The organism is Streptomyces ureilyticus, assembly GCF_011045025.1.
In the GTDB taxonomy this organism is placed as follows: domain Bacteria; phylum Actinomycetota; class Actinomycetes; order Streptomycetales; family Streptomycetaceae; genus Streptomyces; species Streptomyces ureilyticus.
Map to the genome: position 1 here is coordinate 1 of NZ_JAAKZX010000052.1, position 50,072 is coordinate 50,072.

A 50,072-nucleotide genomic window follows, 5' to 3' on the forward strand; every position below is an offset into this window, starting at 1 on the left:
TACCCGTCCCATACCAAGGGGCTCCGCCCCTGGACCCCGCTGGGGCTGCGCCCCAGACCCCATCGGCCTGAACGGCCTCGTCCTCAAACGCCGGACGGGCTGAAAATCAGCCCGTCCGGCGTTTGAGGACCGGGGCCCCAGGGATGGGACGGGTAGGGGCGGCGGGGGCGAATCCCCTCAGCCGGCCGAGCCGTCTTCCTCAGCGTCGTTCGCGTCGTCGTCGGCCGAGTCCTGGTCCGCGGACTTGTCCGCCGTCACCTGGGCCGTCTTCAGGTCGACGTTCCACTCGCGCTCCGCGCCGCCCGAGGCGCGCGTCTCGGCGTCCCAGGCCTTGGACTTGCCGTCCTCGTCCAGGTCGACCGACGTGACCGTGCCCTTCGCGGCAGCGGCCTTCGCGGCCTCCTCGGCGGAGACGGACGAGCCCTTCAGGGCGGCGCGGACCTGCGCGGTGTCGTTGCCGTCCTCGTGCTCGACGTGCGAGCCGAGGACCTTGCCGGTCGCCGGGTCGATCTGGACGCTGTGCCAGGTGCTGCCCTTGGCGAGGATGTCGACGTCCCAGACCGCCGGGCCGCCGTCGTCCTCGGCGTCCAGGTCGGCCGAGACCGCGGTGCCGGGCGTGTGGCGGAGGGCGGAGCTGATGGCCTCGACCGCCGTGACCTTGCCGGACGTGCCCTGGACCGCGTCGTCGTCGGTCCGGCCGTCATCGGCCTGGCCGTCGTCGGCGTCACGGGCGTCGGCGTCACCGTCACGGTCGTCGGTGTCGCCGACGCCATCGTCACGGGCATCGGTCTCGCCGGCGTCATCGTCGCGGCCGTCGTCGTCGCGGCCGTCATCGTCGCGGCCGTCATCGGCCGGCCGCACGCTCGACGGCTTCGTCGTCGCCGCCCCGCCGTGGCTCGTGACCGCGAGTGCCGTCGCCGTGCCGCCTCCCACGAGGGCCGCGGCGGCGATGGTAGCGATGACGATGTTGCGCTTCATGGGGGTTCCTCCCGAGTTGGTCTGCTGCGCCGTGTTTCGACGTGAACCAATCTGCTGGAGGCACGCTGAAGCGAAGCTGAAGCATCCTGAAGACCACTTCAGGTTCGCCCTGCGAAGCTGAACCCCATGCGCCTGTTGATCGTGGAAGACGAAAAGCGGCTCGCCCTGTCCCTCGCCAAGGGCCTGACAGCCGAGGGCTTCGCCGTGGACGTCGTCCATGACGGCCGGGAGGGGCTGCACCAGGCCGGCGAGGGCTCGTACGACCTCGTCATCCTCGACATCATGCTGCCCGGCATGAACGGGTACCGGGTGTGTGCCGCCCTGCGCGCCGCCGGTCACGACGTGCCCATCCTCATGCTCACCGCCAAGGACGGGGAGTACGACGAGGCGGAGGGCCTCGACACGGGCGCCGACGACTACCTCACCAAGCCGTTCTCGTACGTCGTCCTGGTGGCCCGCGTGAAGGCGCTGCTCCGGCGGCGCGGATCCGCGGGCGCGTCCCCCGTGCATGTGATCGGTGAGTTCAGGGTCGACACCGCCGCTCGGCGCGTCCTCCGGGGCGAGGAGGAAGAAATCGCCCTCACCGCAAAGGAGTTCTCGGTCCTCGAGCAACTCGTCGTGCGGGCCGGCGAAGTCGTCTCCAAGTCCGAGATCCTGGAGCACGTCTGGGACTTCGCCTACGAGGGCGACCCCAACATCGTCGAGGTGTACATCAGCACCCTGCGCCGCAAACTCGGCGCCTCGCTGATCCGGACCGTACGGGGGGCCGGTTACCGCCTGGAGGCGAGATGAGGCGCGTCGTGGGATCCGTACGTCCGCCGTACGGCACGGCGGACACTCACGGTTCACGGACACTCACGGTCCCCGAGGAACCGACAGGCGGAGTTCGTTTCGAACTCCGCCTGCCCCTGTGCTAGTTCCTCGCTGTCACGGACGGCCCCGCTGCCCCCGCAGATGCCCCGCGACCGGCATCAGGGACTTGTGGAGCGCTTCCAGTTCCTCCGGCGGGATGAGGTCGATGAAGTGCCGCCGCACAGACGCCACATGGTGTGGCGCGACCTTCTTCATCGTCTCCATGCCGTGCTCCGTGAGCACGGCATACAGCCCACGGCGGTCGGACTCGCAGTTCTCCCGCCGGACCAGGTCCGCGTTCTCCATGCGCGTGATCTGGTGCGAGAGGCGGCTCTTGGACTGGAGGGTGGCGGACGCGAGATCGCTCATCCGCATCCGGTGGCCCTCCGATTCCGAGAGGTTCACCAGGATCTCGTAGTCGTTCATTGTCAGGCCGAACGGCTGGAGGTCCCTTTCGAGCTGGTACGTCAACAACCTGTTGACCTCCAGGTGGGTGCGCCAGGCGCACTGCTCCGCATCGGTCAGCCAGGGCGTGGCCGTCTCGGTCTCCATAAATGGATTCTACCTAAGATGTTGAAAGGTGAACTGATGAGGGTTTTATTTATGTGCCGGTGCGCACGCGTTCGATGTCACACTCCGCAGACTACCGCTCACAGCCCGAAGCGACGCTGGAGATCTCCCAGCTGTCCGGGAAGGCGCGGTGATCCGGACGGCTGCCCACCTGACGCCCCGCCCCCACCGGGTACCCCCGGCTCGTTCGGAGTGAGCCCCGTGGCCTGCTCGGCCATCAGCGTCTCGCTGGACTGCAGCAACACCGTGCCGGCGCCCACGAACTCGAACTGATGCTCCTCTCCGGAGGCCCCGCCCATGCCCGTAAGCGCACGTAGACCGCCCATCAGGCCCGTCATGTAGCCGTGGTCGTAGTGGTGGCACGGCGAGGGGCAGTCCGCCCAGCCGACCAGGGCCTGCGGATCGACCCGGATCGGCGGCTCCATGAACACCACCGGACCGTTCGAGGCGGCCACGAACTTCCCCGTCCCGATGAGCGTCAGAAAGCCCGGCACGATCGACTGCTTGAGCGCGAGACTTGGCTGAAAAGCTAGGAGGTTGCCTGAGCGAATGGTCAGGTTGCCCTCCTCCAGATCGTACGAATTCACGTCGAAGGCCCGGTCAGCGAGCAGCATCTTGCCCGAGCCGGAAGCCACCACCCAGTCGGTGGCGTGCAATGGCGAATGGAACGACGTACGTACGAGACGGTCGAGGCGGCCGTGCCCGATGCCGTTGAACTCCATCGAGCCGTAGTAGGCGATCATCTTGCCCTTCTGCAGGAACCACTCGCTTCCCTTGAGTTCCACGCAGAAGGTGTAGTTGTTGACGTTGTCGTCCGAGGGCAGCGTCATCGGGTCGTGGATCACGGGGCCCGTCCCCGGGTAGGCGGTCACAGCTTCTCCTCCGAGGCCTGGACGAACACCGCGCCGTTGCCGCTCAGCTCGAGTTGGAAGGCCTCGCCCGAGCCGCGGCCCACCATGTCGCGCCAGCCGAGCGCGGTGGACAGCTTGTTGCGTACGTCGCCGTGATGCGCCACGTACGCCTGCGGGTCGACGTGGACGGCGCGCTGGGGAGTGATCGGCACCTCGATGATCCCGCCGTGCGCCATGACGGCCACCGCGCCGTGACCCTTGAGGGTGGTCGTGAACAGCCCCTGGCCGGTGACCTGTCCGCGCACCATGCCCATGACCCCGCCCTGCGAGCCCATGAACATCGTCCCCTGCTCCAGCGTCCCGTCGAAGGCGAGCAGCCGGTCCGCCTCCACGTACAAGGTGTCGCCTGTGAGGTTGATCACTTCGATGTGGTGGCCGCCGTGCCCGAACAGGACTGTGCCCGAGCCCTCCACCGTCATCAGCGGCGCCGCCTCGCCCGCGGCACGGCGGCCGATCATCGACATGACCCCGCCCTGGCCGCCCTGCATGTTCGGGGTGAAGGAGACCTCGCCCTTGTACGCGAGCATCGCGCCGCGCTGGCTGAACAGCCGCTGCCCCGGCGCGACCGTGGCCTCGATCACCTTCGAGTTGACCTCGCGGAACGGCATCAGACCTCCCCTGCGATCGTGTTGCGCTCGCTGGGCTGTACGTACACGAGCCCGTCGCCCTCGAAGCGGATCTGGAAGGCCTCGCCGCCGCCCTCACCCATGAACGTGCGGAACGTCACACCCGACTGGAACGACTGCCGCAGATTGCCCTGGTGCGCGATGTACGCCCCGGGATCGACCGTCAGCGGGTACTGCGAGCTGACCCGCAGCACCACCGCGGGACCGTCGGACATGATCGCCGCCTGGCCGTGGCCCTCGATGGTCGTCGTGAACAGCCCGTTGCCCTGCGAGGCGCCGCGCATGCCCGTGAAGGACGTGCCCGTGCGCAGCCCCGAGTCCGTCGCGAGCAGATTGCTCGACTCGACGAAGAGCTTGTCGCCCTGGAGGGTCACGAGGTTGATCTCGCTGGCCCGGTCCGCGAACCAGCAGGTCCCGTGCCCCTTCACCTCCATCAGCGTCATCTGCTCGCCGGTGAGGCGCCGGGTCACCATCCCCCGTATCCCCTCCCCGCCGCCGCTCATCTTCTTGAAGTCCATCTGCCCGTCGTACGCGACCATCGAGCCGTTCTTCGCCTTCACGGCGTCGCCGGTCATGTCGACGGCCAGCACCTTGCTGCCCTGGAGTCGGAACATCGCCACGGTGTGAAGGTAGCCGTCGGACGCGGCCGGTGACAGATCCTCCGGGATGATCCCGACCCTGAACACACCCTGATCGCACCGCCGGGGGATCCGTGCGCGACTCCCGGTCGAACCCCTGAACGCGGTTCGGCCCCCCGCGCCGGTCCGTGCCGGCCGGATGCCACAATGAGAGCCGCTTGTGCGTACGTTCACAAACCGCCACAAAGCGTGACCCTCTACCGCCACTGCCATCGAAGGTGACTCGTGGACATCAAGACCGCCTCCGCCCTCCGCCGCCTCCGTCTGGTCTCCGCCCCCGAGGCGATCTCGTTCCTGCTGCTGCTCGTCTGCTCGGTGCTGAAGCGGACCACGGACTTCAACGCGGTGCCCGTGATGGGCATGATCCACGGCGTCCTGTTCATCCTGTACGTGCTCTTCTGGGCCGACGCGTGGAACCGTACGAAGTGGTCCCTGAAGACGGCGGCCCTGTACTTCATCCTCTCCGTCCTCCCGGCCGGCGGCTTCGTCGCCGAGCGCAAGCTGAAGCGCGAGGCCGAGAACGCGGTCATCGCGTCGCGCGCCCGCCAGGAAGGGATCGTCAACGCATGATCGTCGCCTTCTCCGTGACGCCGCTGGGCGTCGGCGACGACGTGGGCGAGTACGTGGCCGACGCGGTGCGCGTCGTACGCGAGTCGGGGCTGCCGAACCGTACCGACGCGATGTTCACCTCCGTGGAAGGCGAGTGGGACGAGGTCATGGACGTCGTCAAGCGCGCCGTCGCGGTGGTCGAGGAACGCGCGCCGCGTGTCTCGCTCGTCCTCAAGGCGGACATCCGGCCCGGCGTGACCGACGGCCTCACATCCAAGGTGGAGACGGTCGAACGGCATCTGTCCGCCTGAGGCGTCCCGTCACTTGCTCAAGTCGGGCGCCGGGATCTTCGCCGACGGCGGGTGCTGCCCGCCCATGTCGAGCCGGAACGGCGGGTACTGGTCGGTCATCAGCGCGGCGTAGGCCATCACGCGGGCAACCCAGCGGGCCAGGCCGAGCAGGAAGTCGTAGAGGTGCCCCGGGTAGCGGGCGGTGAACGCGAGGATGACCACCGCGACCAGGGACAGGAACGGCATCAGGCCACCGCCCCGCCAGCCGTGCTCCCCCGAGCCCCAGCCGCCGGCGAAGAACCCGACGACGATGTACTGCGGGATCGCCAGCAGCCACCACTTCACCAGGACCAGCCCGCGGGAGAGTCGCTCGGGGTAGGCGACGTCGAAATGCGCCGGATAGTCGGGTACATCCGCGAGGGTGAACGGCGGGTACCGGTCCGTGCCGAGTGCTGTGTGGGCGTAGTAGGTCACGCGCCAGTTCCAGCGCATCACGCCGACGTTGAAGTCGAAGAGGGACCGCGGGTACCGGGCGGTGAACAGGATGGCGAAGAACGCGACGATCGTCACCAGCACGAACGCGATCCCCAGGAAGAACAGCACGATGTAGTGCGGGATGGCGAGCAGCCACTTCACCAGCCACAGCCATCGGGACAGCCGGGGATCGAGCGACGCTTCGAGACGGACAGGCGACACGGGGGCGGGGGGCACGGTCACGTGGCGGGCTCCTTCCGGTCCCCCCTGCCGAGATGACCACCATCAGGAACTCAGGCTCGCACGCGGCGCGGAAGGCCGCGACTTGTGCACGCCGCCCCTGAGGATGCCCCTCAGCCCTCCGTAATCCCCGCCACCAGCTCGTCCGCCGCCCGGTACGGGTCGAGCTCCCCCGCCACGATCCTCTCAGCGAGAGCGCCGAGGCGGCGGTCGCCGTGCAGGTCCCCGATGCGCTCGCGGAGGGCCGTGACCGCGATCGTCTCGACCTCGTGTGCGGCGCGGGCGAGGCGGCGTTCGGCAAGGACGCCTCGCTCTTCCATCCAGGCGCGGTGCTTCTCCAGGGCCTCGACGACCTCGTCGATGCCCTCGCCACGCGCGGCGACCGTCTTGACGATCGGAGGGCGCCAGTCGCCGGGAGCGCGGGACTCGCCCAGGCCGAGCATGTGGTTCAGTTCGCGGGCCGTGGCGTCGGCGCCGTCGCGGTCGGCCTTGTTGACGACGTATACGTCGCCGATCTCCAGGATTCCGGCCTTCGCCGCCTGGATTCCGTCGCCCATCCCGGGGGCCAGGAGCACGACCGACGTATCGGCCTCGGAGGCTATCTCGACCTCGGACTGGCCCACGCCCACCGTCTCGACCAGGACCACGTCGCAGCCCGCCGCGTCCAGTACGCGGATGGCCTGGGGCGCCGCCCAGGCGAGTCCGCCGAGGTGGCCGCGGGTGGCCATGGAGCGGATGTAGACGCCGGAGTCGGAGGCGTGCTCGGACATCCGTACGCGGTCGCCGAGCAGCGCGCCGCCGGAGAACGGTGAGGACGGGTCGACGGCGAGGACGCCGACCCGCTTGCCCTGCCGCCGGTACGCGGTCACGAGCGCGGACGTGGACGTGGACTTGCCCACGCCCGGCGAACCCGTGAGCCCGACGACGTACGCGTTCCCGGCGAGCGGGGCCAGCGCCGCCATGACCTCGCGGAGCTGTTCGGACGCCCCCTCCACCAGGGAGATCAGCCGGGCCACGGCCCGCGGCCGGCCTTCCCTGGCCTGGGCCACCAGTGTGGGGACGTCCTGCATCAACAGCTCCAATCCGAGTAGCGAGTAGAGGCGTAAAGACTGCTCAGCCCTTGGGTACCCGCACGATCAGCGCGTCACCCTGGCCGCCGCCGCCGCACAGGGCCGCCGCACCCACGCCGCCGCCGCGCCGCTTCAGCTCCAGGGCGAGGTGGAGTACGAGACGGGCGCCGGACATGCCGATCGGGTGGCCCAGGGCGATCGCGCCGCCGTTGACATTCACCTTTTCCGTGGACACCCCGAGGTCCTTCATTGACTGGACCGCGACGGCCGCGAAGGCCTCGTTGATCTCGATGAGGTCGAGAGCCGAGACATCCATGCCCTCCTTCTTCAGGGCGTGCTGGATGGCGTTCGAGGGCTGGGACTGGAGGGAGTTGTCGGGGCCGGCCACGTTCCCGTGGGCGCCGATCTCCGCGATCCACTCGAGGCCCAGCTCCTGCGCCTTGGCCTTGCTCATGACGACGACGGCCGCCGCGCCGTCGGAGATCTGCGAGGCCGAACCGGCCGTGATCGTCCCGTCCTTGGTGAACGCGGGCCGCAGCTTGCCCAGCGACTCGGCGGTCGTCTCGCCGCGGATGCCCTCGTCCTTGCTGAAGACGACGGGGTCGCCCTTGCGCTGCGGAATCTCGACGGGGGTGATCTCGGCGTCGTAAACGCCGTTCTTCTGGGCGGCGGCAGCCCGCTGATGCGAGAGGGCGGCGATCTCGTCCTGTTCCGGACGGGCGATGCCGAGGCGGGTGTTGTGCTTTTCGGTCGACTCGCCCATGGCGATGTTCTCGAAGGCGTCGGTCAGGCCGTCGTGCGCCATCGCGTCGAGCATCTCGATCGCGCCGTACTTGAAGCCCTCGCGGGACTTCGGCAGCAGATGGGGCGCGTTCGTCATGGACTCCTGGCCGCCGGCCACGATGACGTCGAACTCGCCGGCCCGGATCAGCTGGTCCGCGAGCGCGATCGCGTCCAGGCCCGAGAGGCAGACCTTGTTGACGGTGAGCGCCGGGACGTTCATCGGGATGCCGGCCTTGACCGCGGCCTGCCGCGCCGGGATCTGCCCCGCCCCGGCCTGTAGAACCTGGCCCATGATCACGTACTGCACCTGATCGCCACTGATCCCCGCACGGTCCAGGGCGGCCTTGATCGCGAATCCACCGAGGTCGGCTCCCGAGAAGGACTTCAGGGAGCCGAGCAGCCGTCCCATCGGGGTGCGGGCACCCGCGACGATCACGGAGGTGGTGCTGTTCGTTCCAGTCATGAGGAGCGATCCCCTTCCAGCTTGCACAGCTGAGGAGTGAACGAGGGTTTACTAAAATGTACTGAGCGGTAGGCCACCCGTCATCCGGCGGGGCGTGTGATCGCGCGCACGTTGCGTAACCGCGTGGGGCGCGCTGCACTAACACCATGCTGACGCGAATCGACCACATCGGGATCGCCTGTTTCGACCTGGACAAGACCGTCGAGTTCTACCGTGCCACGTACGGCTTCGAGGTCTTCCACTCCGAGATCAACGAAGAGCAGGGCGTACGCGAGGCCATGCTCAAGATCAACGAGACCTCCGACGGCGGCGCCACCTACCTCCAGCTCCTCGAGCCGACCCGCGAGGACTCCACCGTCGCGAAATGGCTGGCCAAGAACGGTGAGGGCGTGCATCACATCGCCTTCGGCACACCGGACGTCGACGCGGACGCGGCCGGCATCGGGGACAAGGGCGTACGCGTGCTCTATGACGAGCCTCGCAGGGGCACGATGGGGTCCCGCATCACCTTCCTGCACCCCAAGGACTGCCACGGCGTACTGACCGAACTGGTGACGTCCGCGCCCAAGGAGTCCACTGGTGAGGCGGCCGTTGAGTCGTCCGGGCACTGATGTCCGTACTGCATGGTCTGGGGACTTTCCGTCGGCCACTGTGCCTCGGACCCCGGATCCCCCGGCCGGAAAAGCCGGTTGGCCAGGCACCCGGGTCGATCGGGCCCGGTAGGGTTGGTCGCGGTCGTCGCTCCGGGAGGGCGGCCGCGGGCCGGGGTCCGGGTTTCGGGGGACGAGCGTCGGGGCAGCAGCCCATGCTCCGCCGTTGATCTGACACCATTCCCCGGGGGCCCCGTTCGGCGGATGGACGGAGCTCGTTTGGAGAGACTTGCGACCAGGGGACGGATGGGACCGCGCAGTGCGGGGCTACGAACGCCAGGAGCGAGAGCCGGCGGCTGACGTCGACCACCTCTCTCGGTTCGAGGCCGAGATGGAACGGCTGAAGACCGAGCGGGAGAAGGCCGTCCAGCATGCCGAGGACCTCGGCTATCAGGTCGAGGTGCTGCGCGCCAAGCTGCACGAGGCGCGCCGCAATCTGGCGTCCCGTCCTGCCTTCGACAGCGCCGACATCGGCTACCAGGCCGAGCAGATGCTGCGTAACGCGCAGATCCAGGCCGACCAGCTGCGGGTGGACGCGGAGCGGGAGCTGAGCCAGGCCCGCGCGCAAACTCAGCGGATCCTCCAGGAGCACGCCGAGCAGGCCGCCCGCCTCCAGTCCGAGCTGCACTCCGAGGCGGTGGCCCGGCGCCAGAAGCTCGACCAGGAGCTGGCCGAGCGCCGGCAGACCGTCGAGTCGCACGTCAACGACAACGTCGCCTGGGCCGAGCAGCTGCGCGCCCGCAGTGAGCAGCAGGCCCGCCGGCTCCTGGACGAGTCCCGTGCCGAGGCCGAGCAGGCCCTGGCCGCGGCTCGCACCGAGGCCGAACGTATCTCCACGGAGGCCCGGCAGCGTCTGGAGGCCGATGCCGAGGCCGCCCGCGCGGAGGCCGAGGCGCTGCTGCGCCGGGCCCGCACGGACGCCGAGCGGCTGCTGAACGCCGCGTCCACGCAGGCGCAGGAGGCCACCGACCACGCCGAGCAGCTGCGCAGCTCCACGACGAACGAGTCGGAGTCGGCCCGCCGCCAGGCCACCGAGCTGAGCCGGGCCGCCGAGCAGCGCATGACGGAGGCCGAGGGGAAGCTGCGCGAGGCGCAGGCAGAGGCCGACAAGGTCCTCGCGGAGGCGAAGGAGGCCGCGGCCAAGGCCCTGGCCAGCGCCGAGTCCACCAACGAGCAGCGCACGCGTACGGCGAAGGAGCAGGTCGCCCGGCTGGTCAGCGAGGCCACCAAGGAGGCGGAGACCACCAAGGCGGACGCCGAGCAGGTCGTCGCCGACGCCCGCGCGGAGGCGGAGAAGATCCTCGCGGAGGCCGCCGAGACGGCTCGTAGCGCCACCGCGGAGGAGACCGCCTCGCAGCTGTCGTCGGCCGCCCGTACGGCTGAGGACGTCCTGAACAAGGCGTCGGAGGAAGCCAAGCAGACGACCAAAGCGGCCACCGAGGAGGCCGAGCGGATCCGCCGCGAGGCCGAGGCCGAGGCGGACCGGCTGCGGGCCGAGGCACACGACATCGCCGAGGGGCTCAAGGGCGCGGCGAAGGACGACACCAAGGAGTACCGCGCCAAGACGGTCGAGCTGCAGGAGGAAGCGCGCCGGCTGCGCGGCGAGGCCGAGAGCCTGCGGGCCGACGCGGTCGGCGAGGGCGAGCGGATCCGCGCCGAGGCCCGCCGTGAGGCCGTCCAGCAGATCGAGGAGGCGGCCAAGACCGCCGAGGAGCTGCTCGCCAAGGCGAAGGCCGACGCCGACGAGCTGCGCTCGAACGCGACGACGGAGAGCCAGAAGGTCCGCACCGAGGCCATCGAGCGCGCCACGACGCTGCGCCGCCAGGCCGAGGAGACCCTGCAGCGCACCCGCGACGAGGCCGAGCGCAATCGCGCGGAGGCCGTCGAGCTGTCCGAGACCATCAAGGAAGAGGCCGAGCGGGCCGCGCTGGAGCTGCGCGAGGAGGCCGAGCGCGCCGTCGCCGCCCGGCAGGCCGAGGCCTCCGAAGAGCTGACCCGGCTGCGCACGGAGGCCGAGGCGCGTCTGGCCGCCGCCGAGGAGGCCCTGACCGACGCCCGCGCGGAGGCGGAGCGGATCCGCCGCGAGGCCGTCGAGGAGGCGGACCGGCTGCGCCACGAGGCCGCCGAGCGGCTCCGTACGCTCCAGGCACAGGCCGAGGCGGAGGCCGAGCGGCTGCGCCACGAGGCCGCCTCCGATGCCTCCGCCTCGCGGGCCGAGGGCGAGGCCATCGCCGTACGACTGCGTTCGGAGGCCTCCGCCGAGTCCGAGCGGCTGAAGTCGGAGGCCCAGGACTCGGCCAACCGGGTCCGGGCGGAGGCGCAGGCCGCCGCCGAGCGGCTGGCGGCCGAGGGTGCCGAGACGCTGGCCGTCGCCCAGGAGGAGGCCACCCGGCGCCGCCGCGAGGCCGAGCAGATCCTCGGGACCGCGCGCGAGGAGGCCGACCAGGAGCGGGAGCGGGCCCGCGAGCAGAGCGAGGAGCTGCTGGCCTCGGCGCGCAACCGCGTGGAGGAGGCCCAGGCCGAGGCCCTGCGGCTGGTCGAGGAGGCCGACCGGCGCGCCACCGAGATGGTGTCCGCCGCCGAGCAGACCGCGCAGCAGGTACGGGACTCCGTGGCCGGGATGCACGAGCAGGCGCAGGACGAGATCGCGGGCCTGCGCAGCGCCGCCGAGCACGTGGCGGAGCGTACGCGCACGGAGGCGCAGGAGGAGGCGGACCGGGTCCGCGCCGACGCCTACGCGGAGCGGGAGCGGGCCGCCGAGGACGGCAACCGTCTCAAGCGGGAGGCGCGGGAGGAGGCGGAGGCCGCCAAGTCCCTTGCGGAGCGCACGGTTTCGGAGGCGATCGCCGAGTCCGACCGGCTCCGCTCGGAGGCCAGGGAGGACGCGAACCGGCTCCGCTCCGACGCCGCGACACAGGCCGACAACCTCATCGGCGAGGCACGCAACGAGGCGGAGCGGCTCCATTCGGAGACGAACACGGAGGCCGAGCGGGTTCGCGCCGAGTCCGTGGCGAAGGCCGAGAAGCTGATCTCGGACGCGACGGGCGACGCCGAGCGGCTGCGCGCCGAGGCCGCCGAGACGGTCGGTTCCGCGCGGCAGCACGCCGAGCGGGTGCGCGGCGAGGCGCAGCGGCTCAAGGCCGAGACGGAGGCGGAGGCGGAGCGGGTCAGGGCGGAGGCGCGCGAGGAGGCCGACCGCCTGATGGACGAGGCCCGCAAGGACGCCAACAAGCGGCGTTCCGAGGCGGCCGAGCAGGCCGACAAGCTCATCCGGGAGTCGACGGCCGAGGCGGAGAAGCTGACCTCCGAGGCCCGGCGGTCCGCGCAGAAGACGACGGCGGACGCCGAGACGCAGGCCGACACGATGGTCGGCGCGGCCCGCAACGAAGCGGAGCGGCTGGTCTCCGAGGCGACCGTCGAGGGCAACTCGTATGTGGAGCGGGCCCGTACGGACGCGGACGAGCTGCTGGTCGGCGCGCGCCGGGACGCCACGGCCATCCGGGAGCGGGCGGAGGAGCTGCGCGACCGGATCACCGGCGAGATCGAGGAGCTGCACGAGCGGGCCCGCCGTGAGTCCGCCGAGGCGATGCGGTCGGCGGGTGAGCGGTGCGACGCGCTCGTGAAGGCCGCGGAGGACCAGCTGAAGGAAGCGGAGGCGGAGGCCAAGGACACGCTCTCGGAGGCCAACTCCGAGGCGGGCAAGGTCCGTATCGCCGCCGTGCGCAAGGCCGAGGGGCTCCTGAAAGAGGCCGAGCAGAAGAAGTCCGCGCTCATCGCCGAGGCCGAGCAGATCCGCTCCGACGCCGAGCGCGATGCGAAGCGGATGGTCGAGGAGGGCAAGCGCGAGCTGGAGGTGCTGGTCCGCCGCCGCGAGGACATCAACGCGGAGATCTCCCGTGTCCAGGACGTCCTCGAGGCGTTGGAGTCTTTCGAGGCCCCCGCGAGCGGCAAGGACTCGGGCGTCAAGGCGGGCGCGGCGGCCGGTGCGACCCGTTCGGGTGGCAAGTCCTCGGAAAGCTAGCCAAAACGGCTGGTTTCGTACTCGCTCGAGGCCTGTGACACCGTGTCCTGGGCGCGCTGCGGACCGTTAGCCATCAAAAAGGGCGTCATTCTCCATACCAAGTCTGTCTTCTGCTCGATGACGCGCCGCCTTGACCCCTAGGATTCCACCTATCACCTCACCGGTCTCATTCGACAGGAACCCCATGAGCGACACTTCCCCCTACGGCTTCGAGCTTGTGCGGCGTGGGTACGACCGCGCTCAGGTGGACGAACGCATCTCGAAGCTCGTCTCCGACCGTGACAGCGCTCTGGCCCGTATCACCGCCCTGGAAAAGCGCATCGAGGAACTCCACCTCGAGACGCAGAACGCCCAGGCTCAGGTGAACGACGCCGAGCCGTCGTACGCGGGTCTCGGCGCGCGCGTCGAGAAGATCCTCCGCCTCGCCGAGGAGGAGGCGAAGGATCTGCGCGAGGAGGCCCGTCGCGCGGCCGAGCAGCACCGCGAGCTCGCCGAGTCCGCCGCCCAGCAGGTGCGTAACGACGCCGAGGCGTTCTCCGCCGACCGCAAGGCCAAGGCGGAGGACGAGGGCGTCCGGATCGTCGAGAAGGCCAAGAGCGACGCCTCTCAGCTGCGCGCCGAGGCGCAGAAGGACGCGGCGTCCAAGCGCGAGGAGGCCGACGCCCTCTTCGAGGAGACCCGCGCCAAGGCCGCGCAGGCCGCCGCCGACTTCGAGACGAACCTCGCCAAGCGCCGCGAGCAGTCCGAGCGCGACCTGGCCTCGCGTCAGGCCAAGGCCGAGAAGCGCCTCGCGGAGATCGAGCACCGCGCGGAGCAGCTGCGCCTGGAGGCGGAGAAGCTGCGTACGGACGCGGAGCGCCGGGCCCGGCAGACCGTCGAGACGGCTCAGCGGCAGGCCGAGGACATCGTGGCCGACGCGAACGCCAAGGCGGACCGGATCCGGTCGGAATCCGAGCGCGAGCTTGCGGCGCTCACGAACCGCCGCGACTCGATCAACGCTCAGCTGACGAACGTGCGCGAGATGCTCGCGACGCTCACCGGGGCGGCTGTCGCTGCCGCGGGCACGCCGGAGCAGGACGAGCCGATCTCTCGTGGGGTTCCGGCTCAGCAGTCTCGGTAAGTTCGGTTTGTGGGGACACTGCGGGTCCGATTTGGCTGGTCGCGCAGTGCCCCGCACCCCTGAAAAGGCCTGAAAAGGGCGCTCACTGGCCCCCTGCTTTCCAGCGCAGGGGGCCTTGTGTTTTACCCGGACTTGGTGGGAACCGTCAGCCGCCCGTTATCCTCCTAAGCCTTACGGGGGCATGCGTCCCGACACACTGACCTGTCGATGGGTGCGGAGAATGATCGAGGCAGTCGGCCTGACTAAGCGCTATGGCGCGAAGACGGCCGTGTACAACCTTTCCTTCCAGGTGAGGCCAGGTGCCGTCACCGGCTTTCTCGGGCCCAACGGCTCGGGCAAGTCGACCACGATGCGGATGATCCTCGGCCTGGACAACCCCACCGCGGGGCAGGTGACGATCGGCGGCTATCCCTACCGGAGGCTGCCCAACGCCCCCCGCCAGGTCGGCGCGCTGCTCGACGCCAAGGCCGTGCACGGCGGCCGGCACGCGCGTAACCACCTGCTGTGCCTGGCGCAGCTGTCCGGCATCCCGGCCCGCCGCGTGGACGAGGTCCTCGGGGTCGTGGGCCTTCAGGACGTGGCGAAGAAGCGCTCCAAGGGCTTCTCGCTCGGCATGGGCCAGCGCCTCGGCATCGCCGCCGCGCTGCTCGGCGACCCTCAGGTGCTGCTCTTCGACGAGCCGGTCAACGGACTCGACCCCGAGGGCATCCTGTGGGTGCGCAACCTCATGAAGTCCCTTGCGGCGGAAGGCCGTACGGTCTTCGTGTCCTCGCACCTGATGAGCGAGATGGCGGTGACCGCCGACCACCTCATCGTGATCGGCCGCGGCCAGTTGCTCGCCGACATGAACATCAAGGAGTTCATCTCGGCCAACTCCGCGGACTTCGCGCGCGTACGGACTCCCGATGCCGAGCCGCAGCAGCGCGAGAAGCTGACGGCGGCGCTGACCGAGGCGGGCGGCCAGGTGCTGCCAGAGCAGGACGGTGCGCTGCGGGTGATGGGCCTGCCGCTGCCCCGCATCAGCGACCTCGCGCACGGCCATGACGTACGCCTGTGGGAGCTGTCCCCGCACCAGGCTTCGCTGGAGGAGGCGTACATGCGGATGACGCAGGGCGCCGTCGACTACCGCTCGACCGACGACCAGCGTGCGGGCCTCCAGCAGCAGATGCCGCCGGGTGCCATGCCGCCGCCGCAGATGCCGGTGCCCGGGCAGGGCCAGCCGGGCTGGTACGCCCCGCCGCCGCCCCAGCAGGGCGGCCAGCCGTTCGCGATGCCGCAGGGGCAGCCCGCGGGCCCGTACGGGGCGCCGGCCGCGCCCGGCGGCCCCGGCGAGCCCAACCCGTACGCCCAGGCCGCTCCCGCGCAGCCCGCCGCTCCTGACATGACCAAGCCCGAGGACGCCCGATGAGTACGCCCCAGCCACAGACGCAGCAGCAGATGCAGCAGCAGGCCGCGCCCAACTGGCAGGCGGCGCCCGGCCCTTCGTACACCTCGCCGATTCCCATCACGCGTACGCACCTGGGGCATGCCATCGCCTCGGAGTGGACGAAGATCAAGTCTGTCCGCTCGACGATCTGGACCCTGGGTGCCTTCGTCCTTCTCGTGATCGGTCTGGGCCTGCTCTTCGCCATCATCGCCGCCTCCGCGGACATGAACCTGGAGGGTGAGTCCCCGCTGGGCCTCGGCCTGTTCGGGGTGATGCTCGGCAGTGTCTGCATCATCACGCTCGGCGTGCTGACCACCGCCTCCGAGTACGGCACGGGAATGATCCGGACCACGATGACCGCGTGCCCGAGCCGCGGCCGGGTGCTGGCCGCGAAGGCCATCGTGTTCTTCGTGCTCGCCTTCACGGTCACGCTCGTGGCGACCGCGCTCGTCGCCTTCCTTCAGGTGGCGATCCTCGGCGACAGCAACGCCGCGGACCCGACCAGCGAGGAGTGGATCAAAGCGACGGTCGGCGTCAGCCTCTTCCTCGCGCTGTTCGGACTGCTGGCGCTGCTGATGGGCTCGCTGATCCGGCACTCGGCGGGCGGCATCACCATCATGCTCGGCTTGTTCCTCGCACCGCTGGTCATCGCGATCTTCATGTTCGCGCAGGCGCTGAAGGACGTGCAGGAGTTCCTGCTCAACTACTCGATCCCGAGCCAGCTCGGTGTCTTCTACAGTGCGGAACTCGGCTCCTCCGGCCCGTCCGGCTGGGACCCGCTGTGGATCATGCTGGGCCTGACGGCCGCCGCGTTCGCCGGCGCCTTCCTCCTCCTGGAGAAGCGCGACGTCTGAGCCGTATGAGCAGGCCCAAGAGGCCTTAGAAACGTGGCGCGTTGCGGGACCGCTGCACCCGAGTGGTGCGGCGGTCCTTCGCGTTCCAGCAGGCCTTGTGCCAGTGGCGGCGGTCGTCCACGCCCGCGTGCTCCGGCCAGGCAACCACGTGCGGGACCGCCGAGGGGATCAACTGCGCGCAGCCCGGGCACCGGTAGGTCTTGCCCTCGGCACTCGCGCCCGCCACGTGGCGTACGCTCCATGCCTCGCCCTGCCAGCTCTCCGAGGTCTGCCAGCCGCCGTAGCGGTCGGACCGGTCGCTCTGGTCCGCGGACGCGCTGGGGGCGCCCTTGGGACGATTGCGGCGCGGGGACACAGGACACCTCACGGGCTATGCAGGGAGCATGGGTCGCATCCAGCCTACGCGGCCCAGCCATGGGTACACGTACCACAAAGCCCCCACAGACTCCGGCGTGACCGGCTCAACCTCCCGGCGTGACCGGCCCATTCTGCAGACAATCCGCCAATCTCCCCGCCAAGCCGTTTCTTTGGCACGTGTCAGACGGTTATGCGGTTGAGGAGCCGCCTCGGCGCCAAGGAGGACAGGAGTGCGATGCGCGTAGGAAGTTTTGTACTGGCAGCCCAGTTCCCGGGACAGGGCCACGGAGAGGCACTGCATCGCGCGGTGCGGTCGGCGGAGGTCGCCGAGGAGGCCGGGCTCGACGCGGTCTGGCTGGCCGAGCACCACTTCGTGCCGTACGGGACGTGCCCGTCGGCCGTCACGCTCGCCGCGCTGCTGCTCGGCCGCACCCGCCGTATCCGCGTCGGCACGGCGGTCAGCGTACTCCCCAACACGCACCCCGTGACGCTCGGCGAGCAGGCCGCGCTGCTGCATGTGACGTCCGGCGGACGCTTCATGCTGGGCGTGGGGCGCGGTGGCCCCTGGGTCGACCTGGAGGTCTTCGGATCGGGTCTCGAGGCGTACGAGAAGGGGTTCCCGGAATCACTCGATCTGCTGGTGCGCTGGCTGCGTGAACCCTCCGTCTCCAGCGCGAGCGAGCGCTTCAGCTTCCGTGAAGTCCCGGTCGTACCAAGGCCGTCGGAGGATCTGACGGGCGCCGAGGGTCCGGAGGTCGTCGTCGCCTGCACCTCGCCGGCGAGTGTCCGGCTGGCCGCCGAGCGCGGTCTGTCGATGCTGCTCGGGATGCATGTCGGCGACGAGGAGAAGGCGGAGATGGTCGCACTGTGGCGTTCGCACGCCAGGGCCGCGGGCCGCTCCCCCGAGGAGATCGCGGGCGCGGCGCATGTCTCGGCCGGCATCGCGCAGATAGCGGACCGCCGTGCCGACGCGGTCGAGACGCTCGTCAAGGCGATGCCGGGCTGGCTGAAGCAGGGTCTTGAGGCCCATGTGACGGTGGACGGCCGCGCCCGGTCGATGCGGGACCCGCTGGCGTACACCGAACTGCTCTGCGGTCTGCACCCGGTGGGCACGCCCCGGCTGTGCGCCGACCGGCTGGCGGCGACCTCGGAGCGTACGGGCATCACCCGCTTCGCACTCCTGGTGGAGGGCTCGGGCGATCTGGCGGCGACGGAGGAGAACGTACGGCGGCTGGGGGCGGAGGTGCTGCCACGACTGCGGTGAAGGGCTGGCGCCGGGAAGGGTACGGCTGCTCGTGTGCCCGGGCCGGTCGGCGGCGGACGGGGCTCAACGCGCCCGCCTCGCGGGGAGCTTGCCGCCCCGTGCAAAAAATGCACCTCCCGCGTACGGGGCGGCAAGCCTGCGGCGTCGCTGCCTCAGCAGTCCCGGAACTCCGGGGACTGGTTCAGCAGTTGGCTGCGCACCGAGGTGAAGCGGGCCAGCGTGTCGTCAACCGACGCGTCCAGCGGGAACACCGCCACCCGATGGCAGTTCTGGAAGGCCAGCCGTACTCCGAAGTGCCGCTGCAGAGCGCCGCGTATCGCGTCACTCGCGAGCGCTCGCAGCAACTGGCCCCGTGCCTGCTCGTCCGGCGGCGGCGTCTGGTTGTCGGCGAAGTTTCCGCCGTCGACCTTCAGTTGGGCCACCAGGGAGCTGATCATCTCCCATGCGTAAGGCAGGGAAGTCCGGACGCAGTCGACGAATTCCGCTTCGTCGACCTCGCCTCGCTCGGCCTGTTCGAGTAGGGCCGGTGAGACGTCCAGCGACATGGGTTCTCCTCTCGCACCCCCTCCCGACAGAGGGGGTTGACGGACAGGGCGGGAGACCGCGACAACGGACAACCTGACAACGGACACGCTGCGTACGCGCACCACGACCTCCCGTTCATACGGTAGGCAACTGTTCTTGATCGCACCAGGACATCTGGAACACAGCAGGGCACCAATGCGCACACAACCGGCCACTTCCAAACAGCATGTGCCATTGGCAAGAGGCGTTGACGATGGGCGAATCGCGTTCACCAGCGCCCGTCGAGTAGCGTTGCCGACCATGCGTCTCGTCATTGCCCGCTGCTCCGTCGACTACGCCGGCCGGCTCACCGCCCATCTCCCGTCGGCACCCCGCCTGATCCTGGTGAAGGCGGACGGAAGCGTCTCGATCCATGCGGACGACCGGGCCTACAAGCCCCTCAACTGGATGTCTCCGCCCTGCACGTTGAAAGAGGGGGACGGAGACGAGAAGGGCGTCTGGACCGTCACGAACAAGGCGGGCGAGAAGCTCATCATCACGATGGAGGAGGTCCTCCACGACTCCTCGCATGAACTGGGCGTGGACCCCGGCCTGATCAAGGATGGCGTGGAAGCACACCTCCAGGAACTGCTCGCCGACCGCATCGAGACCCTCGGCGAGGGCTATTCGCTGATCCGCCGCGAGTACATGACGGCCATCGGCCCGGTCGACATCCTCTGCCGGGACGCCGAGGGCCAGACCGTCGCCGTGGAGATCAAGCGACGCGGCGAGATCGACGGCGTGGAGCAACTCACGCGCTATCTGGAGCTGTTGAACCGCGACCCGCATCTCGCGCCGGTACGCGGCATCTTCGCGGCCCAGGAGATCAAGCCGCAGGCCCGCGTCCTCGCGACCGACCGCGGCATCGGCTGCACGGTCCTCGACTACGACGCGCTGCGGGGCATCGAGGACGACAAGCTTCGGTTGTTCTGACAGCCGGGACGTTCTGAGGGTTACGACGGCAGAGGGCCGGGTCCGTATCGAGCGGACCCGGCCCTCTGCCGTGACGTACAACTACCGTTCGTACAACTGCCGTGTCGTACGCGGCTTTTGTCAGATCCCCGGCGTCAGATCACCGTCGTCAGATCGCCGCCCGGCGGCTCGTCGCTCTCCGCCGGAGCGCTCGCGGTGGTCTCGGGCGGGCTGGACACCGGTGTGCTGGGCGCCGGGCCGCTGGCCGAGTTGTCCGGCGGCGTGGGGTCGTCCGGTGGATCGACGGTCGGCGGAGTCGTCGGGTCGTCCGGCGGCGTCGGCGTCGGGTCGTCCGGCGGCGTGGGTGTGGGATCGTCCGGCGGCGTCGGCGTTGGATCGTCCGGCGGCTTCGGCGTCGGGTCGTCCGCCGGCGGCTTGCTCGTGGGCGGCTTCGACGGCGACTTGGTCGGATCGTCCGGGTCCTTCGTCCCGGTCGGATCGTCTTCCGACGGCTTCTTGCTCGGCGTCGGCGTCGGATCGTCCGCGGTCCCCACGATGCCGTCCTCGCCCGGGTCCGGTGCCGTCGGACGGCTCGTGGAGTCGGAGTCGTCGTCCTTCACCGGCTGCTCCGCGCCGAGCCCGCCGCCGTTGTCACCCGGACTGGCCGAGGGGTTGACGCCGACCCTCTCCGACGGGGGAGGGTTCTCGCCGTCCGAGGTGGCGCCGAGCGTCACCACCGTGCCGAGCACGGCGACGAGCATCGCGCCCGCGCCCGCGGCCACCAGATTGCGCTTGGTGCCGTTCACCAGCCGCTTGACGCCGCTGGGCCGGTGCGAAGCCGGAGGTCCGGTCCGACGCGTGATCACCGTCGCAAGCTGAGGCGGAGTGGGCGGCGAGACCGACGCAAACGTAGCCGGTACGCCACCAGGGGGCGACGCCGACTCCTCGTACCGGGCGTCGGACACTTCTTCGCCCGTCGTCGCCCCGAACCCGGCCGCCGGAGTGACACCCGTACGGTCGTCGACCAGCGCGAGGGCGCGGCGGCCGGCGGTGCTACCGCGCTTGTCCGCGACGGCGCCGCGCAGCCCGACGGAGGCCTCCAGCTCGGCGCGGGACCGGTCGTACTGTCCGCCGCAGAGCGCCAGTATCCCCAACTCATGGTGGAAGTAGGCCTGTTCGGAGACCTCACCGGCGACCCTGGCCACCTCGGCGCCCGCCCGCAGCGTGCGCTCCCAGGAACCCCAGTCGAGGCTCGCGGCGAACGCGGGCGCGACCGCACGGGCCAGCGCTACGGCGGCGCTCTCCTCCTCGCCCTCCAGCGGCGGCTCGGCCACCGACACGAGCCCGGTGAGCGCCGCGAGCACGGCGTCCGCCTCGGCGGCGACCCTCTCCGGGGTGACCGAAGGATGCCCGGCCCACCAGGCGTAGTGCCGGGCGGCGGTCTGCGCCCGCTCATGCGCGTCGGAGACGTACCCGTCGCCCGCCAGTTGGGTGTGCACGCCCGCCGCGAGCCGGTAGTGCGAGCCGACCGGCGTGACGAGCGCGCAGCCGACCAGCTCCGCGAGCGCGGCGTCCGCGTGCGTGTCCCCGACAAGGGCGGGCAGATGCGCCTGGTGCGGCACCTCGCCGCCCAGCGCGACGGCGAACCGCAGCGTGGCGCGCGCCGATTCGCTGAGCCGGGAGGCGAGCAGCGCGGCGGGCGCGGCGCCGTCGGCGAGCGAGGGCAGCGGTACGTCCTGGAGGTCCTCGGCGTCGAAGGGCGCGTCCACGGGCGCGTCCTCGTAGTAGCCGTACTCGTCGAAGGCGTTCGGGTCGGCGCGCAGCTGGTCGCGCTGCCGCAGCAGCGCACCGGCCTGCACGAAGCGCAGCGGCCGTCCCTCGGACTCGAACCAGAGGTCGCCCGCCCAGTTCGCCTCGTCCTCGGTCAGTACGCGGCCCACGGCACGCTCGAGCAGTTCGAGCCCGCCGGCCCGGCCGAGCCCGCCGAGGAACACCTCTTCGAGGAGTGAGTCGGTGGACGGCGCGGCGACTTCGGGCGTCGCGGAGATCAGGAAGGCGCACTCAGGCGTCGCGTCGAGCAACTCGTCGAGCGCGCCGCCGCCGAACTCGATGTCGTCGAGGACGACGACCGCGCCGATCTCCCGGACGAGCGCGAGCAGTTCGTCCGGCTCCGGCCGGTACAACGGCGCGCTGTAGACGGCCGCGAAGAGATGGTGCAGCAGATCGCCGACCGTGCGGCGGTAGCCGCTGAGGCGTACGACGCCGTCGGGGGCGAGATCCGCACAGTCGTCGGCGACAGCCTCCAGAAGCGCCGTACGGCCCGATCCCGACGGCCCGGTGAGCCGTACGGAGCGCCCGCGCGCAAGCAGGCGCACAAGCCGCTCACGCTCCTCCTCACGCTCCAGGAGCGGCATCCTGGGCAGCGAGGGCCCCGGTGGTACGGGCGGCCGCGAGGCGCGCGCCAGCTCGGCGCGCTCGGCGGGTGTGAACTTCACCGGTCTGCCCGGCCGCTCGCCCGGCGGGCAGAGCTCTATCTCGCTGCCGTCGACGGGATTGACGGTGAGCAGGTAGTCGCCGGACACCAGCTGGACGGTGCGCGCCAGTGCCGGCGTGTTCTGGCCGTTTCCCGGTGCGAGCGCCTGCGTGAGCGGATCACGCGGCGGGCGCTGTCGAGGCGTCCGGACGTCGTCGTCACGGCCGTGCTCTTCGGGTCCTCGGTTGTTCGTCGGGTCCATAGGTCCAAGCCCCCCAAAAGCGTTGTGTGCCGAGCCCCCCGGCCTGCTGCACACTGCGCTGTCGCTTCTGGTCCGGTGCCCGCTTACGGGTTGGTGAGGGTATAGCGGGCAGCCGAACCCTAAACCTTCGCACAGTATCTACGAACAGACGGGGTACGGCGCCGTCCGAGACGTCACAGCTTCATGAGGATTGTGTTCGCTGTGCTTTTCATGCAGGAGACGGCGGTCCGGTTTCTTGCGAAAGCCGGTTCTCGAGTGAGCGGCGGTACGTTCCTTCTGACGGCGGCGGTCCGGCTCACACCCGGGGCAGCGACTCGACTCCGATGCCGCCCTCGATCGCCAGGATCCGGTGCAGCCGGGTCGCCACCAACAGGCGTTGCATCTGCGGCGGAACGCCGCGCAGCACAAGCCTCCGGCCACACCTCCCCGCCCGCCGGTGGGCCCCCATGATGACACCGAGTCCGGTGGCGTCCCAGGAGTCCAGCTCTGACAGGTCGAGCACCAGGTCGCCGGCTCCGTCGTCGACGGCCGAGTGCAGGACCGTACGGGCGTCCGCCGCGCTGACGACGTCGAGGCGGCCCCCGACGGCCAGCTCGGCGTGGTCGCCCCTGATGTGCATATGCGCTCCCCGAGAGTGCGTTTCGTGTTCAGCGTCTTTCGTGCTCTTCCGTGTCCTGTGTTTGTGCCAGGACTGACTGCCGTAGCGGGGCAGAAGTTGCCGTCTGTAAGCGAACCGATACCGAAACCACCCCTAAGGGTGATCACTGCAGGGACGACAGAAGGTCAGTACGTGTAAAAGCCCTGCCCGCTCTTGCGCCCGATATCACCGGCGTCGACCATCCGGCGCATCAGTTCCGGAGGCGCGAACTTCTCGTCCTGCGTCTCCGTGTATATGTTGCTCGTCGCGTGCATCAGGATGTCCACGCCCGTCAGGTCGGCGGTGGCCAGCGGCCCCATCGCATGACCGAAGCCCAGCTTGCAGGCGACATCGATGTCCTCGGCACTGGCCACGCCCGACTCGTACAGCTTCGCCGCCTCGACGACGAGCGCCGAGATGAGACGGGTGGTCACGAAACCGGCGACATCGCGGTTGACGACGATGCAGGTCTTGCCGACGGACTCGGCGAACTCCCGTGCGGCGGCGAGCGTTTCGTCGCTCGTCTTGTAGCCGCGGACCAGCTCGCACAGCTGCATCATCGGGACCGGTGAGAAGAAGTGGACGCCGACGACCCGCTCCGGGCGCTCGGTGGCCGCCGCGATCTTGGTGATCGGGATGGCGGAGGTGTTGGACGCGAGTACGGCCTCGTCCCTCACCAGCTTGTCGAGCGCACGGAAGATCTCGTGCTTGACGTCCAGCTTCTCGAAGACGGCCTCGACGACGATGTCGGCGTCGGCGACCGCGTCGAGATCGGTGGTCGCGGTGATACGCCCCAAGGCCTCCTCGGCCGCACCGGTGTCCAGCTTCCCCTTGCTCACGAACTTCTCGTACGACGCCTTGATGCCGTCCGTACCACGCGTCAGCGCCTCATCGGTGACATCCCGTAGGACGACGTCCCAGCCGGCCTGTGCGGATACCTGGGCAATACCGGAACCCATCAGTCCGGCTCCGATGACGGCAAGCTTCCGCGCCACAGTCCGACTCCCCTAACCCACTTAACACGCTGCTTATATCTGCCTCTCCGGCGGACCTTAGCGCTCGTGAGCGGCTGTGTGACTAGTTAGTAATGCGAGTCACGTCTCGATGGACGGACATCACACCGGCAGGGGTCATTCCGGCGCTCGTACGGCGTAGTTGAGGACCTTCTCGCTCAACAGGTCCTCCATGTCGTCCAGGAGCAGGAGCACCTCTCGGGACACTTCGCCCGGTTTGCGCCCGGCGACCATTTCGCTGCCGATGACGCCCATCACCGTCTGGTGCAGCCAGTTGATCTGACCGGCGATCAGCGTGGGCATGGGGTCGTCGACAGAGGCGCCGGTTTCCTCGCGCAGGGTCGCCTCCAAGTTCTCCTGGACCTCCTGCTGGACGCTCCACAGCCTGGAGCGCAGGGTGGGCGCCTCATGGATGACCCTCATGAACTGTTCGTAGCCCTCCATGAGACCGACGCGCGGCGAGACCGTCTCGACCTCCTCCCGCAGCTCGCGCAGTACGGCCGCAGCGGCCGACTCCCCCACGTCACGGCCGCGCACCCAACGCGAGAGTCGGTGGACCACGTCCTTGCTGCGGTCGAGGAAGAGGTCCTCCTTGGCGGGGAAGTAGTTGTAGACGGTGTTCACGGAGACGTCGGCCTTGTCGGCGATGTCCGCGATCGTCACGGTCACGAAGCCGTGCTCCACGAACAGCGACGTGGCGATGTCCGAGATCCGCTGCCTCGTCTCGCGCTTCTTCCGCTCCCTGAGCCCCTCTGCCATGCCTCCATCGTAGCTTCGCTGCGGTTGGCCCAATCTTGGGTCCAGCCAATTTTTGGTGTTGTTGCAAAATTTCAGGGACTCTGTTTTTCTTGGCGCATGGCAATCATCAGTACGGCCGGGCTGGCCCGGACCTTCCAGACGAAACAAGGCCCGGTGGAGGCGGTGCGAGGCGTGGACCTCACCGTCCAGCCGGGCGAGATCGTCGGCTTCCTCGGGCCCAACGGCGCCGGCAAGACGACCACGCTCCGGATGCTCACCACGCTGCTCGCGCCCACCGGGGGCGCGGCCACGGTCGCCGGCTGCGACCTGGTCCGCGAACCCGGCCGGGTGCGCGAGAAGACCGGCTATGTCGCCCAGTCCGGAGGCGTCGACCCGACCATCTCCGTACGCGAGGAACTGGTCACCCAAGGGCGCCTGTATCGCCTGACGAAACCTCAGGCGATCGCTCGCGCCGAGGAGTTGGCTGAGGACCTGGACCTGACCGAGTTGCTGGACCGCAAGTGCGCGGCGCTCTCCGGCGGCCAGCGGCGTCGGCTGGACATCGCGATGGGCCTGATGCACCGGCCCGAGGTGATCTTCCTCGACGAGCCGACGACCGGGCTCGACCCCGGCAGCCGCGCCGATCTGTGGGACCTGGTGCGGCGGCTGCGCGACGAGTACGGCACGACGGTCTTCCTGACCACGCACTACCTCGACGAGGCTGACGCGCTCGCGGACCGGCTGGTGATCGTCGACAAGGGAACGGTGGTGGCCGAGGGCACGCCGGGCGCACTCAAGCTCAAGTACGCCGGATCGATCGACGCCACGCTTCAGGACGCCTTCCTCGCCATCACCGGCCGCGGACCCGCCCCGGCCGACTCCACCCCCGTAGCCGTATAGGACCCCCATGCTTCTGCACGACACCGCGCTGGTCTTCGGCCGCTACGCCCGCCAGACGCTGCGCTCCAAGTTCCAGATGCTTTTCGGCATCCTCATGCCGTTGCTCTACCTGCTCTTCTTCGGACCGCTGCTCACCGACCTGCCCCTGGGCTCGCAAGGCTCGTCATGGCAGGTGCTGGTCCCCGGGCTGTTACTGCAACTCGGCCTGTTCGGCGCCTCCTTCAGCGGATTCTCGGTCATCATCGAGAAGCAGACCGGAGTGATCGAGCGGATGCGGGTGACACCGGTCAGCCGACTGGCCCTGCTGCTCGGACGCGTACTGCGCGACGCCCTGCTCTTCGTCTTCCAGTCCGTGCTGCTGGTGCTCACGGCGCTGGTGATGGGCCTGCGCGCACCGCTCGTCGGCGTCCTCATCGGCTTCGCCTTCGTGGCGCTGCTCTCCGTGTCGCTCGCCGCACTCTCATGCGCGTTCGCGATGACGGTGCAGACTCCGATGGAGTTCGGTCCGGTCATCAACGCGATCACCATGCCGTCGATGCTGCTGTCCGGACTGATGCTGCCGATGGCTCTAGCGCCCGGCTGGTTGGACGTGCTCTCGCGGTTCATGCCGGTGCGCTATCTGGTCGACGCGGTGCGGGATGCGTACCTCGGCTCGTACGCGACGTCGAACATGCTGCACGGCGTGCTCGTGGCCCTCTGCTTCGCGGCGCTCGCCGTGACAGTGGGCACACGAGTGTTCCGGAAGGCCGGAGCGTAACTAGGCTGGTCACATGGTCAATCTGACGCGCATCTACACCAGGACCGGCGACCAGGGCACCACCGCCCTCGGCGACATGAGCCGGGTCGCCAAGACCGATCTGCGGATCGCGGCGTACGCCGACGCCAATGAGGCGAACGCGGTGATCGGTACGGCGATCGCTCTCGGCGGGCTGGACGAGGAACTCGTCAAGGTCCTCACCCGCGTGGAGAACGATCTCTTCGACGTCGGGGCCGATCTGTCCACGCCCGTCGTCGAGAACCCGGAGTTCCCACCGCTGCGCGTCGAGCAGTTCTACATCGACAAGCTGGAGGCGGACTGCGACCGCTTCCTCGCCGAGCTGGAGAAGCTCCGCTCCTTCATCCTCCCCGGCGGCACGCCCGGCGCGGCCCTGCTGCACCAGGCGTGCACGGTCGTACGACGAGCGGAGCGGTCGACGTGGGCGGCCCTGGAGGTCCACGCTGACACCATGAACCCCCTCACCGCCACCTACCTCAACCGGCTGTCTGACCTGCTGTTCATCCTCGCGCGTTCCGCCAACAAGGAGGTCGGGGACGTGCTGTGGGTGCCGGGCGGGGAGCGTTGAGGCGCCCCTACCGGTTCCCTGCCGACGTGCGCGCCGTCTGGTAGAGGCCCGTCAGGACGAGCGCGCCCCCGACGCACATCATGACCACGCCGACCTTCGTCAGGGTGACGACCGGGGTCTCCACATCCCCGGTGAACAGCCACAGAGGCAGGCCGATCGCAAAGGTGAGGATCCCCTCCAGCAGGTTCTTCGACGCCTGGCTCATGACCGGGCACTCTCCTTCCTTGTCGTGAGCGGGTGCTCCTCCTCGGTCCCGGCGGGCGCCTTCCTCTGCCAGATCGTGTAGGACAGGGCGATCAGGCCGTAGATGCCGATCGTGCGCACCGCCACCCACTGGAAGGCCCGCAGGGAGCTGACGTCGCCGGAGTCGCCGACGTACCAGACGGCGAGCTGAAGGAGCGCCAGAGCCACGGCGCCCCCGAACACCGCCCGCAGCCACAGCTTCGCCTCGTGGCGAGCGCGGGCACGGCCGTAGCGCGGCGGCTTCGTCGGGGGCGGGCCGCCGCCCAGGCGATGGGCCGCGTGGCCGTCGAGCCAGCGGATCGTGTAGTGGCCGAACGCCACCGTGTAGCCGATGTAGAGCGCCGCCAGGCCGTGCTCCCAGCTCGGCTCGGCGCCGTTCTTCAGGTCGATCGCCGTCGCGGCGAACAGGACCAGCTCCAGCACGGGCTCGCACAACAGCAGCACCACACTCGTACGGCGCCACTTCAGCAGGTAGCGGACGGACAGGCCCAGCGCCAGCAGCACCCAGAACCCGACCTCGCAGGCGATGATCAAGCCGACGACCACGGCTCACTCCTTTCGGTCACCCCTCAAGGCTCCTGCCGGGACGGGCGGCTTTCGTCGTCGGCGGTGACGAACTGGCGGTACATCGAAGGATGCAGTCCGGGACCCTCCGCGGGCATCACGCGGAGAGCGCCCGGCCCGTGTTGGATGGGGCCATGGCCGTACGACTCCCCCGCCCGCACCGCTTCGACGTGTACGTCGCGTTGGCGGGCCTGCTCGGCGGGCTCGCAGTATGGGGCATCGGCGCGGCCACGCGGCCGCACGACGAACCGATCGTGCTCTGGCCGGGGCGCTGGGCACTCCTGCTGCCGCTCGTCGTGATGGCCGGCTGCGAGCTGCTGCGGCGGATCGCCCCGCTCACGGCGCTGCTGATCGGCACAGCTGCTCTGACCATCGACACGATGACTCAGGGCAACCTGATCACACTGCTGATGTTCACCGACCTCATGTACGCGGCCGTCCTGTACGGCCCGCCCGTGTGGGCCCGCCGCCTCCCGCGGATCACTGGCCTGCTCGCCGCGGCCTCGTCGGTGGTGCCGTTCGCGGTGTGGCGCGTGCCTCTGGCGCTCCTGATCGGGCTGGCAGTCGGCATCTTTGCGTTCAGCCCCGCTGCCACAGGCCTGATCGTCCGCAACCACCGCGACGCCGCCGAAGCCGCCCGCCTGCGCGCCGAACAGACCGCCCTGCTCGCCGAGATCGACCGCACCCAGGCCGTCACCGCCGAACGCGCCCGGATGGCAAGGGAGTTGCACGACATGGTGGCCAACCACCTGTCCGCGATCGCCATCCACTCCACGGCCGCGCTCTCGCTCGACGACGCGGACACGACGAAGCAGGCCCTCGGCATCATCCGGGTGAACAGCGTCGAGGGCCTGGCGGAGATGCGGCGGCTCATCGGGATCCTGCGGGACTCCAGCGGCGACACCGAGCCCTCGGCCGCCCCCACCCTCGACGGACTCGGCGCACTCGTCGACACCGCCCGCGCCAACGGCCTCGACGTCACGCTCGACACCACGCACGCAAAACTCCCCGCACCGGTCGAGCTCGCCGCGTACCGGATCGTCCAGGAGTCCCTGACCAACGCCCTCAAGCACGCCTCCCCCGGCCGGGTCACCGTGGCGCTCGCCCAGCAGGACGGCACCCTGAGCCTGCGGGTGACCAGCCCGTACGGGGACCGCGACGGCCCGAGCGCCCCCGGCTCGGGCGCCGGCCTGGTCGGCATGCGGGAGCGGGTCGCTCTGCTGGGCGGCACCTTCGAGGCCGGGCCCGAAAGCGCACCCGACGCGGACGGCTCGGGCGACTCACACGACTCGCACGACTCGCACGGCTTTCGCGACGGCAAGATCTGGACCGTACACGCCACCCTGCCGACCACCCTGGGAGGAACCGAATGATCCGCGTGCTCGTCGCCGAGGACCAGTCCGCCGTACGCGCCGGGCTCGTCCTCATTCTGCGCAGCGCGCCCGACATCGAGGTGGCCGGCGAGGCCGCGGACGGCGAGGAAGCGGTCGCCCTGGCGCGGGAGTTGAGGCCGGACCTCGTCCTGATGGACGTCCAGATGCCCCGCCTCGACGGCGTCTCGGCCACCCGCCAGGTGGTCGACGAGGGCCTCGCCGACGTGCTCGTGCTGACCACCTTCGACCTCGACGAGTACGTCTTCGGAGCCCTGCGGGCCGGTGCCTCCGGCTTTCTGCTGAAGAACACCGAGGCGCAGGCTCTCATCGAAGCAGTCCGCACGGTCGCGCGCGGCGAGGGCCTGATCGCGCCCGCGGTCACGCGACGCCTGATCGCCGAGTTCGCCGCGAAGCCCGTACGGGGTCCAGGGCCCGACCCGGCGGTCCTGGAATCCCTCACCCGCCGTGAACGCGAGGTGCTGTCCTGCCTCGGCGACGGACTGTCCAACGCGGAGATCGCCGGCCGCCTGGACATGGCCGAGGCCACGGTGAAGACCCACGTCAGCCGTCTGCTGGGGAAGTTGGAGCTGCGCAGCCGGGTGCAAGCGGCGGTGCTGGCGCAGGAGTTGGGGGTGTAGCAAGTACGCCGCCGAGCACAGTCAGTGGTCTGGACCTATTGACCTATGGTCCAGACCTTTCTATTGTCCAGCGCACCCCCCTCACACCGCTCTCAGCTCCCTCACCTCTCCGAGGAGTCCCCGCATGCGCTTCGGCCTCAGAGTCAGACGCAGAGCCGTGGCAGGGTTCGCCACCCTGCTGCTCCCGCTCGCCGCCCTGGTCGGCCTCGCCGGACCTGCCCAGCCCGCCACTCCCAACTCCGCCCCGGATACCGTGGACGCCGTGGATGCCGCGCCCGCTCCGCCCCCGGACAAGACCGTCAAGCTCGGTTACTTCATCCAGTGGGGCGTCTACGGCCGCAACTACCACGTCAAGAACCTGGTGACCTCCGGCTCCGCCGCGAAGGTCACACACATCAACTACGCCTTCGGAAACGTCGTCGACGGCAAGTGCGCGATCGGCGACTCATGGGCCGACTACGAGATGCCGGTCTCCGCCGACAATTCGGTGAGCGGCACGGCCGACGCCGCGGATCAGCCGCTCAAAGGCAACTTCAACCAGCTGCGCCAGCTGAAGGCCAAGTACCCGCACATCAAGATCCTCTTCTCCTTCGGCGGCTGGAGCTGGTCCGGCGGCTTCACCGAGGCGGCCAAGGACCCGGCGGCCTTCGCCAAGTCCTGCCACGACCTGGTCGAGGACCCGCGCTGGGCCGATGTCTTCGACGGCATCGACATCGACTGGGAGTACCCGAACGCCTGCGGTCTGACCTGCGACACCAGCGACGCCACGGCCTACCGGGACATGATGCGGGCGCTGCGCACCGAGTTCGGCCCGAAGTACCTGGTCACCGCCGCCGTCACCGCCGACGCCTCCTCCGGCGGCAAGATCGAGGCCGCCGACTACGCGGGCGCCGCGCGGTACCTCAACTGGTACAACGTGATGACGTACGACTTCTTCGGCGCCTGGGCCACGGACGGCCCCACCGCCCCGCACTCCGCGCTCACCCCCTACCGCGGTATTCCGCAGAAGGGCTTCACCAGCGCCGAGGCCATCGCCAAGTACAAGGCGATCGGTGTGCCCGCGAAGAAGCTGCTGCTCGGCATCGGCTTCTACGGCCGCGGCTGGACCGGCGTCACACAGTCCGCGCCCGGTGGTACGGCGACGGGGGCGGCCCCGGGCACGTACGAGGCGGGCTTCGAGGACTACAAGGTCCTCAAGAAGTCCTGCCCGGCCACCGGAACCGTCGGCGGCACGGCATACGCGCACTGCGGCAGCGACTGGTGGTCCTACGACACCCCGGCGACGATCCTCGGGAAGATGGCCTGGGCCAAGAAGCAGGGCCTGGGCGGGGCGTTCTTCTGGGAGTTCAGCGGTGACACCGGCAACGGCGAACTGGTGAAGGCCATCGACAGCGGCCTCAAGTAATTTCTGGGCCGAGTTGACGCTCCCCCAGACTCGTCCGGGAGCGTCACCCAACGAGTAAATGTGGCCTTTCAGGCCACATTTACTCGTCCCGGGGACCTCACGCGCGGTTCGCGAACTCGCGGCGCATCAGACAGCGGGCGCGGCGACTCGCGTGTACGTCAAGCCGTTACTGGTGCCGGCGGGTGTGGTCACCGTGACGAAGACCGACCCGGCGGTGTCTGTCGGCACGACGGTGGTGATCTGCGTCGGGGAGACCACGGTGAACGACGCGGGGACGGCATCGAACTGGACGCTGGTGGTGGTCGCGAGATTGTCGCCGGTCAGCGTGACCACCGTAGCGGTGTGCGCCGGTCCCCGGTCAGGCGCGAGGGAGACCAGCGCGGGGGCGTCCAGGAAGACGTAGTCGACGGGGTTGCTGGTGCCTCCGGGAGTGGTCACCGTGACCTGCGTGACGCCGGGAGCATGGCTCGGGGTCACCGCGGTGAGCTGCGTGGCCGAGTCGACCGTGAACGAGGCCGCCTCCGCCCCGTCGAACAGCACCGCCGTCGCACCGAGAAGGCTGCTTCCGCTGAGCGTGACGGTGGTGCCGCCCGCGGTGGGTCCGGAGGGAGGGGCCAGCGCGGCCAGCGAGGGCGACTCGGCGTAGAAGAAGAACGCGTTGGGGTCGTCCGGGTTGCTGACGCCGCTGGGGCTGGTCACCGTGACCGCCGCGGGGCCGGCCACGTGGGCGGGGGTCACCGCGGTGATCTGGGTGCTGCTGTCGACGGTGAACGAGGCCGCCGCCACCCCGCCGAACAACACCCCCGTCGCACCGGAGAAGTCCGTGCCCGTCAGCGTCACCGACGTCCCCCCGGAGGACGAGCCCTGATTCGGCGACAGGCCGGTGATGGAAGGTGCCGCGACGTAGGTGAAGGCAAGGGCGTTGCTGGTGCCGCCCGGAGTGGTCACGGTGACGTTGACCGGGCCGGCGGCGTGGGCCGGACTGACCGCGGTGATCTGGGTGCTGCTGTCGACGGTGAACGAGGCCGCCGCCACCCCGCCGAACAACACCCCCGTCGCACCGGAGAGCTTCGAGCCCGTCAGCGTCACCGACGTCCCCCCGGAGGACGAGCCCTGATTCGGCGACAGGTTCGAGAGGGTGGGCACCGGGCTGACATAGGTGAAGGGCACGAACTGGTTGCTGGTGCCCTGGGTCGTGGTGACGGTGACGTTCACGGTGCCGGTGCCCGAGGGAGTCACCGCCGTGAGCTTGGTGACGCCGTTGACGGTGGTCACGGTGAACGACGGGGCGGGCTTGGTTCCGAACCGGACGCTTGTCACGTTGGTGAAGCCGGTTCCGTTCACGGTGACGGTGGTACCACCCGCGGCCGGCCCCTCGTTGGGACTGACCGAAGTGACGACAGGGGCAGCCATGGCTGTACTCCTTCACGCGGGGGTGGGGAATCGAAGACGCGTGCAGCCACGTCATGGCGTGACTGCGAGGTCGAGCCCGTCCGGGCGGAGGGGGGACTGCCGCCCGGACGGGGGTTCATTACCTCCCTGTTGCGGAGGCGGTCAGACCGGTCAGATACCGGGGCCCGCGACGTAGGTGAAGCCGCCGACCGCGGTGTCCGACCCCGCGGGGTTGGTCACGACCACGTCGGCCGCTCCCGCGACACCGGGCGGAGTGACCGCGGACAGCGTGGTCGCGTTGATCACCGAGAACGGCGCCGCAGCGCCGCCGAAGGTGACCGAGTCCGTGCTGTCCAGGTTGGTTCCGGTGATGGTCACGGCCGTCCCGCCCTCGGTCGAACCCGAGGTCGGGCTGATGGTCCCGATCCCGGGGACGTCGACGTAGGTGTAGCTGAGGCCGTTGTTCGTGCCGCCCGCGGTGGTGACGCTCACCGACACCGGCCCGGCCGCCGCGCCCGCGGGCACCACGACGCTGAGCGAGCTGTCGGTGTTCACGGTCGGGGTGGCGGTGACCCCGCCGAATGAGACGCTGGTGGCCGTCGACAGGCCGGTGCCGTTGATGGTGATGGTGTTGCCGCCGGCCAGCGGCCCGGAGGTGGAGCCCAGGGACGACTTGAACGGGGCGCCGACGTAGAAGTACGACACCGGGTTGCTGGTTCCGCCCGGGGTGGTCACCGTGACGCCGACCGTGCCGGTTCCCGAGGGAGAGACGGCGGTGACCTGGGTCGGAGAGACGTTGGTGACGCTCGTGGCAGGTTTGCTGCCAAACGTCACCGCGCTGGTGCTGGACAGGTTCGTACCCGTGATGGTCACCAGGGTCCCGCCCCCGGTGGAACCCTGATTCGGAGAGATAGGCATGAGGACACTCCTCGCTCGTTGATGGGGACATGCGAGGAACCGGCCGGAATGACGAGCCATCGACTGCCACGTCGTAGGAGTGGGACCGCCGCCAACAGGCACGCACGTCGGCCCTGCTCAACTCCTTCCGATGCGGCGAGCACCGATCAGCAGTGCAGCCACGCCCGGGTGAACGAACCGACGCAGGCGCCCCCGCACACCCAACCGGGTGTGCGGCAGCCTTCACCATCTCCCCTGGGCAAGGAAAAACCGGCGAGCGCTGCCTGTCCGAACGTTCCCCCGGCTCGGGGATGGGCAGCCCGCCGGTTCACACTCTTAGTGACCCATACATCCAATCGAGTGACAAGAGGCTACCCACCCAGTCACCCGAAAGGAGTAGTACGGCGATGCGGGCCGACGTTGCGACGAGCATGTGGCCCGTCGGCGGCTGCGTCGCCGAAGCACACCCCGACGAATGCCAACTCGCCTGCCGCGGCGATTACCCTCCCCTGCTTTCCCCTTCGCACCGGCACACAGCCGGACGGTTCATACCGGGGGGCCGGTCCGCCTCAGTGGCGGGAATCCGTGAGAGCACTGGACCATTCGAGTGACATATACCAAAAGCACTACGGCTGCCGGGGCGAGCGTGGCCTACTGGAATGGATCTGGCCGGTGGGCCGCCCATTCTCACCGGGGGATGCGGCAGTCGGCTACCTGCGGCTTTTCTGCAGAAGCACGGGTTACTGCGCCGACATACCGCGATGGGCACCCCCGGTCGAGAAATTGGATCCCGATCAGCCGGCGCCGTGCGCGGCGCCGGCTGATTCGGCGGCCGGGTCACACCAGCGCGCCGCTCGCCTCCCAACCCGACATGTCAAGCAACTCTCACAGACGCAAAACTGCAATCCCGGCGAGGTTCTCACCCACGGGTGTGCTGCCGTTTTTCTAAGCCACATTGACTCGTTGCCCCGGCGGAGCCGCCTCCAGCCACGCGAGGAACCCGGTCAGCGCGTCCTCGCTCATCGCCAGCTCGAGGCGCGTACCCCGGTGGAGACAGGCGAGCACGATCGCGTCGGAGAGCAGCGCCAGCTCCTCCTCGCCTTCGGGGGCGCGGCGGCCGGCCACCTCGATGGCCGAGCGTTCCAGGATGCGGCGCGGGCGAGGAGCGTATGAGAAGACGCGGAACCATTCGATGCGGTCGCCGTTGTAGCGGGCGATTCCGTAGCCCCAGCCTTTGCCGCTGGTGTCGCTCTTCTCGGGGGTGTTCCAGCGGAGGCTGCAGTCGAAGGTGCCGCCGGAGCGCTGGATCAGTCTGCGGCGCACGCCGAAGACGAAGAGTCCGGCAGCCGCCAGCAGGATCACCAAGCCGCACACAGTCAGAGCGAGGGCCATCGACACCGACCTCCTCGTCTCCTAGGTAACGGAAAGGGAAAAAGCACCCGCATTGCCGCAGCCGCGGCCCGGTCCGGAGAAGGCTCCGGTCCTGGCCGCGGCTGAGTCAAGTCCTGTGGCGCGCTGGTTTCAGCGTGCCGCCACCGCTCGCAGTCGGACGTCCGCACGACGCTCGGCGAACGCGTCCGCGTCCGACTTCGCGCGCTCGAGCGCCCGCTCCGCACGCTGGACATCGATCTCGTCCGACAGCTCGGCGATCTCGGCCAGCAGCGACAGCTTGTTGTCCGCGTATGAGATGAAACCGCCGTGCACCGCCGCGACGACCGTTGCACCATCACTCGTACGGATGGTCACCGGGCCCGACTCCAGCACACCGAGCAGCGGCTGGTGACCGGGCATGACGCCGATGTCGCCGGACGTGGTGCGCGCGACGACCAGGGTGGCCTCGCCGGACCAGACACTACGGTCCGCGGCGACGAGCTCGACATGCAGCTCAGCAGCCAAGGTGGGCTCCTCGGGTCACCACCCGGCGGTTGCTGCCGGGTGTTGGAAGTAAGTCTAGTAGGGCTCCGAGCGCCGAAGTGCTCGGGCCCACCCCGCCTCTCGGCTGGGGGTGCGGGGGTCGCCCCCCGCAATGACGCAGTGACGTACGAAGGGGGACGGGACGCACCCCGCAAGGGCGGCCCCGCCCCCCCTTCATGAACACGAGGTTCAGGAGACGCCGAGCTCCTTGGCCTTGGCCTTGAGGTCCTCCAGGCCACCGCACATGAAGAACGCCTGCTCCGGGAAGTGGTCGTACTCACCGTCGCAGATCGAGTTGAACGCGGAGATCGACTCGTCGAGCGGCACGTCCGAACCGTCCAGGCCGGTGAACTGCTTGGCGGCATGGGTGTTCTGCGACAGGAAGCGCTCCACGCGACGGGCACGGTGGACGACGAGCTTGTCCTCCTCGCCGAGCTCGTCGATACCGAGGATCGCGATGATGTCCTGGAGGTCCTTGTTCTTCTGCAGGATCGTCTTGACGCGCATGGCGCAGTCGTAGTGCTCCTGCGAGATGTAACGCGGGTCCAGGATGCGGGACGTGGAGTCCAGCGGGTCCACGGCCGGGTAGATGCCCTTCTCCGAGATCGGACGGGAGAGCACCGTCGTCGCGTCGAGGTGGGCGAAGGTGGTGGCCGGGGCCGGGTCGGTCAGGTCGTCCGCGGGGACGTAGATCGCCTGCATCGAGGTGATCGAGTGACCACGGGTCGAGGTGATGCGCTCCTGGAGCTGGCCCATCTCGTCCGCGAGGTTGGGCTGGTAGCCCACCGCGGACGGCATGCGGCCGAGCAGGGTCGACACCTCGGAACCGGCCTGGGTGAAGCGGAAGATGTTGTCGATGAAGAACAGCACGTCCTGCTTCTGCACATCGCGGAAGTACTCCGCCATGGTCAGACCGGCCAGGGCCACGCGCAGACGGGTGCCCGGGGGCTCGTCCATCTGGCCGAAGACCAGCGCGGTCTTGTCCAGCACGCCGGACTCGGTCATCTCGTCGATGAGGTCGTTGCCCTCACGGGTGCGCTCACCGACGCCGGCGAAGACGGAAACGCCCTCGTGCAGCTTGGCCACACGCATGATCATTTCCTGGATCAGCACGGTCTTGCCGACACCGGCGCCACCGAACAGACCGATCTTGCCGCCTCGTACGTACGGGGTGAGAAGGTCGACGACCTTCAGGCCCGTCTCGAACATCTCGGTCTTCGACTCGAGCTGGTCGAAGGCCGGGGCCTTGCGGTGGATCGGCCAGCGCTCGCCCTCGAACTGCTCGTCGGAGTTCAGCACCTCGCCGAGGGTGTTGAACACCTTGCCCTTGGTGAAGTCGCCGACCGGGACGGTGATGCCCGTGCCGGTGTCGGTCACCGGGGCCTGGCGGACCAGACCGTCGGTGGGCTGCATCGAGATCGTACGGACCAGTCCGTCACCCAGGTGCTGGGCGACCTCCAGCGTCAGGATCTTCTTCTTGCCGGCCTCGGCCGGGTCGGCCACCTCGACGTGGAGGGCGTTGTAGATCTCCGGCATGGCGTCGACGGGGAACTCCACGTCGACGACCGGGCCGATCACCCGGGCGACGCGGCCCGTGGCAACGGCCGTCTCAACTGTCGTCGTCATTACTTGTCACTCCCCGCGGTCGCGTCGGCCAGGGCGCTCGCGCCACCGACGATCTCGCTGATTTCCTGGGTGATGTCGGCCTGGCGGGCCGCGTTGGCAAGCCGGGTGAGGTTCTCGATGAGATCCCCGGCGTTGTCGGTCGCCGACTTCATCGCGCGGCGCGTGGCGGCGTGCTTGGAGGCAGCCGACTGGAGCAGCGCGTTGTAGATACGGCTCTCGACGTAGCGCGGCAGCAGGGCGTCGAGGACGTCCTCCGCCGACGGCTCGAAGTCGTACAGCGGAAGGATCTCGCCCTTGGTGGGCGACTCCTCCGCCACTTCCTTCAGGCTGAGCGGCAGCAGGCGGCTGTCGACCGCCGTCTGCGTCATCATCGAGACGAACTCGGTGTAGACGATGTGGAGTTCGTCCACGCCGCCGTCCGCCGTCTCCTTCTCGATGGCCTCGATCAACGGGGCCGCGACCTTCTTCGCGTCCCCGTACGAGGGCGCGTCGGTGAAGCCGGTCCACTGCTCCGAGATCTTGCGCTCACGGAAGTTGTAGTGGGCGACACCGCGGCGGCCGACGATGTATACGTCGACCTCCTTGCCCTCGCGCTCGAGACGGGCGGTCAGCTGCTCCGCCGCCTTGATGGCATTGGAGTTGAAGGCGCCGGCCAGGCCGCGGTCGCTCGTGAGGAGCAGTACCGCGGCGCGGGTCGGGTTCTCCGCCTCCGTGGTCAGCGGGTGCTTGGTGTTCGAGCCGGTGCCGACCGCCGTGACCGCGCGCGTGAGCTCGGTCGCGTACGGCGTGGAGGCCGCCACCTTGCGCTGCGCCTTGACGACGCGCGAGGCGGCGATCATCTCCATCGCCTTGGTGATCTTCTTGGTCGCGGTGACGGATTTGATGCGACGCTTGTAGACCCGGAGCTGGGCTCCCATGAGTCAGGTCCCTTCCGTCGTCACTTGCCCGCAGCGGCAGGGGTGTCCTCGCCGAGCAGCTTGCCGTCCGAGGTCTCGAACTGCTTCTTGAACTCCGCGACGGCGTCACTCATGGCCGTGATCGTGTCGTCCGACATCTTGCCGCCCTCCTTGATGGAGGTGAGCAGGCCCTGCTCCTTGCGGTGCAGGTACTCCAGCAGCTCCTTCTCGAAGCGGCGGATGTCGGCGACCGGCACCTCGTCCATCCTGCCGGTGGTGCCGGCCCAGATGGAGACGACCTGGTCCTCGGTGGCCATCGGCTGGTACTGCGGCTGCTTGAGCAGCTCGACCATGCGCTGACCGCGCTCCAGCTGTGCCTTCGACGCGGCGTCCAGGTCGGAACCGAAGGCGGCGAAGGCCTCCAGCTCACGGAACTGGGCAAGGTCGACGCGGAGCCGGCCGGAGACCTGGCGGATCGCCCTGTGCTGGGCGGAGCCACCGACTCGGGAGACGGAGATACCGACGTTCAGCGCGGGACGCTGACCGGCGTTGAACAGGTCCGACTCCAGGAAGCACTGGCCGTCGGTGATGGAGATGACGTTGGTCGGGATGAACGCCGAGACGTCGTTGGCCTTCGTCTCGACGATCGGCAGACCGGTCATCGAGCCCGCGCCCATGTCGTCGGACAGCTTCGCGCAGCGCTCCAGCAGACGGGAGTGCAGGTAGAAGACGTCACCGGGGTAGGCCTCACGCCCCGGCGGACGGCGCAGCAGCAGGGACACGGCGCGGTAGGCGTCGGCCTGCTTCGAGAGGTCGTCGAAGACGATGAGGACGTGCTTGCCCTCGTACATCCACTGCTGGCCGATGGCCGAACCGGTGTACGGCGCAAGGTACTTGAAGCCGGCCGGGTCGGACGCCGGGGCGGCGACGATGGTCGTGTACTCCAGGGCGCCGGCCTCTTCGAGGGCACCACGCACGGAGGCGATGGTCGAGCCCTTCTGACCGATGGCGACGTAGATGCAGCGGACCTGCTTCTTCGGGTCGCCCGTGCGCCAGTTGTCGCGCTGGTTGATGATCGTGTCGACGGCCAGCGCGGTCTTGCCGGTCTGCCGGTCACCGATGATCAGCTGACGCTGGCCACGGCCGATCGGGGTCATCGTGTCGACGGCCTTGTAGCCGGTCTCCATCGGCTCGTGCACCGACTTACGGACCATGACGCCCGGAGCCTGCAGCTCCAGAGCGCGGCGCCCTGACGTCTCGATCTCGCCGAGGCCGTCGATCGGGGCACCGAGCGGGTCGACGACGCGGCCGAGGTAGCCCTCGCCCACGGCGACCGACAGGACCTCGCCGGTACGGCTGACCGGCTGGCCCTCCTCGATGCCGTTGAACTCACCGAGGACAACGCAGCCGATCTCGCGCTCTTCGAGGTTGAGCGCGAGGCCGAGGGTGCCGTCCTCGAACTTCAGCAGTTCGTTGGCCATGGCCGAGGGCAGGCCCTCGACCTTCGCGATGCCGTCGCCGGCAAGGGTGACCGTACCGACCTCCTCGCGCGAGGCCGCGTCCGGCTTGTACGCCTGGACAAAGTTCTCCAGCGCGTCCCGGATCTCCTCCGGCCGGATCGTGAGCTCCGCCATCTGGGTTCCCTGCTCTCCTTGTTGGGCCCGAAGTTTCAACTTGGGGGTCTGGGGGCGACCCCCAGGAATCCTCTGCACGGCCCAACCAGGGCCGTAGTACTGCCTGTCTTCGTACGTGCGTGTATTGGTACGTGTATTGAGTTGCTGTCAGCCCGCCATGCGGCGAGTGGCGTCCTCGAGCCGGTCCGCGATGGAGCCGTTGATGACCTCGTCGCCCACCTGCACCCGGATCCCTCCGACGACCTCGGGGTCGACGTCGAGATTGAGGTGCATCGGACGCCCGTAGAGCTTCGCGAGGGCGGCACCCAGGCGCTGCTTCTGCGGGTCGCTCAGCGGGACCGCCGAGGTGACGACGGCGACCATGCGGTCTCGGCGCTCGGCAGCGAGCTTGGACAGGGACTCGAGTCCCGCCTCCAGGCTACGTCCACGCGGCGCGGTCACAAGGCGCGTGACCAACCGCTCGGTTCCGGTCTTGGCCCGGCCGCCGAGGAGGCTGCGCAGCAGCTCGGTCTTGGCGGCGGTGCCGGCGGCGCGGTTCGTCAGCGCGGCACGCAGCTCGGTGCTGGAGGAGACGATCCGGCCGAACCGGAACAACTCGTCCTCCACCTCGTCGAGCGTGCCCGCCTGCTGGGCCGCGGTGAGGTCGGCCGTGTTGGCCAGCTCCTCGATCGCGTCCACCAGGTTGCGCGGCTGCGACCAGCGGGAACGCACCATGCCGGACACCAGGTCGACGGTGGTCCCGCCGACCTGGCCGCCGAACAGCCGGCCGGCCAGCTCGGCCTTCGCCTCGCCGGGCTGCGCCGGGTCGGTGAGGACCCGACGCAGGCTGATCTCGCGGTCGAGCAGCGCGGTGACGGCGGCCAGCTCGTCGGCGAGCGCGAGCGCGTCCACGGACGTGTTGTCCGTCAGCGCGTCGAGACGCTCACGTGCGGCAGCGGTTGCCTCGCGGCTCGCTCCGTGCGCTGTCATCGAGCCGCCTCGGCCTTCTCCTCGAGCTCGTCGAGGAAGCGGTCGATGGTGCGGCTCTGCCGGGCGTGGTCCTCGAGGGACTCGCCTACGAGCTTGCCGGCCAGGTCGGTGGCGAGCTTGCCCACGTCCTGGCGCAGCGCGGACGAGGCGGCCTTGCGGTCGGCCTCGATCTGCGTGTGACCGGCGGCGATGATCTCCTCACGCTGCCGCTGGCCTTCCGCGCGCATCTCGGCGATGAGCGTGGCGCCCTGCTCCTGCGCCTCCTGGCGCAGCCGCGCGGCCTCGTGCCGGGCCTCGGCGAGCTGAGCCTTGTACTGCTCCAGCACGCTCTGGGCCTCGGTCTTCATGGCGTCGGCCTCTTCGATGCCGCCTTCGATCGCCGCGCGGCGCTCTTCCAGAACCTTGTTGATGTTCGGGAGGAGCTTCTTCCAGAAGAAGAAGAACACGATGGCGAAGGCGATGGTGCCGACGAGCAGCTCGGGACCGGGAGGCATGAGCGGGTTCTGCTCACTCTCGGTCGCCAGCTGTACGAGATTGGCGATCACATCAGTGCCTTTCGTCGAAACGTGTCGGTGAGCAAAAAATTACTGACCGAACACGAACGGCATGACGATGCCGATGAGGGCGAGCGCCTCGCAGAAGGCGAAGCCGAGGATCTGGTTGGCACGGATCAGGCCGGCCGCCTCGGGCTGGCGGGCGAGGGCCTGGGTGCCGTTACCGAAGATGATGCCGACGCCGATGCCGGGGCCGATGGCGGAGAGGCCGTAGCCGATGGAGCCGAGCGAACCGGAGACAGCGGCGAGGGTCTCAGTGGCAGCCATGCTGATTCTTCCTTCTCTTTCATGGACCGGCGGGGGTTGGCCACCGGACGTTCTATGGGACTTGCGGGGGCGGGACAGGCTCAGTGGTGCTCGGCCAGAGCGCCCTGGATGTACGTGCAGGCGAGGAGTACGAAGACGTATGCCTGGACGGCCTGCACGAAAAGCTCGAAACCGATCATGGCGATGGTCATCACGAAGGAGACACCGGCCGCAGGGATCATCCAGCTGTTCAGCAGGTACCAGGAAGCGACCGTGAACATGACCAGCATCAGGTGCCCGGCGAACATGTTGGCGAACAGTCGCACCGCGTGCGTGAACGGCCGGACGAGCAGGTTCGAGAAGAACTCGATGACCATCACGAGCGGCAGCACCGGGCCGAGTGACTTGTCGTAGCCGGTGATGTTCTTGAAGAACCCGACGAAGCCGTGCCGCTTGAAGGTCAGCGAAACCCAGGTGACGTACACGATCGCGGCGAGGACCGCCGGGAACGCGATGATCGACGACACCGGGAACTGCGCGAGCGGGATCACGGACCAGATGTTCATGATCCAGATGAAGAAGAACAACGAGACCATCAGGGGGACGTACTTCTCGCCCTCCTTCTTGCCGAGGGTCTCGTACACGATGCCGCGGCGGACGAAGTCGTACCCGGCCTCGCCGATCATCTGCAGCTTGCCCGGAACCACCTTGGCCTTGCCGAAGGCCGCGTAGAAGAAACTGATGACAAGCCCCGTGGTGATGAGGGCGAGCAGCATCACCTTGTTGAACTCGAACCCGCCGACCTCGGCGATCGGCTTGAAGAGGAACGAGTGCAGGCCCGGAGCCGGGAAGCCGCAGCCGTTGTCGGACATGATCCGACAGCTCCAGTCAAAGGCGAGCTGGGTCTGGTCAGCACTCACCACGGGCTCCTTCGGCGTGACGCATAGGTACGGCAACCTCGTTGTGTCGGCGCGGCGCGCAGCCGCGGTTCGGCACTGGACTGGTGTTACGAATGTGGGGGCGGCTGTGGGGCATTGAGCCTCGCGCTAGAGCAGGCGTCAGCTCAGATGCCCGCGCCCGCGATGCCGCAGTTGGCACCGGACGATAGCAGGGTCTCGCTTGAGGCTTTATACCGGCCCTACCTCTCACGACGACGACCCGGACTTCTCGTTCTTCTCGTCCTTTGCGGCTTCCGGATCGACGTAGAAAATCTTGGCTTTCATGTGTGCACGCGCCTGCGCCGCCATCCATACAACGGTGGCCACGACGAGGCCGATCGCGAAGGTCTGCGGATCGAAGGCAGTGGTGTCCTTGAACAGGCCCACGAAGATCAGGAGCAACAGAAGCTGAGCCACGTACAGCATCAGGCCCATGGCTTGGAAGAGGTGCGGAAGCGATTTGGCAGTGCGCTGCAGAACGTACAGACCGATTCCCATGAAGAGGATCGCCAGCAGTGTGCCGACAACGGCACCCAACGCCCCCTTGCCCCCCGCAACCACCCCACTGACGACGGCGGCAATAGCACCGACGCCAGCCGTGGGTACGGCGGCCTGAAGGAGAATCCGGGCGTCATTGGACGGCATGGCGGCAGCTCCGCTTACTAAAGGGGGCAGGGTGTCGTCATGGACGAGCGTAGTCCCGGGTGGGGAGGGAACCTCACGCCAATGGGCCGTCGCACTGCGGCCCTTCGGCTCATCCCCGAGCTTCGTGAACCGTATCACAAACTATTTGATGAGGTCTTTACCTGGTTGGTGTGCTCGGCGTCACACATGAGAGTGAACCCGCCCGTCTGTGCACGCACGCCGCCGAGTTTGTCTGGTATAGGGGCAGTTTGCGAAATCGTCAGCGAGACGATCCGGCCTTACGCCCGTCAAGGGCGTGCGGACGATGGCCGACAGCCGTCGCTCCGTTGACCCCCGAGACGCCCGCGGTGACCGGTGTGCGACGTTCCTCGCCAGTCCCACCGGCCTCCCCGGCCTCACCGAGCGCGCTGCCGGTCGAGGCGCCGGCGGCACCCGCGTACGCGACCGCAGGCGCCCCCTGCACGGCCTCCACCGTCTCCCCCTCGGCCATCGGCCCGCGGCGGCGGTAGCGCGGCGGTACGAAGCGCTCGGCCCAGGCCGGTGTACGCGGCGTGAAGCGCGGCAGCAGAAGCAGCAGCAGGCCGATCGCGCTGAGGAACACGATGCCGAGCACGATCCACATGGACGCCGAGTTCACCGAGTACGCGAGGGCGCCAAAGGCGATCAGGGCCGACCAGAAGTACATGATGAGCACGGCCCTGCTGTGCGAGTGCCCGATCTCCAGCAGGCGGTGGTGCAGATGCCCGCGGTCGGCGGCGAACGGGGACTGGCCGCGCCAGGTGCGCCGCACGATGGCGAGCACCAGGTCGGCGGCCGGTACGGCGATGATCGTCAGCGGCAGCAGCAGCGGGATGTAGACCGGCACCGTCTGGTGCACGGCCTCCTTCTCCGACCCGGCGAACAGGTTCATCGCGTCGGGGTCGACCTGCCCGGTGATGGAGATGGCACCGGCCGCGAGCACCAGGCCGATGAGCATCGAGCCCGAGTCGCCCATGAAGATGCGCGCCGGGTGCATGTTGTGCGGCAGGAAGCCGATGCACATGCCCATGAGGATCGCGGAGAACAGGGTCGCGGGGGCCGCGGACTCGAGCCCGTACCCGTACCAGATGCGGTACGCGTACATGAAGAACGCCGCGGAGGCGATGCACACCATGCCTGCCGCGAGGCCGTCCAAACCATCGACGAAGTTCACGGCGTTGATGGTGACGACGACGAGCGCGACGGTCAGCAGCGTGCCCTGCCACTGGGTCAGCGAGACCGAGCCGACGCCCGGCACCGGCAGCCACAGGATCGTCAGACCCTGCATCACCATGACGCCGGCGGCGATCATCTGGCCGCCGAGCTTGATCAGGGCGTCGATCTCGAACTTGTCGTCCAGGACGCCGATCAGCCAGATCAGCGCGGCCCCGGAGAGCAGGGCGCGCGGCTCGTTCGAGTTCTCGAAGACCTCGCTGAGGTTGGTCAGATGGTCGGCGACCAGCAGGCCCGCGCACAGCCCGAAGAACATCGCGATGCCGCCGAGCCGGGGCGTGGGTTCCCGGTGCACGTCACGTGCCCGGATCTCCGGCATGGCTCCTGCCACGATCGCGAACTTCCGCACCGGCCCGGTCAGCAGGTACGTCACCGCGGCCGTGACGAGGAGCGTCAGGAGGTATTCACGCACAGGCATTCCCCACAGGTCTCGCTGGCCATCTCAGCCCCACACCCTAGCTTTCGGCGCATACGGTTGGGAGCTTCCGGGTAGAGCAGATGGTTGCACGCGATGCTGTGTACGGGTTCGCGCCTACCCACCTCTAGTCCGGATACGGCGGAAATCTTCCGGTCAGATCCCGCACTTCTTCACGCACCAGGCGCCCGGCCGGTTCCTCACGCAGCGCCCGGCCGAGCAGTACGGCGATCCTGGCCATCTCGGCCTCACCCATGCCCTGCGTAGTCACGGCGGCCGTACCCAGACGCAGTCCGCGCACGTCAGGGTGGGGCAGCGCACAGGTGTCGAGGACCAGGCCGGCGGCGGCAAGCCGACCGCGGGCGGTGCGGCCGTCCACGCCGAGCGGGGCGGGGTCGAGGGTCAGCAGGTGGGTGTCGGTGCCGCCCGTGGTGACGGCGAGGCCCTCGGCGGTCAGTCCCGCCGCGAGTGCCCGGGCGTTGGCGACCACCTGATGGGCGTACGCCGTGAAGGCCGGCGTCGCCGCCTCGCCGAACGCGACGGCCTTGGCGGCGATGGTGTGCATCTGGGCGCCGCCCTGGGTGAACGGGAACACCGCCCGGTCCACCCGCTCGGCCAACTCCGCGCCGCACAGCAGCATTCCGCCGCGCGGGCCGCGCAGCACCTTGTGCGTGGTGGCGCAGACGACGTCGGCGTACGGCAGGGGGCTGGGCGCCGCTCCCCCGGCGACGAGGCCGATGGGGTGGGCGGCGTCGGCGATGAGATAGGCGCCCACCTCGTCCGCCACGGCCCTGAAGGCGGCGTAGTCGATGTGCCGCGGGTAGGAGATGGAGCCGCACACGATGGCTTTCGGGCGGTGGGTACGGGCGAGCGCGTGCACCTGCTCGTAGTCGATGAGCCCGCTCTCCGGGTCGACTCCGTAGCCGACGAAGTCGAACCAGCGGCCGGAGAAGTTGGCGGGCGAGCCGTGGGTGAGGTGGCCGCCGTGCGGGAGGCCAAGAGCGAGGACGGTATCTCCAGGCCTCAGCAGGGCGGCGTATGCGGCAAGTACGGCCGAACTCCCGGAGTGGGACTGCACGTTGGCGTGTTCGGCGCCGAAGAGGGTCTTGGCGCGCTCGACGGCGAGGCGTTCGGCGACGTCGACGAGTTCGCAGCCGCCGTGGTGGCGGGCGCCGGGGTAGCCCTCGGCGTACTTGTTCGCGAGCGGTGAGCCGAGGGCGGCCAGCACGGCGGGCGAGGTGAAGTTCTCGGCAGCTATCAGCTGAAGCGTCGTCGACTGCCGGTCCAGTTCCCCGATGAGGAGCTCGGCCAGCTCGGGATCCTGCCGCGCGAGCACATCGGCAGGCAGCAGGTCGTCAAGCGTGTGTGCGACCACCATGGTGGACTCCGGACCGGCAACCCCCTGCGGGGCAGCCTGAAATCGGCGGAAACTAAATCCAATGTAGAACCAGGCCCACTCCTGCGCCCGCTGTTGCGTCCGACCAGGTACCCCCGCCGACGATCAGGTACGAGCCGGCACACCCGTCAGCGCCGTCACCACCGGATCGATAGCCTGCTGAATCTCGTCCCCCACCGAGCGGAAAAACGTCAACGGCGCCCCATACGGGTCGTACACCTCGTCCGCCTCGACCGTCGGGGCCAGCAGCCACCCGCGTAGAGCTGCCGCGGCTCGGACCAGGGCTCTTGCGCGGGCGACCACTCCGTCCTCCAGGGGAGGCAGGGTTGCCGGGTCTATCGCCTTCACCAGGCGGGTGAACTCCTTGAGGGTGAAGGTGCGCAGGCCCGCCGAGTGGCCCATGGAGATGACCTGGGCCCGGTGGTCTCGGGTGGCCGTCAGGACCAGGTCTGCTCGGATGACGTGGTCGTCCAGCAGTTCCCGGCCCACGAAGCCGGAGGCGTCCGCGCCGAAGTCGGCGAGGACCGCTTCCGCGTTGGCCTCCATGGGGGCGCCCTCGTGCCCCCAGGTGCCGGCGCTCTCCACGATCAGACCGCCCCCCAGCGGATCGCCGAGGCGGTCCGCCAGGGCATGGCGGGTCAGCCGCTCGGTGATCGGCGAGCGGCATACGTTGCCGGTGCTGACGTGGAGGATGCGGAAGGTGTCCCGGGGTAGCCCTGTGAAGGTCCCCGTATCGTCCCCGTTGCCTATGCCACGCCCCGCGTCAGGGGCCGTCAATTCGCCACCTCGAGGTCGGGTACCACCTTGCGCAGCTCCTCCGCCGACAGCGCGCCCGCGCGCAGGAGGACCGGCACCTTGCCCGTGACGTCGACGATCGAGGAGGGGACGTTGCCGGGCGTGGGCCCGCCGTCCAGGTACACCGAGACGGAGTCGCCGAGCATCTCCTGCGCGGCGTCACAGTCCTCCGGCGCCGGATGGCCGGTCAGATTCGCCGAGGACACGGCCATGGGACCGACCTCCGTCAGCAGCTCGATCGCCACCGGGTGCAGCGGCATGCGCACGGCGACGGTGCCACGGGTGTCCCCCAAGTCCCACTGGAGGGACGGCTGGTGCTTGGCGACCAGGGTCAGCGCGCCCGGCCAGAACGCGTCGACGAGCTCCCACGCCATCTCGGAGAAGTCGGTGACCAGTCCGTGCAGCGTGTTCGGGGAGCCGATGAGGACGGGCGTGGGCATGTTGCGCCCACGGCCCTTGGCCTGCAGCAGATCGGACACGGCCTCCGAGCTGAACGCGTCGGCGCCGATGCCGTACACGGTGTCCGTGGGCAGCACCACGAGTTCGCCCCGGCGTACGGCGGACGCGGCCTCGCGCAGCCCCGTAGAGCGGTCGGTCGCGTCGTTGGTGTCGTATCGCCGTGCCATTTAGGGAGCCTCCTCGTACACGTACTGCTGGCTTGAAGTCTTCGAACAAGGCGCGCCGAACGCAATGCCGCGCGCCGACTTCACGGCATCGCCCTGCGGGCCGTGGCGAACCGCGGCCGGTTGTTGAGGTCGGGGTGGTCGGCGGCGTCGGCCCAGCCCCGCTCCTCGGTGAAGATCCACGGCACCTGCCCGCCCTGGGTGTCGGCGTGCTCGATGACGACGACGCCGCCCGGCCGCAGCAGCCGGTGGGCGGTGCGCTCCAGGCCGCGGATCAGGTCGAGCCCGTCCTCACCCGAGAACAGGGCGAGTTGAGGATCGTAGTCCCGCGCCTCGGGCTGTACGTACTCCCATTCCGTCAGCGGGATGTACGGCGGGTTGGAGATGACGAGGTCCACCTGCCCGTCGAGGTCGGGGAAGGCGTACAGGGCGTCGCCCTGGCGCAGCTCGACCCTGGATCCCTCGACGTTCTTACGGGCCCACTGGAGCGCGTCCTCGGACAGCTCCACGGCGTGCACGCGGGAGCGCGGCACCTCCTGCGCCAGGGCCAGCGCGATCGCCCCGGAACCCGTGCACAGATCGACGATGAGCGGTTCGACGACGTCCATCGCGCGTACGGCGTCTATGGCCCAGCCGACGACGGACTCGGTCTCCGGGCGCGGCACGAACACCCCTGGCCCGACCTGGAGTTCGGTGTACCGGAAGAAGGCCCGCCCGGTGATGTGCTGGAGCGGCTCGCGGGCCTCGCGGCGGGCGATGACCTCCCAGTAGCGGGCGTCGAAGTCGGCGTCCTTGACCGAGTGCAGCTGGCCCCGCTTCACGCCGTGCACGTAGGCGGCGAGCTCCTCCGCGTCATTGCGCGGCGAGGGCACGCCGGCATCGGCGAGCCGCTGGGTGGCCTGGGCCACTTCCGCGAGCAGCACGCTGCGGGGGTTCGGGGGTCGCCCCCCAAAATGTTGCTGCACGCTGGTCCTCCGGGCTGAGCTGTTGTCCTGTCGCTACGAGGCTCTGGGCGGCCGTTACGCGGCGGCGAGCTTCGCGGCCGAGTCCGCGTCCACGCAGGCCTGGATCACCGCGTCGAGGTCGCCGTCGAGCACCTGGTCCAAGTTGTACGCCTTGAAGCCGACGCGGTGGTCCGAGAGGCGGTTCTCCGGATAGTTGTACGTTCGGATCTTCTCGGAGCGGTCGACGGTACGGACCTGGCTGCGCCGGGCGTCGGCCGCCTCCTTCTCCGCTTCCTCCTGCGCCGCCGCGAGAAGCCTGGAGCGCAGGATACGCATCGCCTGCTCCTTGTTCTGCAACTGGCTCTTCTCGTTCTGGCAGGAGGCGACGACTCCGGTGGGAACGTGCGTGATGCGCACCGCGGAGTCGGTGGTGTTGACGGACTGGCCGCCGGGACCCGAGGAGCGGTAGACGTCGATCCGCAGGTCGTTGGGGTTGATCTCGACGTCGATGTCCTCGGCCTCCGGGGTCACGAGGACACCGGCCGCGGAGGTGTGGATCCGGCCCTGGGACTCGGTCGCGGGCACCCGCTGCACCCGGTGCACCCCGCCCTCGTACTTCAGCCGCGCCCAGACGCCCTGACCGGGCTCGGTGGCGCCCTGGCCGCCCTTGGTCTTCACCGCGACCTGGACGTCCTTGTAGCCGCCGAGCTCGGACTCGGTGACGTCGATGATCTCGGTCTTCCAGCCGACGCGCTCCGCGTACCGCAGATACATGCGCAGCAGGTCGCCCGCGAACAGCGCGGACTCGTCGCCTCCGGCGCCGGCCTTGATCTCGAGGATGACGTCCTTGTCGTCGCTGGGGTCGCGCGGGACGAGCAGCAGCCGCAGCCTCTCGGTGAGCTCCTCGCGGTGCTTCTCCAGCTCCTTGACCTCGGCCGCGAACTCCGGGTCGTCGGCGCCCAGTTCACGGGCCGTCTCGATGTCGTCGCCGGTCTGCTTCCAGGAGCGGTACGTCGCGATGATCGGGGTCAGCTCGTGGTAGCGCTTGTTGAGCTTGCGCGCGTTCGCCTGGTCCGCGTGCACCGACGGGTCGGCGAGCTTCTTCTCAAGATCGGCGTGCTCGCCGATCAGTTCCTCGACCGCCTCGAACATCTCCGGCTCCAATGACGTACGAAATTTAGGGGCTGCACCATCGCAAAGCGCCGGTCCCGAAGCCCCTTGCGGGGACAACGAGGACCGGCGCTGTGAGGTCGCTACTTCTTGGCAGCGGCAGCCTTGCCGAAGCGGGCCTCGAAGCGGGCCACACGGCCACCGGTGTCGAGGATCTTCTGCTTGCCCGTGTAGAACGGGTGGCACTCGGAGCAGACCTCGGCACGGATGTTGCCGCTGGAGATCGTGCTGCGGGTGGTGAACGACGCGCCGCAGGTGCAGCTGACCTGCGTCTCGACGTACTCGGGGTGGATGTCGCGCTTCAAGGTGTCTCCTAGTTTCGGGAGGGCACCGGGTCGCTGCCGCGGGGTGCGGAGCGTGAACCGGGGCCGACGTACCAGTCTGCCATCGACTGGCGTCATCCCCCAAAACAGGGGGCGGGGCGCTTCTATTCCAGGCTGGCATCCAGCAGCCTGTCTGGGGGCACCTCCCAGCGGTAGTTGGGGGAGTTTGAGGACGAGGCCGTTCAGGACGATGGGGGTTTGGGGGGCGCAGCCCCCAGCGGGGTACAGGGTCGGAGCCCCTGG

General features: G+C 69.2%; 50 protein-coding genes and 1 pseudogene. 16 read left to right on the forward strand and 35 right to left on the reverse strand.

The annotated features are described in order from the left end of the window. Positions 1 to 177 precede the first annotated feature (177 nt). Positions 178 to 978 carry a PepSY domain-containing protein gene (locus tag G6048_RS18285; RefSeq protein WP_165340625.1) on the reverse strand — a complete coding sequence of 267 codons (801 nt, stop codon included), beginning with the start codon at positions 976 to 978 and terminating at the stop codon, positions 178 to 180. A 126-nt stretch (positions 979 to 1,104) separates the two neighbouring features. Here G6048_RS18285 and G6048_RS18290 point away from each other — a divergent pair, with 126 nt between their 5' ends. Further along, a complete protein-coding gene (locus G6048_RS18290; protein WP_165340626.1) occupies positions 1,105 to 1,770 on the forward strand; it encodes a response regulator transcription factor in 666 nt (221 codons plus the stop codon). Positions 1,771 to 1,905: 135 nt separating this feature from the next. Here the strand turns inward: G6048_RS18290 and G6048_RS18295 are convergent, their stop codons facing one another. The 4 genes from G6048_RS18295 to G6048_RS18310 all read right to left on the reverse strand — a co-directional run bounded on the left by G6048_RS18295 (position 1,906) and on the right by G6048_RS18310 (position 4,551). Further along, complete coding sequence (locus G6048_RS18295) at positions 1,906 to 2,382, reverse strand: MarR family winged helix-turn-helix transcriptional regulator (RefSeq protein WP_165340627.1); 477 nt, start codon at positions 2,380 to 2,382, stop codon at positions 1,906 to 1,908. A gap of 98 nt (positions 2,383 to 2,480) precedes the next feature. After that, positions 2,481 to 3,272, reverse strand: coding sequence for an AIM24 family protein (locus G6048_RS18300; protein WP_165340628.1), 792 nt, complete (start codon positions 3,270 to 3,272; stop codon positions 2,481 to 2,483). After that, a complete protein-coding gene (locus G6048_RS18305) occupies positions 3,269 to 3,919 on the reverse strand; it encodes an AIM24 family protein (RefSeq protein WP_165340629.1) in 651 nt (216 codons plus the stop codon). Before G6048_RS18305 ends, G6048_RS18300 begins: the two co-directional genes overlap by 4 nt. Continuing rightward, on the reverse strand, positions 3,919 to 4,551 hold the full coding sequence (locus tag G6048_RS18310; protein WP_165340671.1) for an AIM24 family protein: 633 nt from the start codon (positions 4,549 to 4,551) through the stop codon (positions 3,919 to 3,921). The genes G6048_RS18305 and G6048_RS18310 overlap by 1 nt, the downstream gene beginning before the upstream one ends. A gap of 249 nt (positions 4,552 to 4,800) precedes the next feature. On the opposite strand from G6048_RS18310, the gene G6048_RS18315 reads away from it, so the two are divergent. Beyond that, the gene (locus G6048_RS18315; RefSeq protein ID WP_165340630.1) at positions 4,801 to 5,145 is read left to right on the forward strand and encodes a DUF3817 domain-containing protein; all 345 of its coding nucleotides are present in this window, start codon (positions 4,801 to 4,803) and stop codon (positions 5,143 to 5,145) included. Then, a complete protein-coding gene (locus G6048_RS18320; RefSeq protein ID WP_165340631.1) occupies positions 5,142 to 5,435 on the forward strand; it encodes an MTH1187 family thiamine-binding protein in 294 nt (97 codons plus the stop codon). The genes G6048_RS18315 and G6048_RS18320 overlap by 4 nt, the downstream gene beginning before the upstream one ends. Before the next feature lie 9 nt (positions 5,436 to 5,444). Here G6048_RS18320 and G6048_RS18325 read toward each other — a convergent pair whose 3' ends face one another. The 3 genes from G6048_RS18325 to G6048_RS18335 form a co-directional block, all read right to left on the reverse strand. Then, on the reverse strand, positions 5,445 to 6,131 hold the full coding sequence (locus G6048_RS18325; protein WP_408056145.1) for a DUF4389 domain-containing protein: 687 nt from the start codon (positions 6,129 to 6,131) through the stop codon (positions 5,445 to 5,447). Between the two features lie 110 nt (positions 6,132 to 6,241). Then, positions 6,242 to 7,198: a methylmalonyl Co-A mutase-associated GTPase MeaB gene (gene meaB / locus G6048_RS18330; RefSeq protein ID WP_165340632.1), complete on the reverse strand. Its 957-nt coding sequence runs from the start codon at positions 7,196 to 7,198 to the stop codon at positions 6,242 to 6,244. A gap of 43 nt (positions 7,199 to 7,241) precedes the next feature. Continuing rightward, positions 7,242 to 8,444, reverse strand: a complete 1,203-nt coding sequence (locus tag G6048_RS18335) for an acetyl-CoA C-acetyltransferase (RefSeq protein ID WP_165340633.1) — start codon at positions 8,442 to 8,444, stop codon at positions 7,242 to 7,244. Positions 8,445 to 8,590: 146 nt separating this feature from the next. On the opposite strand from G6048_RS18335, the gene mce reads away from it, so the two are divergent. The 5 genes from mce (at position 8,591) to G6048_RS18360 (ending at position 16,515) form a co-directional block, all read left to right on the forward strand. Beyond that, positions 8,591 to 9,055: a methylmalonyl-CoA epimerase gene (mce, locus tag G6048_RS18340; protein WP_165340634.1), complete on the forward strand. Its 465-nt coding sequence runs from the start codon at positions 8,591 to 8,593 to the stop codon at positions 9,053 to 9,055. 298 nt (positions 9,056 to 9,353) lie between these two features. Continuing rightward, entirely contained in the window at positions 9,354 to 13,115 is a 3,762-nt protein-coding gene (scy, locus tag G6048_RS18345; RefSeq protein ID WP_165340635.1) for a polarized growth protein Scy, read from the forward strand. 184 nt (positions 13,116 to 13,299) lie between these two features. Further along, complete coding sequence (locus tag G6048_RS18350) at positions 13,300 to 14,235, forward strand: coiled-coil domain-containing protein (RefSeq protein ID WP_165340636.1); 936 nt, start codon at positions 13,300 to 13,302, stop codon at positions 14,233 to 14,235. A 220-nt stretch (positions 14,236 to 14,455) separates the two neighbouring features. Then, a complete protein-coding gene (locus G6048_RS18355; protein ID WP_165340637.1) occupies positions 14,456 to 15,643 on the forward strand; it encodes an ATP-binding cassette domain-containing protein in 1,188 nt (395 codons plus the stop codon). Continuing rightward, positions 15,640 to 16,515 carry an ABC transporter permease subunit gene (locus G6048_RS18360; protein WP_165340638.1) on the forward strand — a complete coding sequence of 292 codons (876 nt, stop codon included), beginning with the start codon at positions 15,640 to 15,642 and terminating at the stop codon, positions 16,513 to 16,515. The genes G6048_RS18355 and G6048_RS18360 overlap by 4 nt, the downstream gene beginning before the upstream one ends. Before the next feature lie 25 nt (positions 16,516 to 16,540). Here the strand turns inward: G6048_RS18360 and G6048_RS18365 are convergent, their stop codons facing one another. Then, positions 16,541 to 16,870 carry an ATP/GTP-binding protein gene (locus tag G6048_RS18365; protein ID WP_165340639.1) on the reverse strand — a complete coding sequence of 110 codons (330 nt, stop codon included), beginning with the start codon at positions 16,868 to 16,870 and terminating at the stop codon, positions 16,541 to 16,543. 237 nt (positions 16,871 to 17,107) lie between these two features. Here G6048_RS18365 and G6048_RS18370 point away from each other — a divergent pair, with 237 nt between their 5' ends. Then, positions 17,108 to 18,136, forward strand: a complete 1,029-nt coding sequence (locus G6048_RS18370) for an LLM class flavin-dependent oxidoreductase (protein ID WP_165340640.1) — start codon at positions 17,108 to 17,110, stop codon at positions 18,134 to 18,136. A gap of 152 nt (positions 18,137 to 18,288) precedes the next feature. Here G6048_RS18370 and G6048_RS18375 read toward each other — a convergent pair whose 3' ends face one another. Continuing rightward, positions 18,289 to 18,681 carry an SCO5389 family protein gene (locus G6048_RS18375; protein WP_165340641.1) on the reverse strand — a complete coding sequence of 131 codons (393 nt, stop codon included), beginning with the start codon at positions 18,679 to 18,681 and terminating at the stop codon, positions 18,289 to 18,291. Between the two features lie 280 nt (positions 18,682 to 18,961). On the opposite strand from G6048_RS18375, the gene nucS reads away from it, so the two are divergent. Then, a complete protein-coding gene (gene nucS, locus G6048_RS18380) occupies positions 18,962 to 19,633 on the forward strand; it encodes an endonuclease NucS (RefSeq protein ID WP_165340642.1) in 672 nt (223 codons plus the stop codon). 134 nt (positions 19,634 to 19,767) lie between these two features. On the opposite strand, the gene G6048_RS18385 is transcribed toward nucS, so the two are convergent. The 4 genes from G6048_RS18385 to G6048_RS18400 form a co-directional block, all read right to left on the reverse strand. After that, on the reverse strand, positions 19,768 to 22,347 hold the full coding sequence (locus G6048_RS18385) for an ATP-binding protein (RefSeq protein WP_165340643.1): 2,580 nt from the start codon (positions 22,345 to 22,347) through the stop codon (positions 19,768 to 19,770). Between the two features lie 295 nt (positions 22,348 to 22,642). Beyond that, a complete protein-coding gene (locus G6048_RS18390) occupies positions 22,643 to 22,966 on the reverse strand; it encodes an STAS domain-containing protein (RefSeq protein ID WP_165340644.1) in 324 nt (107 codons plus the stop codon). Between the two features lie 164 nt (positions 22,967 to 23,130). Beyond that, positions 23,131 to 23,979 carry a 3-hydroxyacyl-CoA dehydrogenase family protein gene (locus G6048_RS18395; protein ID WP_165340645.1) on the reverse strand — a complete coding sequence of 283 codons (849 nt, stop codon included), beginning with the start codon at positions 23,977 to 23,979 and terminating at the stop codon, positions 23,131 to 23,133. A 135-nt stretch (positions 23,980 to 24,114) separates the two neighbouring features. Further along, positions 24,115 to 24,756, reverse strand: a complete 642-nt coding sequence (locus G6048_RS18400; protein ID WP_165340646.1) for a TetR/AcrR family transcriptional regulator — start codon at positions 24,754 to 24,756, stop codon at positions 24,115 to 24,117. 96 nt (positions 24,757 to 24,852) lie between these two features. On the opposite strand from G6048_RS18400, the gene G6048_RS18405 reads away from it, so the two are divergent. From G6048_RS18405 to G6048_RS18415, 3 genes are read left to right on the forward strand one after another with little or no spacing between them, the layout of a single operon-like run. Continuing rightward, positions 24,853 to 25,635 carry an ABC transporter ATP-binding protein gene (locus tag G6048_RS18405; RefSeq protein ID WP_165340647.1) on the forward strand — a complete coding sequence of 261 codons (783 nt, stop codon included), beginning with the start codon at positions 24,853 to 24,855 and terminating at the stop codon, positions 25,633 to 25,635. A 7-nt stretch (positions 25,636 to 25,642) separates the two neighbouring features. Beyond that, the gene (locus G6048_RS18410) at positions 25,643 to 26,392 is read left to right on the forward strand and encodes an ABC transporter permease (protein ID WP_165340648.1); all 750 of its coding nucleotides are present in this window, start codon (positions 25,643 to 25,645) and stop codon (positions 26,390 to 26,392) included. Between the two features lie 13 nt (positions 26,393 to 26,405). Then, positions 26,406 to 26,978 carry a cob(I)yrinic acid a,c-diamide adenosyltransferase gene (locus tag G6048_RS18415; RefSeq protein WP_165340649.1) on the forward strand — a complete coding sequence of 191 codons (573 nt, stop codon included), beginning with the start codon at positions 26,406 to 26,408 and terminating at the stop codon, positions 26,976 to 26,978. A gap of 7 nt (positions 26,979 to 26,985) precedes the next feature. Here the strand turns inward: G6048_RS18415 and G6048_RS18420 are convergent, their stop codons facing one another. Then, complete coding sequence (locus G6048_RS18420; protein WP_165340650.1) at positions 26,986 to 27,183, reverse strand: DUF5708 family protein; 198 nt, start codon at positions 27,181 to 27,183, stop codon at positions 26,986 to 26,988. Beyond that, positions 27,180 to 27,767: a hypothetical protein gene (locus G6048_RS18425; RefSeq protein ID WP_165340651.1), complete on the reverse strand. Its 588-nt coding sequence runs from the start codon at positions 27,765 to 27,767 to the stop codon at positions 27,180 to 27,182. Before G6048_RS18425 ends, G6048_RS18420 begins: the two co-directional genes overlap by 4 nt. Positions 27,768 to 27,919: 152 nt before the next feature. On the opposite strand from G6048_RS18425, the gene G6048_RS18430 reads away from it, so the two are divergent. From G6048_RS18430 to G6048_RS18440, 3 genes and pseudogenes are all read left to right on the forward strand, one after another. Next, positions 27,920 to 29,158, forward strand: a complete 1,239-nt coding sequence (locus G6048_RS18430; RefSeq protein WP_165340652.1) for a sensor histidine kinase — start codon at positions 27,920 to 27,922, stop codon at positions 29,156 to 29,158. Then, the gene (locus tag G6048_RS18435; protein WP_165340653.1) at positions 29,155 to 29,796 is read left to right on the forward strand and encodes a response regulator; all 642 of its coding nucleotides are present in this window, start codon (positions 29,155 to 29,157) and stop codon (positions 29,794 to 29,796) included. The genes G6048_RS18430 and G6048_RS18435 overlap by 4 nt, the downstream gene beginning before the upstream one ends. A gap of 295 nt (positions 29,797 to 30,091) precedes the next feature. Next, positions 30,092 to 31,201: pseudogene (locus G6048_RS18440) on the forward strand (glycoside hydrolase family 18 protein); the annotation flags it as partial. Positions 31,202 to 31,327: 126 nt separating this feature from the next. Here the strand turns inward: G6048_RS18440 and G6048_RS18445 are convergent. The 19 genes from G6048_RS18445 to rpmE form a co-directional block, all read right to left on the reverse strand. Continuing rightward, complete coding sequence (locus tag G6048_RS18445; RefSeq protein ID WP_165340655.1) at positions 31,328 to 32,614, reverse strand: IPT/TIG domain-containing protein; 1,287 nt, start codon at positions 32,612 to 32,614, stop codon at positions 31,328 to 31,330. Positions 32,615 to 32,764: 150 nt separating this feature from the next. Beyond that, positions 32,765 to 33,511 carry an IPT/TIG domain-containing protein gene (locus G6048_RS18450; protein WP_165340656.1) on the reverse strand — a complete coding sequence of 249 codons (747 nt, stop codon included), beginning with the start codon at positions 33,509 to 33,511 and terminating at the stop codon, positions 32,765 to 32,767. 924 nt (positions 33,512 to 34,435) lie between these two features. Next, positions 34,436 to 34,882, reverse strand: a complete 447-nt coding sequence (locus G6048_RS18455) for a DUF2550 domain-containing protein (protein WP_165340657.1) — start codon at positions 34,880 to 34,882, stop codon at positions 34,436 to 34,438. A 129-nt stretch (positions 34,883 to 35,011) separates the two neighbouring features. Beyond that, positions 35,012 to 35,386 (reverse strand): F0F1 ATP synthase subunit epsilon, encoded by a 375-nt coding sequence (locus G6048_RS18460; RefSeq protein ID WP_165340658.1) that lies wholly within the window; start codon positions 35,384 to 35,386, stop codon positions 35,012 to 35,014. Positions 35,387 to 35,593: 207 nt separating this feature from the next. Then, a complete protein-coding gene (gene atpD, locus G6048_RS18465; RefSeq protein WP_033323865.1) occupies positions 35,594 to 37,030 on the reverse strand; it encodes a F0F1 ATP synthase subunit beta in 1,437 nt (478 codons plus the stop codon). Further along, positions 37,030 to 37,947 carry a F0F1 ATP synthase subunit gamma gene (locus tag G6048_RS18470; protein ID WP_165340659.1) on the reverse strand — a complete coding sequence of 306 codons (918 nt, stop codon included), beginning with the start codon at positions 37,945 to 37,947 and terminating at the stop codon, positions 37,030 to 37,032. The genes atpD and G6048_RS18470 overlap by 1 nt, the downstream gene beginning before the upstream one ends. 20 nt (positions 37,948 to 37,967) lie before the next feature. Continuing rightward, positions 37,968 to 39,560 carry a F0F1 ATP synthase subunit alpha gene (gene atpA, locus G6048_RS18475; RefSeq protein WP_165340660.1) on the reverse strand — a complete coding sequence of 531 codons (1,593 nt, stop codon included), beginning with the start codon at positions 39,558 to 39,560 and terminating at the stop codon, positions 37,968 to 37,970. Positions 39,561 to 39,707: 147 nt separating this feature from the next. Beyond that, the gene (locus tag G6048_RS18480; protein ID WP_165340661.1) at positions 39,708 to 40,529 is read right to left on the reverse strand and encodes a F0F1 ATP synthase subunit delta; all 822 of its coding nucleotides are present in this window, start codon (positions 40,527 to 40,529) and stop codon (positions 39,708 to 39,710) included. Further along, complete coding sequence (locus G6048_RS18485) at positions 40,526 to 41,074, reverse strand: F0F1 ATP synthase subunit B (protein WP_165340662.1); 549 nt, start codon at positions 41,072 to 41,074, stop codon at positions 40,526 to 40,528. The genes G6048_RS18480 and G6048_RS18485 overlap by 4 nt, the downstream gene beginning before the upstream one ends. 39 nt (positions 41,075 to 41,113) lie before the next feature. Then, the gene (locus tag G6048_RS18490; protein WP_010040161.1) at positions 41,114 to 41,350 is read right to left on the reverse strand and encodes an ATP synthase subunit c family protein; all 237 of its coding nucleotides are present in this window, start codon (positions 41,348 to 41,350) and stop codon (positions 41,114 to 41,116) included. 80 nt (positions 41,351 to 41,430) lie between these two features. Next, positions 41,431 to 42,201, reverse strand: a complete 771-nt coding sequence (atpB, locus tag G6048_RS18495) for a F0F1 ATP synthase subunit A (RefSeq protein WP_165340673.1) — start codon at positions 42,199 to 42,201, stop codon at positions 41,431 to 41,433. 273 nt (positions 42,202 to 42,474) lie between these two features. Beyond that, on the reverse strand, positions 42,475 to 42,912 hold the full coding sequence (locus G6048_RS18500; protein ID WP_165340663.1) for a hypothetical protein: 438 nt from the start codon (positions 42,910 to 42,912) through the stop codon (positions 42,475 to 42,477). Positions 42,913 to 43,171: 259 nt separating this feature from the next. Further along, positions 43,172 to 44,575, reverse strand: coding sequence for an MraY family glycosyltransferase (locus G6048_RS18505; protein ID WP_165340664.1), 1,404 nt, complete (start codon positions 44,573 to 44,575; stop codon positions 43,172 to 43,174). Between the two features lie 130 nt (positions 44,576 to 44,705). Next, positions 44,706 to 45,956: a serine hydroxymethyltransferase gene (locus tag G6048_RS18510; RefSeq protein WP_165340665.1), complete on the reverse strand. Its 1,251-nt coding sequence runs from the start codon at positions 45,954 to 45,956 to the stop codon at positions 44,706 to 44,708. Between the two features lie 123 nt (positions 45,957 to 46,079). After that, positions 46,080 to 46,751 (reverse strand): arsenate reductase/protein-tyrosine-phosphatase family protein, encoded by a 672-nt coding sequence (locus G6048_RS18515; protein WP_165340666.1) that lies wholly within the window; start codon positions 46,749 to 46,751, stop codon positions 46,080 to 46,082. Beyond that, a complete protein-coding gene (locus G6048_RS18520) occupies positions 46,748 to 47,395 on the reverse strand; it encodes an L-threonylcarbamoyladenylate synthase (protein ID WP_165340667.1) in 648 nt (215 codons plus the stop codon). Before G6048_RS18520 ends, G6048_RS18515 begins: the two co-directional genes overlap by 4 nt. Positions 47,396 to 47,475: 80 nt before the next feature. Further along, positions 47,476 to 48,315, reverse strand: a complete 840-nt coding sequence (gene prmC / locus G6048_RS18525) for a peptide chain release factor N(5)-glutamine methyltransferase (RefSeq protein ID WP_165340668.1) — start codon at positions 48,313 to 48,315, stop codon at positions 47,476 to 47,478. A 96-nt stretch (positions 48,316 to 48,411) separates the two neighbouring features. Continuing rightward, positions 48,412 to 49,488, reverse strand: a complete 1,077-nt coding sequence (gene prfA / locus G6048_RS18530) for a peptide chain release factor 1 (protein ID WP_165340669.1) — start codon at positions 49,486 to 49,488, stop codon at positions 48,412 to 48,414. Positions 49,489 to 49,589: 101 nt separating this feature from the next. Continuing rightward, positions 49,590 to 49,811, reverse strand: coding sequence for a 50S ribosomal protein L31 (gene rpmE, locus G6048_RS18535; RefSeq protein WP_165340670.1), 222 nt, complete (start codon positions 49,809 to 49,811; stop codon positions 49,590 to 49,592). Positions 49,812 to 50,072 lie beyond the last annotated feature (261 nt).

Bases quoted from the DNA above. Each gene is read 5' to 3' on its own strand.
- G6048_RS18285 (WP_165340625.1), bottom strand. From the start codon at position 978: ATGAAGCGCAACATCGTCATCGCTACCATCGCCGCCGCGGCCCTCGTG.
- G6048_RS18290 (WP_165340626.1), top strand. From the start codon at position 1,105: ATGCGCCTGTTGATCGTGGAAGACGAAAAGCGGCTCGCCCTGTCCCTC.
- G6048_RS18295 (WP_165340627.1), bottom strand. From the start codon at position 2,382: ATGGAGACCGAGACGGCCACGCCCTGGCTGACCGATGCGGAGCAGTGC.
- G6048_RS18305 (WP_165340629.1), bottom strand. From the start codon at position 3,919: ATGCCGTTCCGCGAGGTCAACTCGAAGGTGATCGAGGCCACGGTCGCG.
- G6048_RS18310 (WP_165340671.1), bottom strand. From the start codon at position 4,551: ATGTTCCGACTCCAGGGCAGCAAGGTGCTGGCCGTCGACATGACCGGC.
- G6048_RS18320 (WP_165340631.1), top strand. From the start codon at position 5,142: ATGATCGTCGCCTTCTCCGTGACGCCGCTGGGCGTCGGCGACGACGTG.
- meaB (WP_165340632.1), bottom strand. From the start codon at position 7,198: ATGCAGGACGTCCCCACACTGGTGGCCCAGGCCAGGGAAGGCCGGCCG.
- G6048_RS18335 (WP_165340633.1), bottom strand. From the start codon at position 8,444: ATGACTGGAACGAACAGCACCACCTCCGTGATCGTCGCGGGTGCCCGC.
- mce (WP_165340634.1), top strand. From the start codon at position 8,591: ATGCTGACGCGAATCGACCACATCGGGATCGCCTGTTTCGACCTGGAC.
- G6048_RS18350 (WP_165340636.1), top strand. From the start codon at position 13,300: ATGAGCGACACTTCCCCCTACGGCTTCGAGCTTGTGCGGCGTGGGTAC.
- G6048_RS18355 (WP_165340637.1), top strand. From the start codon at position 14,456: ATGATCGAGGCAGTCGGCCTGACTAAGCGCTATGGCGCGAAGACGGCC.
- G6048_RS18360 (WP_165340638.1), top strand. From the start codon at position 15,640: ATGAGTACGCCCCAGCCACAGACGCAGCAGCAGATGCAGCAGCAGGCC.
- G6048_RS18370 (WP_165340640.1), top strand. From the start codon at position 17,108: ATGCGCGTAGGAAGTTTTGTACTGGCAGCCCAGTTCCCGGGACAGGGC.
- G6048_RS18375 (WP_165340641.1), bottom strand. From the start codon at position 18,681: ATGTCGCTGGACGTCTCACCGGCCCTACTCGAACAGGCCGAGCGAGGC.
- nucS (WP_165340642.1), top strand. From the start codon at position 18,962: ATGCGTCTCGTCATTGCCCGCTGCTCCGTCGACTACGCCGGCCGGCTC.
- G6048_RS18385 (WP_165340643.1), bottom strand. From the start codon at position 22,347: ATGGACCCGACGAACAACCGAGGACCCGAAGAGCACGGCCGTGACGAC.
- G6048_RS18390 (WP_165340644.1), bottom strand. From the start codon at position 22,966: ATGCACATCAGGGGCGACCACGCCGAGCTGGCCGTCGGGGGCCGCCTC.
- G6048_RS18400 (WP_165340646.1), bottom strand. From the start codon at position 24,756: ATGGCAGAGGGGCTCAGGGAGCGGAAGAAGCGCGAGACGAGGCAGCGG.
- G6048_RS18405 (WP_165340647.1), top strand. From the start codon at position 24,853: ATGGCAATCATCAGTACGGCCGGGCTGGCCCGGACCTTCCAGACGAAA.
- G6048_RS18410 (WP_165340648.1), top strand. From the start codon at position 25,643: ATGCTTCTGCACGACACCGCGCTGGTCTTCGGCCGCTACGCCCGCCAG.
- G6048_RS18415 (WP_165340649.1), top strand. From the start codon at position 26,406: ATGGTCAATCTGACGCGCATCTACACCAGGACCGGCGACCAGGGCACC.
- G6048_RS18420 (WP_165340650.1), bottom strand. From the start codon at position 27,183: ATGAGCCAGGCGTCGAAGAACCTGCTGGAGGGGATCCTCACCTTTGCG.
- G6048_RS18430 (WP_165340652.1), top strand. From the start codon at position 27,920: ATGGCCGTACGACTCCCCCGCCCGCACCGCTTCGACGTGTACGTCGCG.
- G6048_RS18435 (WP_165340653.1), top strand. From the start codon at position 29,155: ATGATCCGCGTGCTCGTCGCCGAGGACCAGTCCGCCGTACGCGCCGGG.
- G6048_RS18445 (WP_165340655.1), bottom strand. From the start codon at position 32,614: ATGGCTGCCCCTGTCGTCACTTCGGTCAGTCCCAACGAGGGGCCGGCC.
- G6048_RS18450 (WP_165340656.1), bottom strand. From the start codon at position 33,511: ATGCCTATCTCTCCGAATCAGGGTTCCACCGGGGGCGGGACCCTGGTG.
- G6048_RS18455 (WP_165340657.1), bottom strand. From the start codon at position 34,882: ATGGCCCTCGCTCTGACTGTGTGCGGCTTGGTGATCCTGCTGGCGGCT.
- atpD (WP_033323865.1), bottom strand. From the start codon at position 37,030: ATGACGACGACAGTTGAGACGGCCGTTGCCACGGGCCGCGTCGCCCGG.
- G6048_RS18470 (WP_165340659.1), bottom strand. From the start codon at position 37,947: ATGGGAGCCCAGCTCCGGGTCTACAAGCGTCGCATCAAATCCGTCACC.
- atpA (WP_165340660.1), bottom strand. From the start codon at position 39,560: ATGGCGGAGCTCACGATCCGGCCGGAGGAGATCCGGGACGCGCTGGAG.
- G6048_RS18480 (WP_165340661.1), bottom strand. From the start codon at position 40,529: ATGACAGCGCACGGAGCGAGCCGCGAGGCAACCGCTGCCGCACGTGAG.
- G6048_RS18490 (WP_010040161.1), bottom strand. From the start codon at position 41,350: ATGGCTGCCACTGAGACCCTCGCCGCTGTCTCCGGTTCGCTCGGCTCC.
- atpB (WP_165340673.1), bottom strand. From the start codon at position 42,201: ATGTCCGACAACGGCTGCGGCTTCCCGGCTCCGGGCCTGCACTCGTTC.
- G6048_RS18500 (WP_165340663.1), bottom strand. From the start codon at position 42,912: ATGCCGTCCAATGACGCCCGGATTCTCCTTCAGGCCGCCGTACCCACG.
- G6048_RS18510 (WP_165340665.1), bottom strand. From the start codon at position 45,956: ATGGTGGTCGCACACACGCTTGACGACCTGCTGCCTGCCGATGTGCTC.
- G6048_RS18520 (WP_165340667.1), bottom strand. From the start codon at position 47,395: ATGGCACGGCGATACGACACCAACGACGCGACCGACCGCTCTACGGGG.
- prfA (WP_165340669.1), bottom strand. From the start codon at position 49,488: ATGTTCGAGGCGGTCGAGGAACTGATCGGCGAGCACGCCGATCTTGAG.